This window comes from Sphingobacterium alkalisoli, assembly GCF_005049105.1.
In the GTDB taxonomy this organism is placed as follows: Bacteria; Bacteroidota; Bacteroidia; order Sphingobacteriales; family Sphingobacteriaceae; genus Sphingobacterium; species Sphingobacterium alkalisoli.
In genome coordinates this window covers 173,014-230,684 of record NZ_SUKA01000006.1, presented here as the reverse complement: position 1 = coordinate 230,684, position 57,671 = coordinate 173,014, and the positions used below count along the sequence as shown (strand labels likewise).

Annotated in this window: 39 protein-coding genes (2 of these 39 only partly in view); 16 read left to right on the top strand and 23 right to left on the bottom strand. The window is 40.0% G+C overall.

Features of this window, described 5'->3' with window-relative positions; translation table 11 throughout:
* The 5 genes from FAZ19_RS18340 to FAZ19_RS18320 form a co-directional block, all read right to left on the bottom strand.
* Window positions 1–482, bottom strand: the beginning of a protein-coding gene (locus FAZ19_RS18340; protein ID WP_136822210.1) for an efflux RND transporter permease subunit. It extends 2,695 nt beyond the left edge of the window; the window shows 482 of its 3,177 coding nt (coding positions 1–482); the start codon lies at window positions 480–482; the stop codon falls past the left edge of the window.
* A 110-nt stretch (window positions 483–592) separates the two neighbouring features.
* A complete protein-coding gene (locus tag FAZ19_RS18335) occupies window positions 593–1,651 on the bottom strand; it encodes an efflux RND transporter periplasmic adaptor subunit (RefSeq protein WP_136822209.1) in 1,059 nt (352 codons plus the stop codon).
* A 74-nt stretch (window positions 1,652–1,725) separates the two neighbouring features.
* The gene (locus FAZ19_RS18330; RefSeq protein WP_136822208.1) at window positions 1,726–3,063 is read right to left on the bottom strand and encodes a TolC family protein; all 1,338 of its coding nucleotides are present in this window, start codon (window positions 3,061–3,063) and stop codon (window positions 1,726–1,728) included.
* A 10-nt stretch (window positions 3,064–3,073) separates the two neighbouring features.
* Window positions 3,074–3,673 carry a TetR/AcrR family transcriptional regulator gene (locus tag FAZ19_RS18325; protein WP_136822207.1) on the bottom strand — a complete coding sequence of 200 codons (600 nt, stop codon included), beginning with the start codon at window positions 3,671–3,673 and terminating at the stop codon, window positions 3,074–3,076.
* Between the two features lie 185 nt (window positions 3,674–3,858).
* A complete protein-coding gene (locus FAZ19_RS18320) occupies window positions 3,859–4,515 on the bottom strand; it encodes an NUDIX hydrolase (protein ID WP_136822206.1) in 657 nt (218 codons plus the stop codon).
* A 151-nt stretch (window positions 4,516–4,666) separates the two neighbouring features.
* Between FAZ19_RS18320 and pfkA the strand changes: the two genes are divergently transcribed.
* From pfkA to gap, 3 genes are read left to right on the top strand one after another with little or no spacing between them, the layout of a single operon-like run.
* Window positions 4,667–5,650, top strand: coding sequence for a 6-phosphofructokinase (gene pfkA / locus FAZ19_RS18315; protein ID WP_136822205.1), 984 nt, complete (start codon window positions 4,667–4,669; stop codon window positions 5,648–5,650).
* Window positions 5,651–5,667: 17 nt separating this feature from the next.
* Window positions 5,668–6,516 (top strand): hypothetical protein, encoded by an 849-nt coding sequence (locus FAZ19_RS18310; protein ID WP_136822204.1) that lies wholly within the window; start codon window positions 5,668–5,670, stop codon window positions 6,514–6,516.
* 5 nt (window positions 6,517–6,521) lie between these two features.
* Complete coding sequence (gene gap / locus FAZ19_RS18305; protein WP_136822203.1) at window positions 6,522–7,517, top strand: type I glyceraldehyde-3-phosphate dehydrogenase; 996 nt, start codon at window positions 6,522–6,524, stop codon at window positions 7,515–7,517.
* A 62-nt stretch (window positions 7,518–7,579) separates the two neighbouring features.
* On the opposite strand, the gene FAZ19_RS18300 is transcribed toward gap, so the two are convergent.
* Window positions 7,580–11,200: a DUF7507 domain-containing protein gene (locus tag FAZ19_RS18300; protein WP_136822202.1), complete on the bottom strand. Its 3,621-nt coding sequence runs from the start codon at window positions 11,198–11,200 to the stop codon at window positions 7,580–7,582.
* Between the two features lie 204 nt (window positions 11,201–11,404).
* On the opposite strand from FAZ19_RS18300, the gene FAZ19_RS18295 reads away from it, so the two are divergent.
* Window positions 11,405–12,028: a 7-carboxy-7-deazaguanine synthase QueE gene (locus FAZ19_RS18295; protein WP_136822201.1), complete on the top strand. Its 624-nt coding sequence runs from the start codon at window positions 11,405–11,407 to the stop codon at window positions 12,026–12,028.
* A 612-nt stretch (window positions 12,029–12,640) separates the two neighbouring features.
* A complete protein-coding gene (locus tag FAZ19_RS18290) occupies window positions 12,641–14,536 on the top strand; it encodes an OmpA family protein (protein ID WP_136822200.1) in 1,896 nt (631 codons plus the stop codon).
* Between the two features lie 3 nt (window positions 14,537–14,539).
* Here FAZ19_RS18290 and FAZ19_RS18285 read toward each other — a convergent pair whose 3' ends face one another.
* Complete coding sequence (locus tag FAZ19_RS18285) at window positions 14,540–15,613, bottom strand: Gfo/Idh/MocA family protein (RefSeq protein ID WP_229707637.1); 1,074 nt, start codon at window positions 15,611–15,613, stop codon at window positions 14,540–14,542.
* 127 nt (window positions 15,614–15,740) lie between these two features.
* On the opposite strand from FAZ19_RS18285, the gene FAZ19_RS18280 reads away from it, so the two are divergent.
* A complete protein-coding gene (locus FAZ19_RS18280; RefSeq protein WP_136822199.1) occupies window positions 15,741–17,006 on the top strand; it encodes a DUF819 family protein in 1,266 nt (421 codons plus the stop codon).
* Window positions 17,007–17,343: 337 nt separating this feature from the next.
* On the opposite strand, the gene FAZ19_RS18275 is transcribed toward FAZ19_RS18280, so the two are convergent.
* Complete coding sequence (locus tag FAZ19_RS18275; RefSeq protein ID WP_136822198.1) at window positions 17,344–17,727, bottom strand: HU family DNA-binding protein; 384 nt, start codon at window positions 17,725–17,727, stop codon at window positions 17,344–17,346.
* A 329-nt stretch (window positions 17,728–18,056) separates the two neighbouring features.
* On the opposite strand from FAZ19_RS18275, the gene FAZ19_RS18270 reads away from it, so the two are divergent.
* A complete protein-coding gene (locus FAZ19_RS18270) occupies window positions 18,057–18,497 on the top strand; it encodes an acyl-CoA thioesterase (protein WP_136822197.1) in 441 nt (146 codons plus the stop codon).
* A 95-nt stretch (window positions 18,498–18,592) separates the two neighbouring features.
* Here FAZ19_RS18270 and FAZ19_RS18265 read toward each other — a convergent pair whose 3' ends face one another.
* The 6 genes from FAZ19_RS18265 to FAZ19_RS18240 form a co-directional block, all read right to left on the bottom strand.
* Complete coding sequence (locus FAZ19_RS18265; RefSeq protein ID WP_136822196.1) at window positions 18,593–20,449, bottom strand: DUF4859 domain-containing protein; 1,857 nt, start codon at window positions 20,447–20,449, stop codon at window positions 18,593–18,595.
* A 17-nt stretch (window positions 20,450–20,466) separates the two neighbouring features.
* On the bottom strand, window positions 20,467–21,435 hold the full coding sequence (locus tag FAZ19_RS18260) for a DUF5007 domain-containing protein (protein WP_136822195.1): 969 nt from the start codon (window positions 21,433–21,435) through the stop codon (window positions 20,467–20,469).
* Between the two features lie 50 nt (window positions 21,436–21,485).
* Window positions 21,486–22,625 carry a DUF4859 domain-containing protein gene (locus FAZ19_RS18255; protein ID WP_136822194.1) on the bottom strand — a complete coding sequence of 380 codons (1,140 nt, stop codon included), beginning with the start codon at window positions 22,623–22,625 and terminating at the stop codon, window positions 21,486–21,488.
* Window positions 22,626–22,649: 24 nt separating this feature from the next.
* Entirely contained in the window at window positions 22,650–24,125 is a 1,476-nt protein-coding gene (locus tag FAZ19_RS18250) for a RagB/SusD family nutrient uptake outer membrane protein (protein WP_136822193.1), read from the bottom strand.
* 11 nt (window positions 24,126–24,136) lie between these two features.
* Window positions 24,137–27,301, bottom strand: a complete 3,165-nt coding sequence (locus FAZ19_RS18245) for a SusC/RagA family TonB-linked outer membrane protein (protein ID WP_136822192.1) — start codon at window positions 27,299–27,301, stop codon at window positions 24,137–24,139.
* Between the two features lie 661 nt (window positions 27,302–27,962).
* Window positions 27,963–31,373, bottom strand: a complete 3,411-nt coding sequence (locus FAZ19_RS18240) for a family 43 glycosylhydrolase (RefSeq protein ID WP_136822191.1) — start codon at window positions 31,371–31,373, stop codon at window positions 27,963–27,965.
* A 393-nt stretch (window positions 31,374–31,766) separates the two neighbouring features.
* On the opposite strand from FAZ19_RS18240, the gene FAZ19_RS18235 reads away from it, so the two are divergent.
* Window positions 31,767–34,472 (top strand): DUF5695 domain-containing protein, encoded by a 2,706-nt coding sequence (locus FAZ19_RS18235; protein WP_211245533.1) that lies wholly within the window; start codon window positions 31,767–31,769, stop codon window positions 34,470–34,472.
* Window positions 34,473–34,661: 189 nt separating this feature from the next.
* Here the strand turns inward: FAZ19_RS18235 and FAZ19_RS18230 are convergent, their stop codons facing one another.
* The 8 genes from FAZ19_RS18230 to FAZ19_RS18195 form a co-directional block, all read right to left on the bottom strand.
* Entirely contained in the window at window positions 34,662–36,896 is a 2,235-nt protein-coding gene (locus tag FAZ19_RS18230) for a S9 family peptidase (protein ID WP_136822190.1), read from the bottom strand.
* Window positions 36,883–38,316 carry an APC family permease gene (locus FAZ19_RS18225; protein WP_136822189.1) on the bottom strand — a complete coding sequence of 478 codons (1,434 nt, stop codon included), beginning with the start codon at window positions 38,314–38,316 and terminating at the stop codon, window positions 36,883–36,885. Before FAZ19_RS18225 ends, FAZ19_RS18230 begins: the two co-directional genes overlap by 14 nt.
* A gap of 18 nt (window positions 38,317–38,334) precedes the next feature.
* Window positions 38,335–40,107: a DUF885 family protein gene (locus tag FAZ19_RS18220; RefSeq protein ID WP_136822188.1), complete on the bottom strand. Its 1,773-nt coding sequence runs from the start codon at window positions 40,105–40,107 to the stop codon at window positions 38,335–38,337.
* Between the two features lie 14 nt (window positions 40,108–40,121).
* Entirely contained in the window at window positions 40,122–41,378 is a 1,257-nt protein-coding gene (locus FAZ19_RS18215) for an NAD(P)/FAD-dependent oxidoreductase (protein ID WP_136822187.1), read from the bottom strand.
* Between the two features lie 23 nt (window positions 41,379–41,401).
* A complete protein-coding gene (locus FAZ19_RS18210; protein ID WP_136822186.1) occupies window positions 41,402–42,400 on the bottom strand; it encodes a 4-hydroxyproline epimerase in 999 nt (332 codons plus the stop codon).
* A gap of 12 nt (window positions 42,401–42,412) precedes the next feature.
* On the bottom strand, window positions 42,413–43,912 hold the full coding sequence (locus FAZ19_RS18205; RefSeq protein ID WP_136822185.1) for an aldehyde dehydrogenase (NADP(+)): 1,500 nt from the start codon (window positions 43,910–43,912) through the stop codon (window positions 42,413–42,415).
* A gap of 79 nt (window positions 43,913–43,991) precedes the next feature.
* Complete coding sequence (locus FAZ19_RS18200; protein WP_136822184.1) at window positions 43,992–44,894, bottom strand: dihydrodipicolinate synthase family protein; 903 nt, start codon at window positions 44,892–44,894, stop codon at window positions 43,992–43,994.
* Between the two features lie 85 nt (window positions 44,895–44,979).
* A complete protein-coding gene (locus FAZ19_RS18195; protein WP_136822183.1) occupies window positions 44,980–45,852 on the bottom strand; it encodes an AraC family transcriptional regulator in 873 nt (290 codons plus the stop codon).
* Window positions 45,853–46,063: 211 nt separating this feature from the next.
* On the opposite strand from FAZ19_RS18195, the gene FAZ19_RS18190 reads away from it, so the two are divergent.
* The 8 genes from FAZ19_RS18190 to rodA all read left to right on the top strand — a co-directional run bounded on the left by FAZ19_RS18190 (window position 46,064) and on the right by rodA (window position 57,250).
* A complete protein-coding gene (locus tag FAZ19_RS18190; RefSeq protein ID WP_136822182.1) occupies window positions 46,064–47,455 on the top strand; it encodes an aminopeptidase P family protein in 1,392 nt (463 codons plus the stop codon).
* The gene (locus FAZ19_RS18185; protein ID WP_136822181.1) at window positions 47,448–49,631 is read left to right on the top strand and encodes a S9 family peptidase; all 2,184 of its coding nucleotides are present in this window, start codon (window positions 47,448–47,450) and stop codon (window positions 49,629–49,631) included. The genes FAZ19_RS18190 and FAZ19_RS18185 overlap by 8 nt, the downstream gene beginning before the upstream one ends.
* Before the next feature lie 6 nt (window positions 49,632–49,637).
* Window positions 49,638–51,302, top strand: a complete 1,665-nt coding sequence (locus tag FAZ19_RS18180) for a M1 family metallopeptidase (RefSeq protein ID WP_136822180.1) — start codon at window positions 49,638–49,640, stop codon at window positions 51,300–51,302.
* A gap of 149 nt (window positions 51,303–51,451) precedes the next feature.
* Window positions 51,452–52,474, top strand: coding sequence for a rod shape-determining protein (locus FAZ19_RS18175; protein WP_136822179.1), 1,023 nt, complete (start codon window positions 51,452–51,454; stop codon window positions 52,472–52,474).
* A 177-nt stretch (window positions 52,475–52,651) separates the two neighbouring features.
* Window positions 52,652–53,491: a rod shape-determining protein MreC gene (gene mreC, locus FAZ19_RS18170; RefSeq protein ID WP_136822178.1), complete on the top strand. Its 840-nt coding sequence runs from the start codon at window positions 52,652–52,654 to the stop codon at window positions 53,489–53,491.
* Window positions 53,484–54,008 carry a rod shape-determining protein MreD gene (gene mreD / locus FAZ19_RS18165; RefSeq protein WP_136822177.1) on the top strand — a complete coding sequence of 175 codons (525 nt, stop codon included), beginning with the start codon at window positions 53,484–53,486 and terminating at the stop codon, window positions 54,006–54,008. Before mreC ends, mreD begins: the two co-directional genes overlap by 8 nt.
* 7 nt (window positions 54,009–54,015) lie before the next feature.
* Window positions 54,016–55,983 carry a penicillin-binding protein 2 gene (gene mrdA, locus FAZ19_RS18160; RefSeq protein WP_136822176.1) on the top strand — a complete coding sequence of 656 codons (1,968 nt, stop codon included), beginning with the start codon at window positions 54,016–54,018 and terminating at the stop codon, window positions 55,981–55,983.
* The gene (rodA, locus tag FAZ19_RS18155) at window positions 55,976–57,250 is read left to right on the top strand and encodes a rod shape-determining protein RodA (protein ID WP_136822175.1); all 1,275 of its coding nucleotides are present in this window, start codon (window positions 55,976–55,978) and stop codon (window positions 57,248–57,250) included. Before mrdA ends, rodA begins: the two co-directional genes overlap by 8 nt.
* Here rodA and FAZ19_RS18150 read toward each other — a convergent pair.
* Window positions 57,247–57,671, bottom strand: the 3' portion of a protein-coding gene (locus tag FAZ19_RS18150; protein ID WP_136822174.1) for a nucleoside phosphorylase. Its footprint extends 430 nt past the window's final position; only the last 425 of its 855 coding nucleotides appear in the window; its start codon lies beyond the right edge, outside the window; it ends in the stop codon at window positions 57,247–57,249. The genes rodA and FAZ19_RS18150 overlap by 4 nt on opposite strands.

Sequence of the window (57,671 nt, the reverse complement as noted above, 5' to 3'; positions counted from 1 at the left end):
TGTATTTTCGTATCCAATAGGTCGTATAGTTCTTTTTCACTCAAGTTAGACGTTACCGCTAAACTCATAATCGCTATATCATCTAACGAAAACTTATTTAATGTTGGAGGGTCAACATCGTCTGGTAAATCATTCGAAATAGAGTTGATTTTACGTTGCGCATCCGTCAACAAGAAATTCACATCTGCCCCATCATTAAGAGTAACCATAACGATAGACACGTTCTCTAAAGAGGTCGATTCGATTTTCTTTACCATCTCCAAAGAGGAGACGGCATCTTCGATTTTCTTGGTAACCGTATTCTCTATTTCTGTAGGTGAGGCTCCCGGATATACCGTCTGGATGGTAATCACGTTGATATCAAACTTGGGAATCAACTCATATCCCAACTGGCTGTAAGAGAATAAACCGCCAAGTGTCAAAATGATAAACATCACAATGATCAAACTCGGTCGTTTTATTGATATTTCTGCAATTTTCATCTGTATAATTTGTTTTTGAAAAGGGATGAAGCTATCATATTATTCATCCCACTGCGGGTGATTTGAATAATCGTGATGGTTTCATGTACTCAGCTTTAGTTCTTTATTATTTATTTAATAATGGTAATAGGCGTCTGATCAAACAAGTTAATCTGCCCCGATACGATCACTTGATCGCCATCATTGACGCCGCTTATCACCTCTATAAAATTTCCAAAATTACGACCCGAAACCACTTCTGTAGCGACAGCCTTATCACCCTTAACGACAAACACTTTATTATCGCTTACGCTACCAACAAATGCTGTTCTAGGTATTACAAGAATATCTGCGCTGTTTTTGCTTCCAAAGCTTGCTGTGCCATACATTCCCGCCCGTAAATCGTTGTCGGCATTATTCGCAATTTCGATCTCGACAGGAAAATTTAAGCCACCATCTGATTTAGGTGCGATAAATGTAATTTTGCCTGTAAATTTTTTATCAGAATAAACGCTAGCAGTCACATCCACAGTCTGTCCAACTTTCAGCGTTGCGACATTCTTTTCGTCGACATTTACACGTAATTTCAGTGTACTTACATTAACGATATCGAATGCAGGAGCACCTACATTTAGATAAGTTCCTGGTTCAATCTTCCGGGAATTTACAATACCGGAAACAGAAGTTTTAATTGTGACATCCCCTGCGGTCAATTTCGCAGATTGAAGATTATTTTTTGCATTTTCGAATTGCAGTTTTGTTTGATCCAATTGCTGTTTGGTCACACCGCCTGTTGCATATGCGCTCTCAAAACGTTGCACATCAGCTTGTGCATTGTTAAAGACGGCCTGTGCATTGGCTACAGATACATTTAATTTATCCCCCTCTACAATAGCCAAGGTCTGACCTGCACTTACGCGTGAACCTTCGTCCACCAATACACGTACTACCCGACCTGCTGCTTCCGCAGACACAGTTACTTCCTGCTTAGGCATAAAAGTTCCATTGGCTAAATAAGCTAAATCTACCAACTGCTTGCGCGCGGTATCAACACGTACTGCGACAGTAGCATTTGTAACAGCTGCTTCTTGTGTTTCCTGTTCATTTTTAGCTTTGTTTTTATTCAATATGTAAAAAATTCCTGCTAACACAGCAGCGATAATAATTACAGTAATAATTGCACGTTTCATATGTAAATAATTATTCTTTGATAGTTTCTATTTTAATCGCATTCATGAATGCATTGTACTTTTTTAAATGTTGGTTACTCGCTTACCAATGATTTTAAATTTCCGTTTGATTTGATAAGTTGTACTTCTGCAACTTTATAATTTAACAGCGACGTGTTTAAATTATTTTGTGCCTCGGCATAGGCAGTTTCTGCATCCAATAATTCGGTTAGGGTCGCTAACCCATTCCGATAGTTGTTCTCTGTATTATCCAAAACTTCCTTCGCTAAATTAACATTTAATCTATTTGAATTGATGGTCAATAAACTATTTTTAATCTGTGATTTTGCATTTTCGTGTGCTAGATTTAATCCTAGTTTCGTATCCTCCATGTCAACTTGCAATTGTCTAATTTGAATGTTAGCCTGATTTACGCGCGACTTTGTAGCGCCACCGTTGAAGATTGGAATCGAAAGGTTGAGTCCCAAACCAGAAAATCCTGCCCATTGTACACCACTGTTACTTGAAAATATAGGAAAGGTGTCCCCCATTCCCAAATAGCCAAGATTACCAGTAAACGATAAAGAAGGATAATATCCGGCAACAATCGACTTTTTATTTAAATCAAGTAATTCTGTTTGCTTTTGAAGTAGTAATACCTCTGTACGATTGGATAAATTAGATTCTGTTTGTAATATTTTTGAATTAACATCAAAAGTTTCTTTTGGCAACTCAATATCTTGTGAAATATCCATCCCGATCGCAAACTTAAGTGCATTTTCCCTTAACTGATTGCTATTAATAACCTGCTGTTTTTGAGCTTCCAAATTATTTATATTAACCGATATACGGTCCAAATCTATTTTTTTTGCTAAGCCTGCTTCTACTAACCCACTGATTACCTTATGCGTTTTAGTCGTATTGTCTAAATTATTTTGAATAGTCTGTAGTTGCAAGGTCGATTGAAAAACCTCATAATACGCATTAGCTACTTTTTCGATCAACTGTTCTTCTGTAAGCTGATTATTTATAACATAAAACTCTTTAGTTGTTCTAGCTGCCTTTAACCCCGTAAAAAGTGACTGGTCAAAAATCTTCTGATTAACTGTTAATGTCGCATTTGATTGCCACTTTTGTCCAAATGCAACCATTATAGTCTCCCCAGGACGGCCTAAAAGCTCACCAGGCAAAGCACTTTGTTGCAACATCGGATTGTAAGTCAAAGTTCCAGCCCCTGTAATCTGCGGTAAAGCACCTGCTCGTACCTCGTCAATTTGATATTGTGCATTTTCCAGTTCCAGTCTGGATTTTTTAGCCTCCGCCTTATTTTCAAGCGCAAATTTGACAACCTCCTGGAGCGTCAAAACTTGTTGCGCATACAAATAATTACCAGCAAAAATGCTGCACAGTAACACTGTAATTGTTTTTATCATTTTCATTATTCTAACTAACTATTTTTCCTTCAAATATAAACTGCGTAGCCTTTTTTTGGCTCACTAAAATTTTATCCACCTTATTTACATTCGGGAGTCCTGTCACGATATCCGCAATATTGTGCATGATACCCAATCCACGCACAATTTCCACAAAACACAGACTCGCACACTCAACATCGATTATCTTTACTTCTCCAGCGGCTATTGCTTTCGTTAATAAATTTTTAATATTCGATATATCACGTTTGTGGAATTCTATTAAAACATCTGTCAGCTCTAACCCCTTTATCCACTCTAAGTTTTCACTGAGGTGCAACACATAATACTTCCGAATATAACTTGCCCTTAATTCCAACAAAGCAAACAAGGTCTCCAGTAAATTATTATCATACTTACCTATTATCGCACACTCACATTGGTTTGCTTCCTGCGCAATAGCGGACAAAACATCTTTAATTAAAGCGTTTTTATCAGGATAGTAGTAATACAAATTTGCCTTCGTAATTCGCAAATCTTCCGCTATTTCATTCATGGTGGTCTTATTAAAACCATAATGCGAAAAGCGTTTTATCGCAGCCTCAACAATCTCCTCTTTACGATTATCCATTTACCAATCTCTCCTTTTTTATTTCTGACTTTTTCTAGAAATTGTTCAAAAATATAAAATGTATGATAAATATAAAGAAAGATGCTTTAAAAAAAACATTGCAATGACAATGCAAGTCTTTGCGTGATATAACGAAAGACGATATGGAAATGCTTCAATAAGAAGAAGCCTATTTCTAAAATAATTTAATCAACAAGCTTTTGAAACTTCCGTCTATCTAATTTGTAAAGCCGGGCGGCTCGGTAAGAAACGCCTGTTTGAAATTCATCCAGTTCCTTTAAATAACCTAAATTATTCATTTTCTTTCTGAAATTGCGTTTGTCGAGCGTCTCCCCTAGAAGCGCTTCATAAACTTGTTGCAGCTGTGTTAACGTAAATTTCTCGGGAAGTAATTCAAAAGGAGCCAATGAGTAGGACAAACGTTTTTTTAATTTTTCTACACTTAGTTCAATAATCTCTCGATGGTCAAAGGCTAAATCCGGTAAATGATTAATAGGATACCATTTAGCTTGCTTCATATAAGATGTAACAGGCTTCACTTTATTTTTCACATTCTCATAACGCACCAACGCAACATAGGCGACCGTAAGGATTCGTCCTTCGGGATGCCTTTTTACGCCGGCAAATGCCGCCAATTGCTCTAAATAAATATCTTTAAGTCCTGTATTTTCGTAAGAAATGCGCTTCACAGCATCCTCCATTTCCTCGTCCTTCTCAACAAAAAATCCAGGTAATGCCCACCACCCTTTATAAGGGTATTCATTCCTTTCTGTCAACAATATTTTTAATTGTGCTTCATGAAAGGTATATATTACGCAGTCAACTGTAAAATGTGATAACAAACCCTTAAAAATTAAGTATTAATAAATCGATAAGTAAATAGAAACACTGGCAATATTGCTTAAAAAATGTATAATAAACAAAAAAAATCGCAGAAAAATTTAATAGTGTAAAAAATACACACTATATTCGTATGAGCTAAACTAAATTATAGTGAAGGAAATTAATAGAATAGGTGTTTTTACATCTGGAGGGGATGCGCCTGGAATGAATGCAGCTATCCGATCAGTTGTACGAACTGCGTTATACGAAAACAAAAAAGTAACAGGCATTTATCATGGATACCAAGGGATGATAGACGCAGAGTTTACAGATATGACTAGTCACGCTGTAAGTTCTATTATAAATAGAGGAGGAACGATACTAAAATCGGCCCGGTGTCTGGATTTCAAAACCAAAGAAGGAAGAGCTAAAGCCTATGCAAATATAAAAAGAGAAGGTATAGACGCCTTAGTCGCAATCGGGGGAGACGGAACCTTTACTGGAGCACAGATATTATCACAGGAATATGATATCCCAGTAATGTGTATACCTGGAACAATTGATAATGATCTATACGGATCAGATTATACCTTAGGGTATGATACGGCTAACAACACCGTAATTGAAGCCATAGATAAGATACGAGATACCGCAGCCTCGCACAACCGGGTCTTTTTTGTAGAAGTAATGGGGCGAGATTCGGGCTGTATTGCCTTGCAAGCGGGCGTAGGTGGTGGTGCGGAAGCTATACTGTTACCTGAAAAAGAAACTGCTATTGCTGAGCTTATCGAGCTGCTCGAACAAGCGGAAGTACGTAATAAAAGCTCCATGATTGTCATTATTGCAGAAGGAGACAAAAATGGCGGAGTATATAACGTTGCAAAGCATGTTCAAGAAAAATTTGATCATTTTGACATAAAAGTTAGTATATTAGGGCATCTTCAACGGGGTGGATCACCAAGTAGTTTTGATCGTGTGTTAGCTACGCGAATGGGTTATACCGCTGTTAGAGAGTTATTGAAAGGCAATTCGGGCGCTACAGTTGGTATTAGAGGGATAGATATGATTACCACTCCATTAGAACAGGCCTTAAATAATCGAGAATTCAAATTGAATGAAGAATTATTAGAAATTGCGAAAGTAATGTCTTTTTAAGGTAAAAGGTAAACACTATGATTTTAGTTATTTTCACAGGATCACGATATGCAGATTGGAGACTTATAGATAAAGGTAGAGTACTCCATGGATTTCGAACAGCAGGAATCAACTCCTATATTCAAGATGAAAATTTCGTAAATCAGCTTCTTAATAAGAATACACAGTTACTTTATAATGCTGAGAAAATTCGCAAAATATTCTTTTTTGGTGCTGGTGCATCTTCTAAGGATCGTCAGGATAAAACAGCAAAGATATTTGAAACTTTTTTTAGCTATGCGAAGGTAAAAGTAAATCATGATTTAGCAGCTTCTGCCCTCTCTACCTTCGGAGATGAGAAGGGGATCATAGGGATTATAGGCAGTGGATCAAATGCGGCTTTCTATAACGGCAAAAAAATCATAGAGAACAATTACGGCTTGGGTTATATTTTGGCAGACGAAGGATCGACAAATTGGCTAGCACGCCAAGTAATCAAGGACTTTCTTACCGATTCTCTTCCGAATGGAATACGAGAAAAATTACTGATCAAACATCCGCTAGATAGAAAAACTATATTGGAAAAAGTCTATAACAGTCCGAATCCAAATATCTTTCTTACCTCTTTTGCTGATTTTATACTGGAAAACAAAAAAGACCCGTACATTGCTTCAATCGTAAAAAGGGGGTTGGAGATTTTCGTTAAGACCTATCTCATTCCCCTTTCTGATCAATACCCTGATCAGCTCATCCACTTCACGGGCTCAGTCGCAAATAATTATTCGGATTGGCTACGGGAAATAGGCACGGAATACGATTTAAACATAGGAACCATATTAAAGGATCCTATACAAAACTTAGTAAAATATTACATTAATAAAAACTGATAAAAATGAAAATTGGAATTAACGGATTTGGCCGCATTGGCCGTCTAGCATTCAGAGCTGCAGTAAAACGTGCTGATATCGAAGTAGTAGGTATTAATGACTTGGTAGAGCCGGATTACATGGCTTACATGTTAAAATATGACTCGACACACGGTCAATTTGATGGTACTGTAGAAGTAAAAGACGGCAATCTTGTCGTTAATGGAAAAACAATACGTGTAACAGCGGAAAAAGACCCCGCTAATTTGAAATGGAATGAGGTTGGTGCTGAAGTAATCATCGAATCTACAGGATTATTTTTAACGCAAGAGACCGCTCAAAAGCACATTGATGCCGGCGCAAAGAAAGTCGTTATGTCTGCTCCTGCAAAAGATGACACGCCGACATTTGTAATGGGTGTAAATCATAAAGAATTAAAAGCAGATCAACATATCGTATCAAATGCTTCATGTACTACAAACTGTTTAGCACCAATAGCAAAAGTGTTAAATGATAAATTTGGCATTGTAGAAGGTTTAATGACTACTGTTCATGCAGTTACCGCAACTCAGAAAACGGTAGACGGCCCATCTGCAAAGGATTGGAGAGGTGGTCGTGGTGCTTATCAGAATATCATTCCTTCCTCAACTGGAGCTGCTAAAGCCGTAGGCCTGGTATTACCGGAATTAAAAGGTAAACTAACTGGAATGTCATTTCGCGTACCTACTGCCGACGTTTCAGTTGTGGACTTAACCGTTCGTTTGGACAAAAGTGCTTCATACGAAGATGTTAAAGCTGCGATGAAAGAAGCTTCAGAAGGTGACTTAAAAGGTATCTTAGGGTATACAGAAGATGAAGTTGTTTCTTCAGATTTCCTAGGAGATGCACGCACATCTATTTTTGACGCGAAAGCTGGTATTTCGTTGAATGATCACTTTGTAAAAGTCGTATCTTGGTATGACAATGAATGGGGCTATTCAAATAAAATCATTGATTTAGTTCAAGAAATCGGAAAATTATAATTCCTATTTCCCCGATTATAAAAAAAGGAGCTACGGTGTTAGCTCCTTTTTTTATAATAAGACTAGTGATTTATTTTTCTCGTGATGAGTACCGATCCCCTTCTAGAGACAGACTTTTCATTTATTTTATGTCCGCTGAAAATATAAAAATACGTCCCTTCAGAAATAGTTGAAGCGTCCCAATCATTCTTATAATTGGAGTTTTTATATACAGATTTCCCAAATCGATCGATGATTTCCAACTCTATCCTGTCAAACAGATATGCGCCAATAACGACAAACGTATCATTCCGCTCATCTCCGTTAGGGGTAATTACATTCGGTAAAAAGAAACCTGTGGTTTCAACCGTTATTTTAGCCTGGTTGGACCAGTTTTCGTTTTTATCCTGGATCTGATAGGTCCATTCATCAATTCCCGTAAAATTATCATTCGGCACGTATACAATATCCCCATTACCTACTAATTTAATCGTTCCATAAGAAGGATATGATAGCACATTAACCGTTTCAATGTTCAAAATACTTCCCTCAACATAATCATTGGTATAGGGTCTAATTGTCGCTTCATAATTATACGCAATTTTCACCCGATCGTCCAGCGCCACCGGAACAGTTTGCCGAATAAAGACTTTTACCGAGGCTACATTACTCCAAAGACCACTGTTATCTTTGAATGAATAGGAAAACCTATCTTCGCCATAGACAAGATTAGTAAAAGGTTCGTACCAAATCACGTCTCCTTCCATAAAAATTTCACCCAAACCAGGTTGTTCTACTATTCGCAATGAATTAATATCAATAGTACTAGATCCTTTCTCGTCATTATCCAATACTTTAACCCATCCATTTCCTCCCTGAAAAAATGATATCGAATCTTCTGTTGCTATCGGAGGATTCGCTACAATCGTTACCGTTGGATTATCGTCTGCTAATGAGTTGCCCGAAACATCGGAAATTTCATTTTGGTACTTTTCATCCATTCCAAATACCGTAGCCGTATTCTCCACATACCCTCGATCAATATCAAGTTGATCAATTATATAAACTCCGGTATAGGTAGTGTTTCCATTCTTCAACAAAGAAGGTGAAAGTAGCACGGCAGCCTCCTGTAGCTTTTCATCCTCTAACCGTATATTCGTGACAGCCAAATCACCCGAGTGTACAATATCAAAATGATACCTAATTTCATCACCCAACGTAAATTGATTATTCTCACCGGTTCCTTGGTTTACAACCGATTTTTTTAGTTTTAACGTGGGCTTTGTATCAATATCACTGACGGTCGGTTCATCATCTTCAAAAGAGCTACCCGACACATCGATTACATCAAATTTTCGCGGATTTTTACCCTTCACGACGGCAGAATTGATCACCTTACGCTTTACCACATCGTCGGCTGTAATCTTATACCGAACCGCAAAGGAAACTTCTTCCAGTGAAGCTAGAAATGTTGTTGGAGGTATTAGGTTTGTATTTCCCAGCAATGGATCCTGCACAAAGATATCTGTTATTGGCACCATACCTGAATTACGAATGGTAAAGGTGTATTCTAATTCTTCACCTATTTCCTGAAAACCAGATTGATCTGAATCGATATGCTTTACCGTTTTCAAAATCTGCAATTGTCCTCTTTCATTGTAAGGTTCTAACAAAAACACCTCAGTATTCCACATCATGTTATTACAGTTATCCATACATTCCTCTGTTACAGTGCCAGGAGAGGTGGCATCGGTATCACTAGAAGTGGCATCTGGATCCGTGAAATCTCTTGGTCGAACTATTCCGGCCAATGCATCTACTACTCCAAAGGTTTCATCAGGCACATTATTCGCTCGGGCCCGTATTGAGAAAATCAAACTGCACCCATTAGGAAGACTTACTGTTGCATCTATAACATTTGCTACCGTATACAATGCATTAACGTGACCCCCTGTGCAAGAACTCGAATGATCGACACCATCGATCGTGAACCCTTCCGGCAAATTAAAAGAAAACGCACTATTATTCGCATCTGATGGCCCTTCATTCTTAACCACCACGGTATAGATAATAACTTCATCTAATTCTATCTCCGTTTTATTTGGTTCGATGGATTCGATTTTAAGGTCCGCAATTTCAACCGTTGCTTCTTTCACCACACTTTCCTGTACCTGAACAGTATATGACCAAGTATCCATTCCTTTGTTATTTCCAAAACTAGCCGCTCCATAGTCATTATTTACAATATTCACATTTTGGTTCGTTATGGTAGAATGGCGGTATGACCCCCACTTATGCCCATTTTCATAACTACTTATCCCTTCTACGTTTACAAGTGGATCTGACTGTTCTTCCCACAGTCCTGGAGAAATCGCACTATCGTCCCAATACATAATGGCCGGACCGTTTACATTACCATCCGGATTAATTCGTTGCACAAAAATACCTTTGGGATTGATCTCCATATCGAAGTATGGAAAGTGTATTTCCCCTTCTACCAAACCTATTAATATCTCAATTAGATAGTCCCTTCCTGCAGGTAAAAGAATTCCTTCTCCATCCTTTCCATCCCAGATATATTCGTTTACACCAACTGTTGCCTGTAACAGGATATCACGTTGTTCAAAAGCATATAGGGAATCTTTTGATTTGATGGTGATTTTATACCTCCCGGCATAATTTGTTTCAAAGCTGATTTTACTACCTTTTAAATTAATATAATTAGGAGTTCCTTCGCTACCTGCCAAACTTATATTTTTGATTTCGGCCACTTGAATCGGGTTCACCAGCCACGTTGATCCTCCCGGAATCATGCCCGAGCTCATTTGTGGTAAATTGGAATCGGGCATACTATATAACATCTTATGCGTGATATAGGTATTATCTAGGTCCGCAAATAAAGGATTATGGATATAGGCGTTATAACCTTCATCGGAACTTTTATAACTTGAATTTCCATCCGAGTCCAGAAACCCGGTATTATTTACAAAATACGAAAACTGGATACCATGACTTCCATTTCCATCCACCCGATACACATACCCATCTTTGGTCAACACGTAGTTCATGCCATAAAAAGCGCCTTCTTCATTGTCTAAAGATTCGTAATTCAGATACAAGTTAAGTACAGTGGCATATACCCTACCTGCAATCCACTGTGAACCTGCTCGCACCGAAATATCCCACGCAGCAATCAAATATCCTGTATCGGGCTGATCCCAATCACCATTCGCTGGGTTCTGTGGAGGATTTGACACATTTTGCGAAGCAAATTCACCAATAGGAGGTATAAATTCCACCATCCAAATCCCCTCTTCATCGGCGGAAATCTCTAAAGGAGTATATCCTATCCCCGGTCCAGCCAGTTCAGCTTCGCGCGCGCTGTAATTGCCAGTTACCCGAATACGTCCCACATCTGTATTATCTGTCAGTGTTATCACACCCGAAGGTGATGTTATCCGAATTCTTCCGTTACCAATATTTTGGGCACTGGAAGCTACCGCTAAGATCTCTCCTTTTTTTACAAAAGCGAAATGGGTACCCAGATTAGAAAAAGAAGTGTAACCAGCAGGTAGACAGTTTAAAAAAGCTCTGCTTCCCCGTACCCCAGATGGATATAAATCTTTAGAACCGTCCGCTAGGATCGTAGTGCAGTTAAAGACAAGTAGAACAAAAAGTACTAATCTAGCTATGGTATACATCATCGCGTTAATAATCAAGGCAATAAACAAACTTAGACAAAGTTAGTTATACCTGCAAGTTTCCATGCTCAAACATGCAGTTTCAAATTCTACTTGCTTCTCCTTTGTCTCTAAATAGTATTACTGGATAGAATCTATGAGCCTATGGTGTTCGGTTTGTGAATGCAAAGCATTTTATCTAAGTTTGCAACCTAATTACTATCTGCAATGTCACATCAAGTACCAGAGGATGGCACTCAGCTTCCTTTAATGGAAGAGTTTTATACTATACAAGGTGAAGGATATCATACCGGGAAAGCTGCTTATTTTATCCGTTTAGGAGGCTGTGACGTAGGCTGTCATTGGTGTGACGTCAAAGAAAGCTGGAATGCGGAATTACATCCACTCACCTCCGCAGATCAAATAGTTAAAAATGCAACGCAATACCCATCCAAAACGGTCGTCATAACAGGTGGTGAACCTTTAATTTATAACTTGGATTACCTGACAAGAAAGCTTAAAGAAGCTGGAATAAAAACATTTATAGAGACTTCTGGAGCCTATCCTTTAAGTGGTTTCTGGGATTGGATCTGTCTTTCGCCAAAAAAATTTAAGGGCCCACGTCCGGATGTGCTAAATGCAGCTGGCGAACTAAAAATTATTATTTTTAACAAAAGCGATTTTGAGTGGGCTGAAGAGCATGCTAAATTTGTGGGAGACCAATGCAGATTATACCTCCAACCGGAGTGGTCCAAAGCTTCAGAAATGACTCCCTTGATTATTGATTACGTAAAGAATAACCCGAAATGGGAAATTTCGTTACAAACACATAAATACCTGAATATTCCTTAGCAGGAGGTTAAGGTTGACTGTAAAAGTTTAGAGGATATTAAAACCGAAGGTTTATTTTAATCAAATTTCTTCGTCGCTTGGACCGCGACAGGTCAACACTTTTGACCGCAAAAGTGTCCAAAACTCGTCGCTGTGCCGGCTCGACACGACGGTGCACCATTCCTGCTATTGTCGACCCGCCAAGGCGACATTTGTCGGGTATGAAAGGATGGTGCTTTATCCTTAAATATTATTTTATACTTCCGCTGAACCGAAAAGGACGACCTAGGGTCGATGTAGCGTTAAGAAAGCTTTTGGATTTGCGTTAAGAACAGATCCCCCAAGTGAAACGACTTGGAGCTGTTTAGTAAATCCAAAAGCTTTTAGCGTAACATTGACCAAGTCTTGACTCTTTGCTTCTTTCTCGTCAAGGAGAAAGAAGAAGCCTTGTCGTGGCAACGACGGATAGGTAATGTGAGGGGCAAAAAAACTGTTTAAGAAAAACCTTCCTTTAATATCCTACCAAATTAAAAACCAAAAGCATCTAGTATTCAATACCATGAATAAGCTCGCAAGCAGGGTTTGTGAATACAACGCATTTTATCTAAGTTTATACCATAAGGCCGTTGGTATATGAAATTTTTATTTGCAGTCGTAAGTTTTTATTTTTTCTTTGGCATCGAAGCCAATCCGATATACGCTCAACTTCCCTCGGCGAATAAAAAAGCACAACAAGCTTATGAAAATGCAAATAAAAATCTTCGCTTGCAACAGACAGATATGGCTATTTCCCAATTGAAAAAAGCCGTGGAGCTAGATCCCAGTTTTGCAACCGCCTACCAACAACTTGGAGATATACATCGAAAAACAGAAAACTTCAAACAAGCTATACACAATTATCAGAATGTATTGCGTCTCGATCCTAGCCTGACTCCGTTAACCTTATATGGATTAGGAGAGTCGTTACTGAATGAGGGAAGATATCAAGAAGCGCTTACTTATTTAGAAGATTACGCAAAAAACAATCTGCCCGAAAAAAGCAGGATGCAAATAGACAAATACATCGCCGACTGTCTTTTTGCGATCGATCATACCACTCGAAACATCATCTATTTACAACGACTTCCTATCGAAATAAACACTTCTGATGATGAGTATTTCCCTAAATTGACGGCAGACAACCAAACAATTGTGTTTACACGAAAAGTAAATAATCAAGAGAATTTCTTCGAAAGCGAGCTCCGCTCAAACAATTGGACAGAAGCTAAAAAATTGGTTGGAAAAATTAATTCTGATATGTTTAATGAGGGAGCCCATTGCATCTCACCAGATGGAAAGTACTTGTTTTTTACAGGCTGTAACAGACCCAATGGAATGGGAAGCTGTGACATCTATGTTTCTAAAAAAGAAAATGACGAATGGGGTACACCTCATAATTTAGGCGCTCCGGTTAATACAAAAGGTTGGGAGTCACAACCTGCAATCTCCGCTGACGGCAAAACATTATATTTTGTAAGTAATCGCACTGGCGGAGTTGGAGGGTACGACATTTGGAAAAGCACATTAAATGAATCTGGAAAATGGGGAACTCCGGAAAATTTAGGTAAGGATATCAACACATATTTTGACGAGAGCGCACCTTATATCCACGCGGATAATAAAACCTTATATTTTGCTTCAAATGGATGGCCGGGTTTTGGAAGGTTAGATTTATTTTTGAGTCAGGCAGACTCACTAGGAAACTGGTCGCGACCAGAAAATCTGGGCAGACCGATAAACAACCATTATAATCAAACAGCCATTCATGTCAGTATGAATGGTAAATTAGGCTATTTAGCTGCTCAAGACTCCAGCAATCAACTGGATATATATACTTTTCATTTGTCAGAACTGATCATGCCAGATCCCGTGGCTTATATCCAAGGACAAGTTCTAGATGCAGAAAATAAGCAACCCTTAGCCGCACAGATCAGTGTGACGAATACCGACAATCAACAGGTGGTCTATGCGGATGTTGCTGATTACGCCGACGGAAAATTCATTGCCACCTTACCGATAGGTGCTAATTATGCTGTCCACGTCCAGCATCAAGGCTATCTATTTGATTCTAAACAATATGCCTTAAATGATCCGAAATTTACCAACGAAAAATTTGAATCAAATGTTCTGCTCCAACCTATAAAAATCGGTGGTACAATTACGTTAAATAATATTTACTTTGACATAAACAAGTACGAATTGCTATCTACGTCAACAAGCGATCTAACGCTACTGCTGGCTTTCCTAAAATTAAATCAAGACATCGAGATATCGGTTAGCGGCCATACCGATAACACCGGCAAGAAAAACCTTAATCAACTATTGTCCGAAAATCGGGCTGCGGCAGTAGCGAACTATCTTTTTGCAAACGGTATTGCTAAAGACAGAGTCACAACGCAAGGTTTTGGAGATGAAAGACCAGTCGCCACCAATGAAACCCATGAGGGGAAACAGTTAAATAGACGCACAGAAATTAAGATTCTAAAATAATCGTTAGAGCTTGATCATCTCGCCGGATCTCACCGACTCATCACATGCAAAAGCTATTTTCAAGCTATTCAATGCATCCTCCATGGATTTGGAAAGATCTAGATCTTCCTGAATTACTTTCAAAAAGAAAAGCTGTTCTCGGTTACATAATTCCTGATGATCGGGCTCATCCAATAAATTTATCCACTCATCTGATTTTAAGAATGCATTATTCTCATTTATATCAGCATGGTGTATGCGTATTGATTCTGTCTGTGTATGAGCGGCTATGGAATCCGAATTACCCTGCTTGCTGGCATTGTTGGCGACGATAGACACAGAGCCTTTCGGCCCGAAGACATCTTTGATAAAAAAAGCTGTTTCACTGATCATCGGACCCCATCCGGCCTCATACCAACCTACGCTTCCATCATCAAAACGAATCTGTAATTGTCCATAATTGTAATTGTCCCTTGGTATATCATTCGTCAGCCGCGCGCCAATCGCCGAAACTTGTATCGGTTTGGCATCCGTCATCTGACACATTACATCGATGTAATGCACACCACAATCAACTATAGGACTAAGGCTTTTCATCAAATTACGATGCACATCCCACATATAGCCATGACTTTGCTGATTGAGATTCATACGGAATACCAACGGTGTGCCCAATTTTCTTCCTTCGGCTATAAAACGAGTCCAAGAGGGATGATGCCGAAGGATATAACCGATCACTAATTTTTTATTTACACGATTAGCAACTTCAATTACGCGCTGAGCGCCTAATACAGTATGGGCTAATGGTTTTTCGATAAAAACATGCGCTCCAGCTTCCAAAGATTGAATCGCGTACTGCTCATGCGTATCAGGATAGGTCGATATACAAACCGCATCAGGCTTGGTAAAAAGTAACGCGCTGTCAAAATCATCAAATAGCGGATAGTTAGCATTTAATTTTTCATTAAGTACGATCTTACTATTCCCTCGCGATACGAAGCCAACGATCTCAAATTCTTCCCGATCGTGATATACCTTTGCATGTGACGCGCCCATATTGCCACAACCTACTACTAGAACTCTTACTTTATCCATCATAACTATTTCGTTATTCTAAAATTGCAATTTTGTTCCGTATTTAACAAGCAAAATTGCATAATCTAGCACAAAAGGGTGGATATAATGAATATAATTATATAAATTCACAGGATTTTAAAAAGAAATTATGCAAAACGATATTTCTACAGCCGGCTCCTTGATTACCAATACAGCAGTTATAGTGGGCATATTAATGTCTATCTTGGGTTTGGTATTTTATACATCAAGTTTATCCAACAAATATATCAAAGGCTTTTACAATATTATCCCTCCTCTATTGTTATGCTATTTTCTTCCGGGAATTTTGAATTCCTTTCATGTTTTTGATGGTGAGAATTCCGCACTGACAAGTATTGGAAGCCGCTACTTTTTACCGAGTTGCCTAATATTATTTATCATCAATTTGGACTTAAAGGAAATGTGGGCATTACGTAAGCGTGCAGGACTAATGTTCATAACAGGAACAGTCGGTATTGTACTCGGTGGTCCGCTGGCTGTATGGCTCACAACACTTGTCGCGCCTGAAGTGGTAGGAGGAGCTGGACCCGATGAGGTGTGGCGTGGATTAGGTTCTTTAGCAGGGTCGTGGATCGGCGGAAGTGCTAATCAAGTTGCGTTACGGGAAATTCTCCAGCCCTCTCCAAAACTATTTTCCTCCATTATTGCAGTTGACGTATTTGTAGCGTACATCTGGATGGCATTTTTACTATATGGCGCAAGTAAATCCAAACAATTTGACAAATTTTTCAAGGCCGATTCAAAAGATGTCGATGCGTTGTTGATCAAAATGGATGAAAAAGCAAAAGCGAATAACCGTACGCCTGAAACCAAGGATTTTATGATCATGCTTGCTTTGGCCTTTGGTGGCACCGGGCTAGCCACATTTTTAGCAGAACCCATTGCCGACTACATAACGCAATACTATCCTAATTTGGAGAAATTTTCGCTAACCAATAGCTTTTTTTGGCTCGTTCTCTTTGCAACTATAATCGGCATCTCTCTCTCTTTTACGCCTGCCAAAAAACTGGAAAATGCAGGAGCATCAAAAATAGGTACCGTGTTATTATATATGCTTATCGTGACTATCGGAATGCAAATGGATATCCTTGCTATATTAGATAACCCAGGACTATTCATAGTTGGAATTATCTGGATGTCGTTTCATGCACTATTACTTTTAATAGTCGGTAAGTTATTTAAGATTCCTTTCTTTTATTATGCCGTTGGAAGTATGGCAAATGTTGGAGGAGTTGCCTCGGCGACTGTAACTTCGGCTGCTTTTCATCCCTCACTTATTTCTGTAGGGGTTATATTATCCGTATTTAGCTACGCCATAGGGACGTATGCCGGTTGGATAACTGCACTTCTGATGCAACTGGTTTCATCCATTTAAAAGTAAAATCCCCCTTTTGGAATCACTTATTCCTGTATAGAATCAACTTTTAAGGTCCTGCAAGAGGGACGAAAAAGGCGTAAACATATATTTTTTGATTAAACAGATTAACCAATGGTTAATTACTCTAACTGCACTAAGTACCAAAAAGAGTTTTTAAAACTCATCGAATTCTTTTTTTAAAACGTTTGAAGACTTTATAAACTCTCCCACAGTCTTGGGAAAGTATTCGAACTGTTTCTTTCTTCGAACACCGTTGTTTTTGACCTTTTTTTGGTCCAAAAAAAACCTGCACCCAATAAGGTGCAGGCTTCTAACAGTAATTCTAAATCCGGAACTACTCTACTTTCTTAAAAGTTAAATTCGATAAAGTAGTTTTTAGCTGCTTGCCGGCGTGGAAAAGCAGACGTGTACGGACGATATTGGCCGCATTGACCTCTTCCCTTGTATCGTTGCCCGTGCTATTCGACCCCAGGCGAAAGGAGCCAAGATTGCCCAAGCGGACGATATATCCTCGTGAGATGTTGCGCGGGATCTCCCGTACCAGGCTCTGTAGCACAGCATATACATCGGCTTCGGTGACGGACGAAGCATGTGAAATATCAGCAGCTAGATCTTCCAGTAGGATTTCTCCCGCGGTTACCGGACGTGCATAAAACTTTTTGGGAGCGGTAAGATCTCCCGGTTTACCGATTTCGACGACATTGTAGTTAATTGCCATAATTGAAAAAATTAAATTTAAAACATTTACTTTACTCTTGTTGCAACGATACAAACATACTACATGACGCTGACGCCGAGGGGGTAAAATCCCGCCAAAATCAAGGGTACCCCCAAAAACTTTTTGGCGGAATTTTACCCCTTTAAATATCCAAAGCGCCCAAGGAAGACGACAAATATGACGTACAAGCAGTATAAACAAAGAAATTTCCGGGCATTTATGAACTGTAGTATAGCGATCATCGAATCATCTTGTCTTGTTTCCAATTACTAGGAAATATTGTTCATGAAAGTTTTATTGGTTAGATTTGAACAACAAGCGATTTAAGAATGAAAAATAACACATATTATGAGGGTCAGGTGATCTGGGCTCAGATAGATGCGAACCGACATCTGCGTCACTCTGCTTATGCCGATTTTTGTGCGCAGGCCAGAAGCAATATGCTGAATAAAATGGGGTTATCATTAAATGAATTTGCAAAACGCAAAATAGGCCCCATTTTATTTCGGGAAGAATTGATTTATTTGCGTGAAGTAAAGTTAGACGAACGTATTTCTGTAAAAATTGAGATGACAAAGTTTAACAAAAAAAATGCACGCTTCTCCTTCCGCCATGAAGTGTATAAGGAAGATGGCGTGAAAGCGGCAGTGGTGAATGTAGATGGTGCTTGGTTAGATCTGGAACATCGAAAATTAGTAAATATACCTGAGGAATGGCATCATATGCTCGAAAAGCTACCGTTAGCGGAGGATTATGTTGAAGTAATTTAAATACAATCATGTATATGTAAGGCTACCGCACATAAAGCAAAATCCTGTCAATCTTTTGATTTGACAGGATTTAAAAGAAATCTAACTAAATAAGATTATTCTATCGTTATATTAAAGACAAATGTGGCCTGTACCCTCTTACCCGACTCGTATTCATACACAAGAGCTTGGCTCACCTTAAACGTATCCCCTACTGTGGTTTGGTTAGGATACTGTCCTACTAAAAACATCATTGATGCAGGGTTAAATTCCGAATAAACTCGAGCATCAGATCCCCAGCCAATTACATTGCCATTTGCACCAAACCAATGACCTAAACCATTTGCCGTAGTATTTGCATTTAAAGATCCACTACTTTCCACGCCATAAAACTTAATCGTACTGCCAATAGCGCTACTAATAGCTGACGGTTGTAAAACAAAAGCTTTGGCCAATGCGGTCTGATCTATAGAAATGTTCTTTCCACCATAAGCAGTAGCATCAAACGGAATATCCACATCAAAATTAAACGTGACGTCCTGAGGTTTATCATCATTCTCAAAAGTAACGTAGCCTGTAACATTTGTTCCGTGAACCTTGATCTCGTAGGGCCACTGTTCATCATTATCTTCATTTTCGTCCCATGCATGGAGTGCATAGGACGTAGGCGCCCCGCTTACAATGAAAAACAATTTTTGGCATTGGTCAGGAATAGCAAAAGATATGGTACCCTCTCTGTTGTCGTACATCGGGCTATAAACACGCTCCCCTGAATTTAACAACGCTACAAGACCATAACGCCAACCGGCTCTAGATGGATCGGAAATAGTATTAAAACCATTTGCGTTAATCAATCCTTTAAAATCAATCGAAATGGCTTCACCTGCAGCAGGCACATCTAATGCGACGACATTATATCCCGTAGTACCCGGACAATGATCGTAACTAACACGAAGGCCTCCATCAGCCTGTACATCAAATTTATAGGTATGTCGTCCAATGTATTCTTTTCCTCGGCTACGTAGTGCGTCTAAATCCCAGGTCGCATATTTAGCAGCCATATCGTATATCTCATCGTTTAGTTGTCGGTTATTAATAGCGGTCAATCGCATATAGGCTTGCAGCGGATCCTCTGGTGAAGTTGCCTCTCTCCATAAGCGGCCTATCATATCCAAACCATACTTGTCTGCCCAATAATAATGCACAAAATAATTCGCATATCGATACAACTCATGAAATTGATGACGATGATAATTTTCTGTATAAACAGGAAAATGATGTGTTTCGAATATTTCCGCAGGATAGCTTTGCATTGCTTGCCACTGTGCTGTTTGTTCCCAGAAGGCATTGCCCCCATTTCCTCCAAAGCCGTACCTAAACCCGTGATTAGCGCCAAGATCACAGCGTACCTGATATTGAAAGCTATGCCCTATTTCATGAGCGATCGTAGATCCGACTGGTTTGCATGTACTCGGACTAATCCACAATGCACCAATAACATCATCATACCCACCACCGTAAGCCATCCAATCTGTTGTATAGTGTAGAAAAATCATCATCTTGTACTTATCAAGATTTGACTTATCAACACCTCGCTCGGCAAATCTTAGAGTCTCAACATTCAATTTGTAAAATTCTTCCGCCTTTGTCAGCAAATCATCTATATCTACACGATAGGCTTCTGGTACTGAAGAAGCATTTGGATCAGCTGTTCCATAATCTTTCCCCCAGTATACCACAAAATGTTCCGAATGTCGACTTCTTTTATTTGACCATGTACTTTGAGGATTTTCAAAGTTCATCGCTTCGAATTCTTTAGGTTTATAAATTGCTAAAGTATCTAAGACTTCTTCCAACAATATTTCTTCCTCTTCAGGAGCATTCGCTTTCTTTTCACACGAAGTAGAAAATAAAAACAAGACAGCAGCCATATAAAAGCAAGACGCCCCTCTAAAATATTTTAGTAATACCATATCCGCTTCTATTAATATTAAGACTTCCTTACAACATTTTTAAGATGATATGTTACATGATAAGTGCCACCAAGATGATATCTCAGTGTACTTACTGGGTTGACATTTCGACCAATATCTGTTGCCGATCCAACAACCCTGTAGTAGGTAATTCCATCTGCCCAAGTCGATCCAGCTACATTGACCTGCCTCAAAACAGGATAATCGAGCCCAGTAAGCGGAAACTCATAGGATATGGCATCATCGGTAATCTCTTCTTCAAAATAGGGAGACCAATGAGCAAACGTAGGTCGATCACCACGTTTAATAATTTCGCCAGCACTAGGGTTAAATGTATCACCATTTTTATCGACCCAACGAAAAACTATTTTGTTATCATCGGTCGCTTCACGGGTTACCTCAATTTCAAAATGCTGTGCAGCATCAATAAAGTTATCTTCAAGCCCAAAATCTGAAGTTGTCATAGCTTGATAATCAATTGTATGCGTTGTTGCTGGAACCAGCTTTATATCCAAAGCATTATTGATTATTTTTGTTCCACGGTTATTAGTTACCTCGACATCTATTGTATAAATTCCCGTTTCGATATTTGTTGTAGCTCTTGTAAGCCCAACCCGTCCCCCTATCTCATTCACCATAATAGCAGGTACCTGGTCTATCGCGATCTTTTGATTAAGACGTTCCAATGTGTTATCCTCACTGGTAATCTCAGCAAGATAGGTAGGCACATCGTATTCCTCTAAGAATTCTGTCGCCTCTCTGCCGGTCTGCTTATCTCTGATAGAAAGCAGTTTCACTTTAACAGGTCCAGTACTACCATCTAGGACTAGCGCTCCGGTATAATTAACCTGGCCCTGAACAGCTTCTAATGTTCGTAGATTGTACGTAATATAGTCACTGATATAGCCATTTTCAACTTTGGCACATGCACCTAGTATTAACGTTATCAATACCATACCCAACTTATTTATATAGTTTCTTTTCATGATTAACAATATTATGATATAATTTAAAAATCTGAATAAAATCAACAGTCCTATTCGATAGTGACGTTAAACCTGAAAGTTACTTGAGTCTCATCGTCATTATCGTCCTTATATACTAGAGATTGACGAATGACATATTCTTCCCCTTTCACCGCTTGCCCTGGATACTGTCCAATATTAAATGAAAATGCAGATGCATTATACTCTGAAAACAATACTGCAGTAGCACCCCATGTGGTTACATTTCCTTCAACGTTAAACCAATGTCCCGGAGCGGTCGCAGTACTATTCGGATCCAGTGTACCGTCACTATTGGTTCCATAGAAAAGAACCTGACTTCCAAACAAGGTGCTGACTTGATTAACCGTTAACCCAAATGCAGCAGCTAGTGCATCTCGGTCAATTTCCACAGATCCACCTGTATAACCTCCAGCATCGTATGGGAACGCGATATCGTATTCCAGGACAGTACCCCAATCTGGTTCGACGTACTCCTTAGGTTCATTAAAATCCGATATAAAAAGATGATTATTAGCCAATACGTTGATGATAGTACCTGTCGAGGTTTCGATTCCCTGTGTTTGACAGCGTACTCGTAGATCCGCAAAGTCGTCTTCGGGTGTGATGACGGTTCCATCATCGCCTACTTGGTCCACTTCTCCTCTGATTTTCACATAAAACAAATAATATATAGGTTGAAATGACCATTGTCCCGCAGGCTGTAACTGCTTATGGCAGGCAAAACCAGGCAAATTTCCTGCATTTGTAATACTGGAATACGTCGTACTTGCTACGGATAAATCGTAACGTTGTGTAGGATAGATATAAGCCTTTAAGGAATCGACATGAATTGTTTCCAACATTTGTTCCAGAGAGAAGGTTGCATTTTCGTCAACAGCTCTCAATTCATTCCATTTCGATTGGTAATACCTTCGTATAGAGTAGTTAGTTGGTGCGAAAAAAGTTTCCGATTGATTAATTTCTTCTTTTAAACCAAAATGATCAATAATATGGATCAATGTATCAAACAAACCCTGAGGGTGTCCTGCTAGATAATCATAAGTACTCATGTCCACTTTCGCATTGTGCAATCCTCCATCGACAAGATAATCCGCTTTGCTACAGCTCGTCAAACCCAAGAATACGCCGCTTAGGATCGATAATGTTATAAAGGTGAATAATTTGTTCATTTTCTTTTTCTTTTAATTTCGTAATTACATATTCACTGTACTCCAAAATGGGGTTTGTATCAAGCGTCTATTCACACTTAACAAGCTGGGATCAAATGGCCAATAGTATTTCCCGGAATTAAACTGAGCAGAAGTCATTTTACTGCCAAAAAGTAACTTCCCTTTAAATCGACCTAATCGAATCATATCATAAAACCGATGCCCTTCGAGAAATAATTCGCGTCCACGTTCTGCAATAATTTCTTCAAACAGGTCACCATCTTGGTCCCAAACTCCTATACCAGCCTGATCACGAACCTCATTCAATATACTAATCGCGGATGCCTCTCGTTCCGTTGCAGCCAAGGCTTCAGCATGCAATAATTTAATATCAGAATAGCGAAATATCACAATGTTGTTCTTAAAAATCGCCAAGGCATTCGCTGTTTCGTCGGTATAAGTAACATTAGAATATTTAGTACAAACGACAGAGGTCTCGCTGGCTTCTAGATCGAAAGCATTCCTCAGGCGAAGGTCATCTTCTTGATATAAACTTTCGATATGGGTTGGTGAGATGATCAATCCGGGATTTCCTGTTCTGCCTCTTAAATAAGGTTCAACAAGCGTATTCATACCTATACCACTTATTGTCCCTTCGTTGGTTGCATTTTGAGATATTTCAAAAATCCCTTCATTAGACTGCCCAACAAAGATTGACTTATAGGCTGTTCCTCTCCCAACGTACTCCAAACCGCCATGTGTCAACACAGAATCGGCAGCTTCTGCACATAAAGCATAATCCTGATTCCATGCATGAATATGAGCCTCAAGAGCAAACAAAGCTGTCTTATTTGCCCTTATAGCCCGACTTGATGATGAACCTCGTTCCCAAGACAACAAGGGCTTCGCGGATGTAACATCCCGTAGGCATTGATCCAATATTTCCTCTGATTCAGTAGCTGCAATATCTTGCGCTTCGTCCACGGGGACAGTTTCTGTTACCAACGGAACTCCTCCCCATATTCTGGACATATAGAAATACAGGAAAGCTCTGCAAAAATAAGCCTCGCCGATAAGACGATTACGTACTTGTTCGCTCGAAAAAGCAGAAACTGGCATTTCAGGAACGTACTTCAGTACTCTATTGGCCTGATCAATCGCCCTATAAAAAACATCATATCTTCTTAGGCGCAATAAAGGGTTGCCCGTATCTGAACTAGCAACGGGTTCGGACCAATTCATATCAATAACATGATTAAACATCCACGGTGCACCTCCCGAAGTGGTAAACTCATCCGAAGGAAAATCACCATATGCGTAATATGTCATTCCTCCTGAATAGTTAAGAGTCTGCCGGATCAATGCATAAACTGCCGCCACTCCTGAATTGGCGTCATCCTCTGTTTGCCAAAAATTCTCATCCGTAGGATAACTCATCGGCTTGAGATCTAAAAAATCATTACAAGAACTTATTCCCAAAACAACTATGGAAGCAAGTATTATATATATATTTCTAATCATGACTTTATTATTTAAAAGAGTAAATCAATACCTACAGTAAATTTCTTTGGTATAGGATAACCATTACCTGTCGAGTAACCATTAGGTTCCACGGCCTCGGGATCTGGTGTATCTGACCACGATTTGATATAGAGATTATCTACCATCCCAAACACCCTCAGCGATCTAAGTTTCAACTTACTAGCCAAACTTTGCGGCAAAGAATATCCAAACTGAATATTTTTCAGTCGGACGAAACTGGCATTTTCTACGAAATAATCCTGTGCAATATGCCAGTTCTCAACCGTATTGGAAAATAGATTGGGATAACGAGCCTGATCGCCTGGACGTAACCAGAAGTCGGAAACGTTGAAGTCACCCGCGATAGCAGAGTTACTTCCCCATGTACTAAATAATGAGGCCGATCCTGCATCTTGTAGTCTATCGGAAAGATATCCGTTCCAAAGACTACGACCCTGAATAAATGTAATAAGCACCTGCAGGGTAAATCCCTTATATGAAAAGAAATTTGTAAAACCACCCGTGACTTTCGGATTTGGATCACCCATAGAAACTTTATCCTGATAATCGATAATATAATCGTCGTTTATATCTTGGGGTGCGGGATCTCCTGCTTTATAATATTGTCCCGTCAATCCATTTCGCAAGCGGTTTCCTGTCAAAGGATCAATGGGTACGTCTGCATCTGTAGCAAAGACACCATCTACTTTCCATACTTGGAACGGAAATAGAGGTTGACCTACATTCAACGTCCGTTCCATCCATGGGGGACCTGTTCGAAACTCACGCCCCCCATTAGGAAGTTTGGTAACCATGTTCTTATTGAAAGCGATATTGAAATTGGTATTCCATTGAAACGCGGATTCTGGTCGCAGATTAAATGTATTAATTGTTAATTCTACTCCTGAATTCCGTATATCGACAAAGTTATTAGTCAGTGCGGAGAAACCAGTGGTCAATGGTGCTTGTGACTCAAAAACCATCGCTTGGGAATTTCTGATATAATAATCTGCAGTTACATTAATACGATCTTTTATAAAATTAGCATCAAAACCAATATTAAACTGTGGTGTACGTTCCCATTTTATGCTGGACGCGGATGCCGCCCCCCCATAGTTTGGATAGGTAACACCCACTCCATTATAGGTATTAATAGCCACATTATCTCCATTGTCCAGTCTGGCTCCCTCATAATTTCCATTAAAACCTAAAGTCATATACTGCGCATAATAACTTCCAGGATCTAGACCGGTCAAACCATAACTAGAACGGAACTTCAGAAATGACACTACACTTTTCAAAGGCTCAAAAAAACGTTCTTCTGTTAGAATCCAACCAGCCGATATAGCCGGAAAAATCCCCCATCTGTTGTCTCTGCTGTAGCGCGACGATGCATCCTGACGATAGCTTCCTGACACAAGATACTTACCTTTATAATCATAACTCAGACGACCGAAGACCGATACCCGTGCCCTTTCTTGTAAATCACTCCATCCGTAAAGATCAGATCCGGAGGAGATTCCCGAAATGGACTTTACGACGGAACTGTTGTCACTATAACCAGATAGATAACGATTGTTGGTATTATTTTGTTCCATACCATACCCTAGAACTCCCGAAATATTATGAATTTCTTTTAACGTCTTATTATAATTAAAGAAGCTTTCCAACTCCCATCGCTGATTTTGATAAACCCAACTCCTTGCCCAATTCCTACGATTACTTGTGATCAAGGCTGGTTGAAAAAGATCACGTGTGTTATTATTAATGTTGTAAGAGAATTGTGTACGAAAAGATAGCTCTGGTACAAATACCTTTTTAAGGGTCACGGCCGTATTACCATTAATACTTGTTGTACGATCATTATCCATCAGATCGTCGTACCGTCCAGTATACACTCCTTCTTCGACATCGGTAATTTGCCAAAATGAAGATGGAAATCCCCAGGTCGTAAACGGATATTTACTTCCATACACCCCCTCCCCGGAACCGTGTTTGGCTCGCGTAATACCAGCGAATAGATTGGTTTCTATTTCAACATTATCCGTAGGTCTCACTTGTAAAAGCAAGCGGGGAGTAATATTATCATTTTCATACCCAATCATAACACCCTCTTCGTAATATCGCTGTGCAGAAAAACGATACGTAAAGCGATCAGACGAGGAGCCTACACTAGCATTAATGTTGTTGATCTGTGCCGATCTCAAGAACAGTCCCTGCCAATCTGTATTATTATTAAAGGCGGGATTGAGGCTATCAGTCAACATCATACTTATCTGGTTATTTGCAAACCATTGATCTTGTCCTCCAACATACAGCATATTCATTTTCAATCGACGCTCAGCAGCTCCTACCTGTATGGGTTTCATCGCTGGCATATCAGCGATCCCAGCATAGGCGGACACACGAACCTCTGGCTTACCTGTAGACGGTCTTTTTGTCTTGACAATAATAACACCATTAGCCGCACGGGCTCCATAGATGGCAGAAGCAGATGCATCTTTTAAGATATCAACAGACTCAATATCGTTCGGATTTATAGATTGTAGAGGGTTGGCTCCGTATGCTGAACCAAAATCATTCACATCATAAATAATATTATCAATTACATACAATGGAGCAGAGATCACATTATTAGCAAGCCCAAGGTTACTACTACCGCGGATATTCACAATATTGTTTGTGCCTGGTTCTCCAGACGTGCTCATCACCGCTAGACCTGCCACACGTCCCTGTAACATTGCGTCAAAAGTAGCATAAGGCGTATTTTCAAAGTCTTTCCCTTTTACTGTAGAAATAGCACCTGTGGTTTTCCGTCGCTGTATATTCTGATATCCGATAATAACAACTTCATCCATATCAGAAGAGTTTTCATCTAGAATAACGCTAACCTCGTTACTGCTAGAAATTGCGACCTCCTTGGTTATATACCCTACAGAAGTAAAAACAAGACTTTTCCCAAGTCCCGAAATACTAATCGTAAAATGTCCCCCTTCTTTTGTCGAGGTGACACCGGTCCCTCCTTTCTCCTTTATGGTCACTCCTGATAAAGGATTTCCTTGTGAACTGCTGACCTTTCCCGTAATTACAACAGACTGAGCAATCAAGTCATGTTGACAGAATACTAAAAAAATCAAAAAAACGTTCAAGATTTTAAGTAGATACATTTTTTTCATGCGTTAATTATGTTTGTTAAAATTTAGGTTAATTGCATCTAGTTATATTGTTGCTCTTTTGAACTTCAATAAGCAGAATAAAAATCACATCTGACGTACAACAATGAATAAACTAATATCCAAAATGTATTATAGCATACTATGTTTTCATTATATCAATAATTTAAAAGTTTTAAAAAAATCGATCTATGTGACGTAAACTCAGTCTAGAACTGTAATCATGCTCATCACAAACAGATACGTTATCAATTAGTTATATAGCAAATGTAACGTCAAAATGACATATTTTATCATCCGATATTCGCCTATTAAAACCATTTTTTAACCTACTTTATCCTTTACAAAAACTTTAAAAAATTAGGTTTACTGCTAATCCATATCGATACAAGAAAGCCTACTGAATATGTCTTCAGCAGGCCCACATTTATTTATGAAACAAAACACTATTTACACGAAGAATAGTCGGTCAAAAATTAACTTTTGACAACTAACACATCCGGATGACCAGTTGTTCCTTTCAGACTAAACCGACATATGTACTGGACGTCATTCAGATTATCCGTCCAACAAGCACATAATATGCCGTTTTGGTCCGCCTTTTCATCAAAGTATTTACATATTTACGATTTTTGTACTCCTGCTAACTTTAAATGGTGTATCCCTATCTAAGATAAATCCTAACCTCTTCAAATTCGCCAAACCCTTCCTGATTGTTTGTCGCGATCTGGTAAAGGCCTACTTTTAGTGTACGCCCGTTCAGATCTTCTCGTACAAAAGGAGTATTCGGTAAGTTTGTCCATGTCTTGCCGTCTTTCGAAGACCGCAGGTAGAAATATTTCCCTGACCGTTGTATTTGGATGAACGAGTCGAATATCAATCCTGTACCGGTATTTCCTTCGCGATGGATACGAGGACCAACGCTTCGTGCTAAATTGCCCAAGTTCCAACCTGTCAAAATTGTATTGTTTATATAGGATAACGGGTCATCTACATCTTGAATCATAATGCCGGCTTCGCTGGATGAGCGGGCCTGAGTGGACAATCCTGTTACATCCCTGACCTTAACCTCTACCGTAAAATCACCTTGCAGTTCCTTGTAAACAAATGGTGGCACAAGGTCATTATCGCCCCATTTCGTATGTTTCGATCCTATGCGCCAAACTTGTTGATCTAGATTAATGACTGTCTGGGTACTATCCGAGTATGAACTCACCTGATAACCATCCCAAAACGGAATTTTTCCCTCGGGGAATCTAAATATTCCTCCTACATCTATATTTGGCAAAAGTGTTGGTTTTGCGACATTCGCAGCGGCTTCCAATACCTTACTGACATTGCCAAATTCGTCTTTAGCATAAATCCGAACTGCGGAATAATCCTCCGCTTTATCAAAAAGATAATACGACTGCTTCACCCAGCCGGAGCTGATCCCGCCGCAGGAGAATAGATACAACAATCCCTTCTTATCTTCTTCAACCTGTACAAAAACATCTTTATCATTGACATAATACGGTTCGATAAACAGCGAAGGTGTATAAACAGTTAAACTATTCATTGATTTTTCCTGCCAAATACGATAACGTGCTGTAGCCTGGCCCGCTGAAAACCCCTCTTCATAGGCATTAAAAAAATGAAAAGCTGTTTTAAAGAAGATCGACTGATCTTCTATCGCAAATAGCTTTTTCAAATCTCTTAAATTACCCAATTCACCATTTTTAAAACATACAGCTTTACCCTGACGGTGAATAAGCATATAATGGTTCCATTTCTTTCCATCAAAAAGATCGAACTCCAACGTATAGTTCTCTTTAGCCAACACCCTTTGTAATAAAGGGTGTTGAAGTCTATTTATTTCCAAAGCGGTTCGCTGACCGATAATCCTTACTACAGCACCATCGATAGAAATGGCCGTCGCATTGACCGATCCGTGATTTTTTAAAAGAGTAATCGGCCCCAGATCCAGGTCATCAGTTTGAATAGCAAAATACCCAGTCGTCTCGGACTCCGCCGCGTATCGGTCTTTTATTACCTCTACAGGCATATTTTCATTGTAAACCTTCAAGTCTGCCAAATAACCGCTAAAGTTATTATCCAATAGATCTGAAGCACCGACAACAAATGCATCACCACCACGGACATACAACATGCGATTTTGTTCGCTTTGCATAATACCGTCGACATAAATGCGTTCCATATACCCATCGAAACCAATAACTACATAATGCCATTGATCTGCTACAGGAAAGGTTTTATAACCCAAATCTGGCCAAGAACCATGCACAACAGCCCCTCTTTGGGGATCACTGCCAACACCAAATATCGCCCTGGTCATATCTTGGCTTCCTTTGGACCAAGTCAGTACATGCTCAAGTCGATCTACCGAAGGGTTGTTTATCCACATGGCTACCGTGTACGGACTATTACCTTCAAGGGATTGCGGTACACCAAAGGTGGAGCGAAATGAAACAGAACCATCAAAGAAAAAAGCTTGCTTACCTTGGTACTGCTTAACCAGCACCTGTTGTTCGCTCTTCAGCTCCTCACCGAGCAAACCCTTATTTTGAATCGTCGATAGTCGCTGTCCCTCCCGATAATCCGAAGCCTGCAAATGGATCAAATTACCTAAAACCTGCTTTGTTGACGGCATAGACTGTGGTGCTGACCAAATTGTCTCTTTCTTTAATCGATCATTGTAAACACTGATATTCCAGACACCACGAGGTAACCCGGGCAGTTGGGTATTCCATATTTTCAAACGTACATAGCGTGCCTTTGCTTTACCGTGCTCCAGTACCGGACTAGCCCAACGATTGTTTACCGATTGATCAGCAAATGTTGTCCAATACTCACCATCTTCCGATGTTTCGAGCGTATACTGATAGGCATATGTGGGGTATTCAAACTGAATCTCCACCGTCTGCACATCCTCTGATTTACCCAAATCAACACTTATCCAAGCAGGTTGCTGATTTTCTTTTGCTCTCCATAGCGTTCCGTTATTATCGTCAACTGCAAAAGAAGGTTTGAAGTCATCGTTATAATAGGAAGAAACTTCTATCGATTTGCCAAAAGCTCTATCTTCCGGATAAGAAGTGGGTTTTGACAAATCTTTAATTCCCTCATGTGTCGGAACAATATTTTTAATGTCACCATCAGCGTTAAAAAAAAGCTCATCTATTGCGACCTGACGGTGGAATCCTCCTCCTGAATGGGGATTATTGTGTCTATGATAGACAATAAAATAACGTCCATCAACTTCCAAAATACTATGGTGACCAGGTCCGTGAATCGTACCGTCGGTATTAGTGACCAAAATAGGATTGTGATCTGGATATTCGAACGGTCCCATAGGGCCTACCTTGCTTTTGGCATACTGTACCCGATAAGAATGATCCTCACAATGACCGGATGAGTACATAAAATAGTAAACTCCGTTACGTTTGAATACATAAGGCGCCTCAAAGAAATCTATAGCTACGGTATTGGGTATTAATTCGATTTTCTCAAAGCTCTTCATATCGTGATTGAGCAATCCTACTGCACATCCGTGATCTGGATAGATACCCCAGGTCCCCCAGTACATATACATCTTGCCATCGTCATCGGTAAATGTCTGTGCATCTAAGGTGATAACTCCTGGAATCATATAATTGGGAATAATAGACTTTCCATTCGGCACCAAAGGTTCCCACGGTCCTACCGGGCTATCGGAGACCGCTCCGAAAATCTCCACGGGTTGGCTGTAATACAGATAATATCTGCCGTCATATCCTTTGGTCATGTCCGGGGCCCAATACCAATGGGTATTCGGCCAATTCATCGGTTGAATGGTCCAATTTATAAAATCTTCAGATGTCCACACCTGCGATGGTCCTGCCCCCCAACCATTGCCATCGGTAGTAGCATAGATATAATACGTATCACCTATCTTCTTTATGGTCGGGTCAGCAAAGTAGCCTGGCAGGATAGGATTTAAATGGCCCGGCTGCTGGTGCTTCTTTAGCTGCTGTGCGTGGCTCAAATTCACCCAACTGCACAGAAATAAGATCAAGACTTTAAAAATCTGCTTCATAAATTTTGTTATTGTAACGACATTGCAAGATACTTTGATATAGGCAAGAATTGTTTTTATATTTTAATGAATACCAATCGAATATTAACATAACAAAAATTAGATTTATAGAACAGCTTTCTTTACTTGTTCTCTTGTGTATTTCAAGCTAACGTACAGATAAACCCACTTATAAGTTCTTTTTCATTCTGTGGAAATTAAAGTTTAATCGTAAATACAGTTTACTATCCAAATAGTTTATATGCTCGAAAAACTACCCACCACGGATAACTATGTTGAAATTGGGGAGTAACTACAGTGGAACGTTTAAGTTTCAATATCAATAATTAATAAAAATCAGTTAAAATATGAGCCTTTCTTCTAAAAGAAGAATCATATTTTGCAAAAAAAATAATGATGAAACTATACATAACAATACTATCCGCAATAGTGACGTGGTTACCTACCACATATAGCTATTCCCAGACAGGACCGTGGGATCGATTTGAAAGTCGCCCGCAGACAATAGATCTAAGCAAAGGTTATCTTGACTTTCAAGTAAATAAACTCGTTCTCCAGCTCGCTAAAGCATCACAGACAGTTACCCAGCTAAAACTAAACGGTGATACATCTTTCGATTATACCCCCGACGAATTGTTACTTAAACGCGCTAAAAATAGTTTTTACCATCTGGGAGACATCAATATCGCTCTTAAACGCAAAGATAATACTTGGGTGAAATATTCTTCTGCAGAGAACAGAAAAGACGTCATACCGCTGGAAACCGAGGCTGGGCAATTATCAAAAGCTGACATCACCTCGACCCTAAATGAAATTCCCCTAAAAGTTGTCCGTATATGGGAACGTCTTGATGAAGATCTTGTGCTTCGTTTTCATATAGAGAATAACACGACCGATGATATAGAAATAGGAGGACTTGGTATACCCATGATTTTCAATAACAACATGGATTGGAAGTCTCTAGACGTAGCACATCACGACAATCTCTTTTTTGACCCTTACATTGGTCTCGATGCGGGATATCTTCAAGTAAACAGGCTTCACGGACTTGGAGAGTCTTTACTCGTATTACCTCTTGTTAATACCCCATTTGAAGCGTACAATCCTCTCAACACAGATCCTACCCCAAAAAGCATTACGTTTGAAGGTTTTCATGAATGGGTTATTCACTCCAAAGCCTATGCACAAACAGATTGGGCCGGTGTCGAACAATGGAATAAACCGACGGCAACAACGTTAAAAAAAGGAGAATCCAAAGATTTTGCGCTTCGCTTCGTCCTATCTCCTAATATTAAACAGGTGGAAAACAAACTGATAGAGAAGAAACGGCCAGTCGCGGTAGGAGCTCCAGGCTACCTAATCGCCATGGATGCCCCGGCAAAACTTTTCATCAAACATGTACAGCGCATCAAGGATATCGAAATCTATCCCGCCAATAGCCTTTCTCTTAAAAAGTTAAAAAACACCAAAAATGGCTGGACACAGTACATCGTAGAGGGCAACACCTGGGGAAGATCACGCGTCACGGTAACATATGCTGATGGGAGTAAACAAAGTATAAATTATAAAGTTATAAAGTCTGAGAAGGACGTTGTAAATGATTTAGGAAACTTCCTAACCACCCAACAATGGTATGAAAATCCAACTGACTTATTTGGCAGATCGCCATCGGTCATCTCTTACGATTACGAAGAAAAACGTCTTATAACACAGGAATCTAGAGCTTGGTATGCCGGGCTAAGTGACGAGGCCGGTGCTGCAAGCTGGTTGGCGGCAATGATGAAACAAATACTTCAACCCAATCCACAGGAAATCAGCAAGCTCAAACGATTCGCTGATGAAACCATGTTTAACCGGATACAACATCGCAGTGGCGATAAACAGTATGGCGTTGTAAAAAGTTTATTTTATTATGAACCAGATTCTTTTCCTAAAGGAACATACAGTGATTCAATCAATTATAAAACATGGTCTGCCTGGCCGAAAAAAGAAGCTGACAATATCGGAAGATCATATAATTATCCACACGTAACTGCTGCCCATTGGGTGTTATATCGCCTAGCACGCAATTACAACAATCTTATCCCCGAAGACCAGTGGAAAACCCATCTAGAAAGGGCTTATCGTACGGTCGTTGCGATGGTGGAGTTTGCGCCCCATTATGCGCAATTCGGACAAATGGAAGGCAGCATCTTTCTCATTACATTAAGTGATCTTCGTCGCGAAGGATTAGATGATTGGGCCAATCATTTAGAGAAGTTGATGAGAGACCGCGCAATGCATTGGAAAACATTAAATTACCCGTTTGGCAGCGAGATGCCTTGGGATTCTACTGGTCAGGAAGAAGTTTACCTATGGTCTCGTTATTTCGGCTTCGATGATAAGGCGCAAGTAACGCTCAATGCAATTTTGGCCTATGCGCCCAATATTCCACACTGGGGATACCATGGTAGCGCCAGAAGATATTGGGATTTTGTATACGGAGGTAAGCTTTCTCGAATTGAAAGACAACTACATCATTATGGATCTGCTCTTAACGCTATTCCGGTACTTACCGAATACCGCAGCAATCCGGATGACTTTTACCTATTACGTGTAGGTCATGCAGGCATGATGGGAGCCCTAGCAAACGTTACCGAAGACGGTTTTGGTCCCGCTGCATTTCACTCCTACCCTTCCACATTAGCCAACGATGGTATTTCAGGAGACTATGGATCAGGTTTCTATGGATACGCTGTTAATTCTGGAACCTATGTCATCGATCATCCGGAATTTGGTTGGCTGGCATTCAGTGGAAATCTCGTAGAAAACAAAAACAATATACATGTAGAAATTAAGACAGCTTCGAAGGCCAGAATTTTCTTTGCCTCTGAAGAAGCGTGGATAAATCTAGATGCTGGAGAAGTCAACAAATTTATATTTGATAAGAAATCTAAATCCATTACATTGGAGTTGGGAGGCACTGAATTTATCAATAATTTTCTGCTTAATATTAACGAAGAATCAGGTTATATTATTCCAGACAGCGAAAAGGATAGTTTAGGAAGGTATATAATCCCTAAAACCTCAACATCAATCGTGCTCAAAAAGAAAGGGTAGTATTTAGGTTATTTGGATTTAATGTAATAGCCTGAAATGATTAAGAAAGAAGAGGGGACCAGCTGGTTCCCTCTTCTTTCTTAATATCCCTAAATTTCCTGTATCCGTACTATTTGTTATTAGCCGTTTGGCAAATCCTTACCTTCAATTTTACTTATTGAAAAGATCGGCACTGGACTCTAACTTATCTCAATATGCATCCCAAACCGGAGGATCAACCCCCAACAGATGTTTCACAAAAAAGTCTCTCCGCTTCTTTTCGCCAAAATCACCCCCTGAGGAATGCCCCATTCCAGGAACCATAATAAATTCGTGATCCTTATCCGCCTTGATCAACGCATCAACCAATTGATAGGTCGACGAGGGATCAACATTATCGTCCACTTCTCCAACTATTAACAAGAGCTTACCTTCTAGTTTACCGGCATTTTCGGTGTTGGAACATTCTGCATAATGAGGTCCAATAGGCCATCCCATCCACTGCTCATTCCACCATATTTTATCCATACGATTATCATGACATCCGCAGGATGATACGCCGACCTTGTAGAACTCTGGATGAAATAGCAATGCGCCTGTGGAGCTTTGTCCGCCCGCAGAAGTGCCATAGATACCTACCTTTTCCAAATCCATATAGGGATAATTTTTCGATGCAGCTTTCATCCATGCAATACGATCCGGAAAACCTGCATCTTTGAGATTCTTCCATGCGACATCATGAAAAACCTTAGACCGATTAGACGTGCCCATTCCATCTATCTGAACCACTATAAAGCCTAGCTCTGCCAATTCATGCATTCCGCTTGGGTTAGGATAAAAGCTTTTGGGCACAAAAGAACTATGTGGACCAGCATAGATGTATTCAATGACTGGATATTTTTTTGATGCATCAAAATTCGTGGGTCGGATAATAATTCCCCAAATATCCGTTTGACCATCCCTTCCCTTCGCGGAAAAGACTTCTGGCTTCTGCCAATTAACTGACAAAAGATCACTTATATCGCCTCGCTCAAGTTCCATTATCACTTTCCCCATACTATTCCTCAACACCATTGTTGGAACCTCATCAACACGGGAATAGATATCTACAAACGAACTGAATTCTGCATTAAAATATCCCTGATGGTTTGCATTCTCCTTGGTCAATTCTTTCAAGTTTTTACCGTCGAAATCGACCGAATAATATTGAATTAAATACGGATCAAATTTCGGATTCTTACCACTCGCTTCAAAAATAATCTTTCTACTTTCTTCGTCCACGTGCACGACCTTGCGAACGACCCAATTACCCTTTGTGATTTGGTTTTTAACCTCTCCAGACACACCATCATATAGATAGAGGTGATTCCAGCCATCCCGCTCCGACGCCCAGATAATTTCCTGCCCGTCTTTTACGTCTTTTCTATATCTCTTTCCGCTGTAATCAATAAACGTCTTGTTAACCTCGTGGATAAGTGACCGGGTATTGCCGGAAGAAGCATCTAATTCGATCACATCAAATTGCTGATGTCCTCTTCTATTATATTCAAAAGTAATCGCTCTACTATCTTTCCGCCATTCTATTCGCGATAGCGAAAACTGATTTTCGAGTGCCCTTTGATCAGCTCTATATAACTGCTGTTGATCTATATTATATATTACGGGATAGCACTGTGGTAATACATCGCCGGGCTTAACGTAATCTCGGGTCTGTAACTTCGGCTGAAGTTGATCAGCGGGAGAAGACTCCAATAACGTCAGTATGCGAATTGCTGCTTTACGCACCCGACTAGTGGATACTTTCTTGGAATCCGGGGACCAATGTATATGGGCTGAATAATACTCCTCGGGATTTCCATCAAACGTTAATTGCTTTTCAGATTTTCCATCATCTTTTTGGGCGATATAGAGATTACTGTTCTTTATAAATGCGACATACTTCTCATCCGGTGAAGTGATAGCCTCTCCCTTGCTATCATCAAATTTTTGTCCCCAATATTGACCACGGCGATTGGTATTAACGGCAATTTCTTTCACCTTACGAATGCTTCTTTCTGTTCTATTCCATTCCCAGATATTACCTTCCGCCTCAATCTCAAGAATATTCAAGTTTTTGATTTTTACTTTGTCACTGGCCAAGTGACGAAGCGTTACATCCTTCTTTAGCTCGCCTTTCAGCGCATCGGACAATTCCGACAAAGTAAGTAAAACTGTTTTGGTTTGATGGACAGCGTCGACCAAAATATATTCTCTCCCATCTTTAATAGGTTTATCGTACCAGAATAACGTTCCTTCTTCGTTCCAGTTTATTTGGCCTGGTATATTATATATTTTATTACTAAAATCCTTACGGACCGTCTTAGCGCGCTTGTAATCTTCTAAAGATCCTTGAGCTACAGCGGAACTCGAAATAAAAAGCAGTAAAATTGTCTTAATTAGTCTCATCAGAAATATTTCCTTTTGTCGGTTTTATAAAATAGTAGATTGGTACGCCTAGAAGGGCTATGATGATACCAGGCCAAGTATAGTTGGGTTTGAAAGCAACCATAAGCAAAATAAAAGCCAATCCCATAAGGATATATAGCACTGGTAAAAAGGGGTATCCGAAAGCCTTGTAAGGTCTTTCTATACCTGGTTTGGTAATACGTAAGCGAATAACGCCGGCCACCGCCAAAACATAGAAAATAACCACAACACACGTAATCATATCCAATAAATCACCATATTTGCCGCTTAAACACCACAGACTGGCAATTAGGCACTGAATCCAAAGTGCATTGGAAGGAACGGAATTTTGATTCAATTTCCCTACCTTTTTAAAGAAGAGTCCATCCTGCGCCATCGAATAATATACGCGGGCTCCAGACAAAATAATACCATTGTTACACCCAAATGTACTTATCATAATCATGACTGCTATGATCGTGATTCCAAAGGAGCCAAAAATCTCTTGCGCCGCACTCATTGCTATACGGTCCTTCTCTGCATTGACCATCTGTTCCATGGACAATACACTGGTATACATCAAATTGGTCATCAAGTAAATAAGCGTCACAATGATTACGCCCAGCGCAAGACTAAGTCCTATGTTGCGTTGTGGATTTTTGATTTCGCCTGCCACAGCCGAAGAGGAATGCCAAGAATCACTGCTGAAAAGTGCCCCTACCATGGCTGCCGAAAATGCACCTAACGCTCCTAATGTACTGTAATCTGTGAAGCTACCGTCTTTATTCAGGTACTGCAGTTTCCAAACATTTTCCGCTGTCCAGTTTAGATTCCATATCTCGTGCCTGAAGGCCAAAAAACCGAATAAGACAAGAAGAAGTAAACTCAGAATCTTGACCAACGTAAGTGTTGTTTGAATTAGCTTGCCACTTTTTACCCCCCGGGTATTAATAAAGGTCAAAAGAATGATAACGCCAATGGAGAGCATCTGTGCGGAGGAAATATGAAAGGTATTCCATGTGAATAGATAAACATCTTCATCCAAAACGGGGAATAGATAGCCTGTAAACTTGGCAAATGCAACTCCTACAGCAGCAATCGTAGCCGTTTGAATAACGGCAAAGAAAGTCCAGCCGAAAACAAAGCTCACGAGCGGGTTATAGGCTTCACGTAAATAAACATATTGACCACCTGCCTTGGGAAACATAGCACTCAGCTCCCCATAGCTAAGCGCAGCCGTTAATGTCATAAATCCGCAGATAATCCACACAAGCATCATCCATCCGGCAGAACCAGTGTTACGGGCAATATCTGCCGAAACGATAAAAATACCTGAGCCAATCATACTACCTGACACCAGCATAACGGCATCGAGCAGTCCTAGAGATTTCTTGAACTCTTGTGCTTTTTCTTCTATCATAATATTAGGTATAAAAGCTTAGTTAAAATTATAAAATTCCCATTTCGTTTCGTGGTTTGGAGACAGGTTTTGGTTCATGAGAATTGCTCGCAACATCTCCATGGGCAAATAATTCTCCTTTATTACCTTGTCATGAAATTCTTTATAGCTCATTCTTCCGGTACCGACCATTTCATCGCTGATACTAAGCAGCTGAAGACCACCAATCATATAAGCTAATTGATATAAAGGATCATACGACCCTTCAAAAGAACGCTTTACTTCTCCGTGTGCATTGGCAGGTTCGTGGCCTACTTGCTTTACGAGGTAATCAATACACTGTTGTGGGCTCCATTCCCCGGTATGGAATTTGATGCTAAAGGTGATGCGAGCACAACGGTGCATACGCCAAAAAAGCATACCAATACGTTCTTCAGGAGTCTGAGCGAATCCCATTCTATATAAAAGTAATTCCCAATACAGCGTCCATCCCTCGGTCCAAAAGGGAGTATTAAAATTCTGTTCCCGATAAGGCTTGTGTCTCCTATTCATAAAATATTGGAGATGATGACCAGGAATTAACTCATGCTGTACAGTACCCAAAGAAAAATGTGGATTGTTGCCGCGCATACTCATCATCTTTTGTTCGTAGGTCATTCCGTCAGTTGGATATGATATACTGATTTCCCGCCCCCCTGTAAAAAATGGATTCACCAATTGCCGTTCAGGTGTCATCATAATCATGCCCCATGTTTCATCGGCCAGTGGCGGAATATCCATCAATTCATTCTTTTGAATGAAAGTCTGGGCTTTGTCATATAGCATATTTATCAAATCAGGTTGCTTCCCTTCAGCTACATAGGAATTTTTCACCTTTTCCTGAGCGGCTTGCCAGTTGTCTCCAAATCCCATTTCACGAGAAGCTTTTAAGAGCTCTCCCACACACCAGTTCCATTCCTTTTCGGCAATACGCAAAAGTTCGTCTGTATTATAGGCAATCATTTCATCCTTTAACTTCTTATTGAGCGCATCTTTTCCTATTGGCTTTCCTCCAATATTGCTACCGTCTTCAAATACCTTCCAGTCGCTCTTTTTTTGCAATGCTACTTTGTACGTTTCCAGTTTTTCCTGTAAACTCTCATAGGATAAGGGCACCCACCAGGTAAACATTGGATCGTAACCATTGTAAAAGTCAAATGAACTTTCTAAACGCAATTTTAACGATTCTACGATCGACACCAGATAAAAAACATCATCGGCTTCGATCAATTCCTTTTCTTTTAACACGATAAGTTCTTGATCGATCATCTCTTTCGCTTTTTCTAAGGAAGTCGCGACCATCTTTCCATCAACCGAAGCACCCCTGCGACGATTCTTTTCCAAGGTAAGGATCACATCAGCAAATGGCAAATAGCCCTCAAGGCGCTGATATCTCGTCAATATCTTTTGTAATTCCTCTTGATGATGGATAATTTTTTTTTGCAAGAGGATATAATCTACTTGCCCATTGGTATTCAACTTCTCGAAATCAACTTTCTTCAGTTTCTCGAGGTATTCTTTATCCAACTGTAACAACCTATTTATCTGCTCCTGCGAAGGTGCAACTTCTTGGAACCCCCAACCTTTAGGCATCGGCCCATAAAAATAATTGATAGCCTGTAAATCATGTCGGTATTGGATTACATAAGGTTCGATCGGTGTCGTATGTTGGTATAAATCCATTTCTTGTGCGGTTGTTGACAAAGCTGTATAGAGTAATATGGCCACGATCCCATATTTTATCCACACACGCTGTTTGAGTTTGTTTATCATTTAACTTCTCCTTTTTAATTAAACCTATCCGGTGCAAAACCGGCGATATCAGTATCGGGTGCACCGCCTGACAACAGATTGGATATCGCCTTGCCATATGCTGGCCCGAGACTAAGTCCCATCATCCCTCCCCCACCTGCAATGCTTAAATTGGAATATTTTTTTATCCTTCCGAGGTAGGGCAATCCATCTGGTGAACAGGGGCGATAGCCAAACCATACATCATCGGGATAATCTACTTGTAAATCTGGAAAATATTTAGGGATGGATTCTACTATTCCTTTAACCCGATTGGTATATATTCGATCATTTGCAGGACCAAGTTCCATCGTACCACTAAATCTAATCTGATTGTTCATTGGTGTAACTGCCACTCGGGCTTCCAACAACAATGCAGCGTGTATCATAGATGTTTCAGATTCGGGATTGTACATAAATGAATATCCCTTTCCTGGCATAAGTGGTGTTTTAATACCTAGTTTTGTCGTCAATATAGGAAGTGTGGCGCCACCTGTAATAACAATTTCATCTGCCTTATATTGTCCTCCCGAGGTCCTTACCTCAGTTACTTTATTACCCGAAAAGGTAAATCCTGTCACGGTACACTGGTAATGAAATGCAACTCCATGTTTTTTCAAATATTCAGTAAGCGCGCTCATTAGTTTCGGTGGATACATAATTCCATCCGACTTATAAAGTATACCTCCAAGTGTATCCATTCGGAGATTAGGTTCTAATGCTTGAATACCATCTTTGTCGTACAGTTCTACGTCCAAGCCCAGTTGTTGGGCACGTTCGGCTAACTCCCGTTCTTCATGTTCAACTTCCTTGGATTTATAAAGCATCATGATTCCATTCTGACGCAGTTCAAAATCAAAACCTTCTTGGCTCGCAAGCTCGTCATACAATTTACTGCTTGATAGATTTAAATCTCTAATGGCCTCCGCCTGTCGATTAACATGCTTTTGATTTGCATGCTGCAGAAACTTCAGTCCCCAATCTATCAACGAAAGATTTAACGTCGGTCGCACATAAAAAGGACTCTTACTATTTAACATCCATTTTACACCCTGTGCTACGATCCCAGGAGCAGCCAAAGGGGTAAAGTGACTAGGTACGATCATACCGGCATTACCGTACGAACAGTTGTCGAGCCCATCTGACTTTTCAAGAATACATACTTCCCAACCATCTTTAACCAAATAATATGCAGTAGACAGTCCTGCAATCCCAGCTCCTATTACAATAACTTTTCCTTTATTATTAGACACGATATCTTCGTTTAATTTTAAAATTACATTACTTGAAAACCTTCTCTGTAGGGATCTTCGTCGTCAATAACAATGGTATTGTACCCGGTAATCCGGGCCCAACCTTCTATAGATGGAATGATAGCCATCTGCCCTTGCATAGTAGTTTCCTGTTCAATGCGGCCGACAAACTGCGAACCGATGTAACTTTCGTGTACAAATTCGTCTCCCCACTTTAATTTACCCTTTGCGTACCACTGGGCCATACGCGCGGACGTACCTGTGCCACATGGCGATCTATCCAATGCATTTTCACCCACCAGCACTGCATTTCGACCTGAGGAATTCGTCTTAGTTGGTTTACCTGTCCATTGAATATGGCTTAAACCGAAAATATCTGTATCTTCTGGATGGATAAATTCATACTTTTCATTCAGTAGTCGTCGAACAATCTTACCATAGTGGATCAGTTGACTTGCAGAAAAATCACCGATATCAGCAAAATTTCTCTGGGGGTCTATAATGCCATAGAAATTTCCACCGTACGCAACATCGACAACTATCTCACCTAGTCCAGGGCAATCAACCGTCAACTCTTCTTTGTAAAGGAATGATTTTACATTGGTCAATTTTACTCGCCGAACTTTTGAACCCTCCTGCTCATAATCAATCAATATTAAGCCTGCGGGAGTTTCAAGACGAAGTTTGCCCGGCACCTTTGGAATAACCAAGCCCTCTTCAATTGCAATGGTCACAGTACCTATCGTACCATGACCACACATAGGAAGACATCCACTAGTTTCTATATACAATACCCCTGTATCATTTGCAGGATCCGTGGGCGGATATAAAATACTACCACTCATCATATCATGCCCACGCGGTTCGAACATTAAACCCCTTCGGATCCAATCGTACTCACGCATGAAGTGTAGACGACGCTCCATCATCGACTTCCCATCCAAAACCGGTCCACCCCCTGCTACCAATCGTACGGGGCATCCACAGGTGTGGGAGTCAATACAAAAAAATGTTTTCCTCATATTTTATTAGACCTAATCAATATCAACTTTTAAACTTGCCGCCGTTGACACACCATCTACTATACGCATGATTTCCAAGGAGTTTGCATTTTTAAGTTCCTCTGGTAAAAATTCATTCGGCCAATTTTGAAAAGCAATAGGACGTACAAAACGCTTAACAGCATCGGGACCAACTGAAGTAAAACGAGAATCGGTTGATGAAGGATAAGGGCCTCCATGCTGCATTGCAAACGCAACTTCCACCCCTGTAGGCATACCGTTAAAAAGTAAACGACCTACTTTATCCTGGATCGTATCAATGATATCCCGATGCGCTTGTAGGTCGTCTATAGTTCCTGCAACAGTAGCTGTTAACTGTCCTTTCAACTGCTTTGCGATTTCAAAAACCTCTTCGTACGATTCTGCTTCTACCAATAGCCCAAATGGACCAAACACTTCCTCGCTTAAAAGGCGATTTTTTAAAAAACTTTTACCGGTTGTGATGGCGACTTGTGCACAACCTTGCCCATCTATCTGTTCGCTTAAGACCTCTGACAAGATGTGCACATCCTCTTGTTGATTTAAGGTATTCCTGTTTCTCTCAAAATTTTCGTATATACCTTGATTAAGCATCCTCGCAGGAGGAACTACAGATATCGCAGTAGCCAGGGCACCTTTGAAGCGTTCGAATCCAGCACCTTTAACAGCTATAAAGAGACCTGGATTGGTACAGAACTGACCCACGCCCATCACTAGAGAAGCAAGATATTCCTTAGCCAGATCTGTCGCCCGTTGATCCAATACATTACTAAAAGCAAATACAGGATTTACACTACCCATTTCTGCAAAAACAGGTATCGGTTCCTCACGTTGGTTAGCAATATCGAACAAGGCTTTACCTCCCCTATAAGACCCTGTAAAACCGACAGCCTTTACATCGGGGTGTGCGGTCAGATAAGCGCCGATCAACGTATCGGTACCCTCCACGTGATCTCCTAGGATATGTCCAAATGCCCCTTTCGGCCAGCCAAATTCCTGTACGAGGTCCGTAATTGCATCTGCCATGATCTGAGAAGTTTGAGGATGTGCTGGATGTCCTTTGACCAGAACCGGACAACCTGCCCCAATTGCACTGGCCGTATCCCCTCCTGCCGTAGAAAACGCAAACGGAAAATTACTAGCTCCAAATACGACTACCGGTCCTAAACCGATGCTATATTTTCGGATGTCATTTTTTCCTTTCTCTGCATCGGCTAAATCGATACGCGCTTCTGTATAGATACCTTGCTCCACGGCATTTGCATAACTACGCCACTGACCGACAGTACGCGCTTTTTCACCGGTGAGACGTGCCAGTGGCAAGGCCGTTTCTGCGTGAGCTGTTTCCAATAGAAATGGACTCAAGCTCTCAATTTTATGTGCTACGGCATGCATAAATTTAGCGCGTTCTTTTACGGTGGTTGATTTCAAAAATTGAAATGCCTCACTAGCAGAACGGACGTGCTCATCTAAGCGTATTTTTGGTTGATTCATCTTTTATTAGTTAAGGTATAAAAACAACCGTAGGCTAGAAAACGTATAGCCTACAGTTTTGCGCTAAAGTTATCGGCGCTTAATGTAAAGTTGGCCGTGATGCAATGCCATCTTTTATAATCTTATCGATTCTATCGGCCTCTTCGCCTTCCAAAGGAAGTCGTGGGGCGCGAACATGCGGGGTACTAATACCTTCGGCAGTCGCCGCTAATTTAATGTATTGAATTAATTTAGGATGAATATCCAGCTCCAATAAAGGCATAAACCAACGGTAAATTTCAACGGCTTTTTCAAATTCGCCTCGGATCGCGTAATTGTACATTGCAACTGTTTCTTTCGGAAATGCATCCACTAATCCGGCTACCAAACCATCGGCTCCAAGAAACAAGCTTTCTAACGAAATTGTATCCACACCCCCTAAAATCTTGTAACGGTCGCCAAATTGATTTTTCATCCGGGTTACGTTTGCTAAATCACGGGTGGACTCTTTTACAGCCTCAATTGTAGGGTGAGATTTCAATTCCTCAAACATATCCAATGTCACATTAATACCATAATCGATGGGGTTATTATAGATCAATATGGGCAAATCCGTTGCGGCGGCAACTGCGATAAAATATGCTGTTACTTCACGATCATCAGCCTTGTATCGCATTGGAGGTAATAGCATTAAGCCATCTGCACCTAATTCTTTCGCTTTTAAAGAAAAGTTTACTGCATTTTTTGTTGTGTTTTCTGCAATATTAAGAATCACAGGAACCCGATCTGAAACGATTTTTTTTGCGTAAACTAATAATTCAAATTTCTCATCTGTGTCTAGAACAGCAGCATCACCCAACGATCCTGCTATAATAATACCATGTACACCAGCTTCTATTTGAGCTTCGGTATTTTTAGCAAACATTTCATAATCAATTTCACCGTTCTCTTTAAAAGGAGTAAGCACCGCAGGATAAATTCCTTTCCAGTCTAAATTAGCCATATTATCTTTTTTTTATTTCAAATATATCGCCAAAAAAAACTTTAAGCTAACCGTGTTTTAATCAAAACTTCCTGAATATTGACATTTACTGATATAGGCTGTTACTATATTTAAGAAAATATTCCTTGGGAGACTGTCCCACAATAAAACGAAATACCCTATTGAAATTGGTTATGCTATTAAAACCACAATTGTAGGCCACCAAGGAAATACTCTCGTAACGCTTGGCTGTCAGTAGTTTGCAAGCCTCCTGAATACGAATTTCATTAATATAGGTAACTAGCGTCAAACCTGTATGTTTCTTAAAATATCGACAAAAGGCCTGCGGGGTCAAGTTGGCATGCCCCGCGGCATCTTCTAATGTAATGTTGTTTTTATAGTTGTCTTTGATAAACTTACAAACACTGTTAATACGTAAAAAACCATCTTCGTCGTGCTGATTTACAGCCGAAATAGACAACGGCTTTAACTCTGCCGAAACCTGATTCAGCGCGCGCAGTAAATAGAAAAAATTCATTAGTTGATCCATCTGATGTGAATCCTTAAGGATAGATATGCGACGTTTAACACGTGCAATATAGTTGTCCGGAACTTTAAAACCACGTGCATTTTTACTGATAAAGTCCAATAAAGCCGATAGCTCAGGCATATTGAACATGTTAGATAAGCTTCCTTTTGGATTAAAAAACACGGATACCGATTGTACATCCTCATGCGTAGCTGAAGAAGGTGTGCTTTTGAAAACGTGAGCCTGATTGGGGCCCAATAAAAACACATCGTCTTGTTTGAACGTGTGAAAGCTATCGTCTACAAGTAGTGTACCGTTTCCCTTTACAATCCACATAATCTGATACTCCTCATGCCTGTGCAAATAAGGATAAAAATGATCCAGTCTATCCTCTTGAACATATACTGACCTGTCTTTAGGCGCTGGTACATTGAATTGAATTGTTTTCATAAGCTAGGTATTAATAAAAGTAATACAATCCTTGTTCTTTATAATATAATCTAAGATACAATATTCATAATTTAATAACAATAATTAAATGTTGAAATGACAAAAAACGAGTATTATAGGTTAAAATGTGACAAGTGATATTTATCGCTACGCCCTAAATTTATAAAAAAAATAGATTTAATTTGCTTTTACTACTAACTTCGGGTTAATTATGTTTAAAAAAGACGTTTATAGCAGCAGAAGGTACCTTCTTCAGAAGAATATATCTTCCGGTATCGTTGTTTTGTTGGGAAATACAGAAAGCCCAATTAACTTCGAGCACAATACCTATCCTTTCCGACAAGATAGTACGTTTCTCTATTATGTAGGTATTGCAAGTCCTAAGTTGGCGTTAATAATTGATATCGAAGAAGATAAAACTATATTATTTGGCAACGAGATGACAATAGATGATATCGTATGGATGGGAAGACTAGAAACGCTACAAGAAAAGGCACAAATGGCGGATGTAGATCAGGTACTGCCTTTTGGAGAATTATCTTCGTACATCGATCGGGCAAAATCGAGCCAACGGAATATACACTTCCTTCCGCCCTATCAATCACATAATAAGATTTTACTTGAAGAGTTGCTTCATATTTCCTTTCAGCAACTCCTACCGTCGACCGAACTTATAAAAGCGGTAGTAGCTCAGCGGAGTATAAAAGAAGATATCGAAATCGCCGAAATAGAAAAAGCAATTCATATCTCTGCAGAAATGCACTTATTGGCCATGCAGATGGCAAGGCCGGGCATGAAGGAATATGAAATCGTAAATGCGATCCAAGGCCTAGCCGCTGCTAACAATTGTCCGCTTGCCTATGCGCCAATCGTAACCGTTCATGGCGAAATATTGCACAATGCCTATCGCCAAAACACGTTAACTTCAGGTGATCTTGTTTTGAATGATTCTGGTGCTGAAACACCGTTAGGATATGCCGGCGATTTAACCCGGACTTTCCCAGTAGATCTATCTTTTACAGACAGACAACGCGAAATGTATAATATCGTGCTAAGCTCATTTACCGATGCACGTGATATGCTTCGACCAGGCATAAAATTCAAGGACGTACACCTTCGTGCAGCTACTTCGTTGGTCGAAGGTCTAGTGGCGATCGGTTTAATGAAAGGGAATCCCCAAGAAGCCGTCGCAAATCACGCACATACGATGTTCTTTCAGTGCGGACTGGGACATATGATGGGATTGGATGTGCACGACATGGAGGATCTTGGTGAACAATTTGTTGGTTATACGGCAGATGAGCCCAAGGATACAAAAACCTTTGGTTTAAAATCCTTACGCCTAGGTAAAGCGTTAGAACCGGGAAATGTGTTAACAGTAGAACCGGGAATTTACATTATTCCGGAACTGATTGATAGGTGGAAAGCGGAAAAAAAGAACGCAGATTTTATTAACTATGATAAATTGGAAGAGTACCGCAATTTTGGTGGTATCCGTATAGAGGATGATTTCTTGATTACAGGAGATGGTTATCGTCTTTTAGGTCCAGAACTTATAAAAACAGTACAAGAAATTGAAAACTACCGAGCAAATTATGCATAACAAAATTTTCCCTTCCTCCCTAATCAAGGTCCTCATCGTACTTGGATGTCTAGTATACATCCAAGTCGCCCAAGCCCAGCAGCAATGGACAGCTGACGGTAATGCCTATTATTCTTTTTCTGAAAACGGAATAGAAGTTATCCATCTCCTTGAACAGGGCAAGCGCGAGACTTTTCTGAGCAGCACGGAACTTATTCCTGATGGTGCTACCGATCCATTACAAGTACAAAGCTTTCAGGTTTCGCCCGACGGAAAAAAACTGTTGCTTTTTACGAACACGCAACGGGTATGGCGAGAGAACACCCGAGGTGATTACTGGATATTTAACAAGCTAGACAAACAACTAAGCCAACTTGGAAAAGGACTTTCAACCGCCTCCTTGATGTTTGCCAAATTTTCTCCCGACGGCGCGAAGGTAGCCTATGTTTCAAAGAACAACATTTTCATCGAGGACATTTCCTCAGGGCAATATGAAAAAGTAACGGATGATGGCACAGACCGTATTATCAATGGCACTTTTGACTGGGCCTATGAAGAAGAGTTTGGCACAAAGGATGGTTTCCGCTGGTCCCCGAATGGTCAAAAAATTGCATACTGGAAACAGGATGCCCGAAACACCCGTAATTTTTTGATGATTAACAACACAGATAGTCTGTACTCCTATACCATTCCCGTAGAATATCCTAAAGTAGGTCTTGATCCTTCAGGAACCACCATATGGCTTTACGATATTGAGCAGAAACGGACCGTCAAAACCCAGATCGAAGGAAACGAATTTCAACATTATATCCCCAGAATGGAATGGGTACTGGATTCTAAATCCATCATTCTCCAACAGCTAAATCGCAAACAAAACAAGAGTAAGATTATCGTTGCGGATGCAGAGACAGGAAAAAGCCATACGATACATACCGAAGAAGATCCTACCTGGATCGATATCAAGGCCAGATGGAACAATGGCGATCCGAGCGGGTGGGATTGGATTGATAATGGAAAATCATTTATATGGGTATCCGAAAAGGGAGGATACCGACAGATCTATAACATCGACCTAAAAGGTAAAGAGACATTGATTAGCAAAGATGAATTTGATATAATTCAACTAGACTTTTTGGACCTTACGAACAAAACGATCTACTTTTCTGCGTCACCTGATAATGCCGCTCAAAAGTACTTGTACCGCATACCTCTAAGTGGCGGAAAAGCCAGTCGGGTAACGCCGGCTGCCGTTACCGGTACAACGGATTATGTCATTTCGCCGAATGGCAAAATTGCCTTATTTCAGACAAGCAACACTTCTTATATGTCCTCCGGTTCTGTCGTTGCCCTACCAGAGCACAAAGAGATAGTTCCCCCAAATAGATCCGCTACTTCCGATCCTTCGGAACCGAAGGCGGAGTTTTTTAGCGTAACCACCAGCGAGGGTGTAACTTTGGACGGATGGGTCGTAAAGCCCAGAAATTTTGATCCAACAAGAAAGTACCCCATTGTATTCTTTGTATACGGTGAGCCTGCCATGCAAACGGTAACAGACAATTTCTATACAGGCAGAAACCACCTCTACCGTGGTAATATGGCAGACGATGGCTACCTTTATGTGTCGTTAGAAAATAGAGGCACACCTGCTCCAAAGGGACGGGAATGGCGTAAATCTATTTATAGAAACATCGGAATCATTAATATCCGAGATCAAGCAATGGGTGCTAAAGAAGTCTTCAAGTGGGGTTATGTGGATACTACACGTGTTGCTGTATGGGGATGGAGTGGTGGTGGAGCCTCTACCCTTAATCTTCTGGGTCAATACCCTGAAATCTATCAGACAGGTATCTCCATTGCGCCGGTCACCAATCAATTGCTTTATGACAATATCTATCAAGAGCGTTACATGGGATTACCTCAGGAGAACGAAGTGGATTTCATTAAAGGGTCTGCTCTTACTTATGCAAAAAATATTCGTGGAAACCTATTGTTGATCCATGGTACGGGAGATGATAATGTACACTACCAAAATTCAGAAGTATATATTAATGAGCTTATCAAATACAACATTCCCTTCCAAATGATGGCATATCCAAACCGGAGTCATTCAATCAGCGAAGGAGAAGGTACCGGTACACATTTAAGCACGCTATTTACTAATTTCCTGAAAACATACTGTCCTCCAGGCGCGAACTAAAAAATAATGAAAAGATTAATTTACCTTACGCTTTCCCTATATATCTGCTACTTGTCTCCTATTCAAGCTCAGCTTATGAAAGCAAAAGAAATATTCACTCGAGCGGACTCTTTGCGCGGTGAACTTACGCCTTTGCGTACGTGTTACGATATTCAATACTATCACCTAGACGTAAAGGTGGATATAGAGAATAAATTCATTTCTGGATCCAACCTATTTCAATTTCGGGCCGTAAATGATTTCACCAAACTTCAGTTTGATTTATTTGATAATTTATCAATTGATAAAGTAGAGTATAACGGAAGGGAACTTCCATTCAGCAGAGCGTTTAATGCCGTATTCATCACATTTCCAAAAACAATAGAAAAAGGTAAAGTAGATGCCTTTACGGTTTATTATTCAGGGAATCCCATCCAAGCAACCCGAGCTCCTTGGGACGGGGGCTTCGATTGGAAAAAAGATAGCAATGGCAAACCGTTCGTCGCTACGGCATGCCAAGGCTTGGGTGCTAGTGTGTGGTGGCCCAATAAAGATCATCAATATGACGAAGTAGATAGTATGTTGATTTCGGTATCCGTCCCCAAAGACCTCATTAATGTCTCTAATGGACGTTTAATAAAAACTGAAACTATAAAGGATGGTTATAAAACATACCACTGGAAAGTATCGAATCCCATAAATAACTACAACATCGCGTTAAACATTGGTGATTATATACACTTTAACGAAATCTACACCGGCGAAAAGGGGAATTTGGATGTAGATTATTATATTTTAAGAGAAAACAATCAAAAGGATAAGGTGAATCATTTAAAAAAGAACGTTTCAGAAACATTACAAGCATTTGAACACTGGTTTGGCCCCTACCCTTTTTATGAAGACGGTTATAAGATCGTCGAAACAGCTCACCTAGGAATGGAACATCAAAGCGCGATAGCGTATGGCAACAAGTATCAAAATGGATATCTGGGACGCGACGGTTCAAATACAGGTTGGGGAAAAAAATGGGATTTTATCGTTGTACATGAATCAGGACATGAATGGTTTGGCAATAACATCACAGCAGCTGATTTAGCCGACATGTGGATTCATGAAAGCTTCACCAATTATTCTGAAGCACTATTTATCGACTATTTTTATGGCAAAGGAGCGAGTCAAGCCTATGTACATGGTAACAGGCCTGGAATACTAAATGACAAACCCATTCAAGGTCCATATAACGTTAACAAAGAAGGATCTGGAGATATGTATATCAAAGGAGGTGTCATGCTTAACATGATTCGAACGATTGTCGATGATGATAAAAAATGGCGTAACATCCTAAGGGGATTAAATAAAAAATTTTACCATAGTCAAGTCGGTTATCAAGATATCGTAAGTTATATTTCTAACGAGTCGCGCATTGATTTCTCTAGCTTATTCCAGCAATATGTTACAAAGACTGGCATCCCTACATTAGAGATTACTTTTGACGGTTCTGGCAAACCCTTGGGAAGATGGATTAGCGATGTAGAAGGGTTTAACATGCCCATACACATTGGTATAAAAGGGGGTAAAAAACAGCTTATAAAACTTACAACGTTATTTAAGCATATAGACATTCCGGGGCTGACTAAAGAAAACTTAGAAATAGATGCATACAATTATTATATCGGCATTTTGACGCAATAAATATCAAAAAACATGCGTTATCAAAAATGACCTAAAACCTTCCAAATAACTACATAATTTATGTTATTTTTTTGTGGGGATACGTTATCATAAACGGTTTTTTTTCATTAGGTTTGCATTTAATTATAATATAGAACAATTCTTACCAAATGGGATTATTTAATTGGTTTACGCAAGAAGTTGCAATAGACTTAGGGACAGCGAATACCTTAATTATTCATAATGATAAAGTAGTAGTGGATGAACCCTCTATTGTTGCTTTCGATCGTACAACCAACAAGGTAATTGCAATCGGAAGGCAAGCCATGCAAATGGAGGGTAAAACACATGATAATATAAAAACGGTACGCCCCTTACGCGATGGCGTTATTGCGGATTTTACAGCAGCAGAACACTTAATCCGCGGAATGGTTAAATTAGTTAATGGCGGTAAATCTTGGTTTTTCCCTTCTCTCCGTATGGTGGTATGTATTCCTTCTGGCATTACAGAAGTTGAAAAACGTGCTGTACGTGACTCTGCTGAAATTGCCGGCGCAAAAGAGGTCTACCTCATACACGAACCGATGGCGGCAGCAGTGGGTATAGGTATAGATGTAGAAGAACCTGTAGGTAACATGATTATTGACATAGGCGGTGGAACAACAGAGATAGCTGTTATCGCTTTGTCCGGTATCGTGTGTGACCAATCTATTCGTGTCGCTGGAGATAATTTTGATTCAGATATCGTTCAATATATTCGTCGTCAACATAATATCATGATTGGCGACCGTACGGCGGAAAAAATTAAAATCGAAGTAGGAGCTGCTCTTCCTGAATTGCAAGATCCACCCGAAGATTTTGCCGTCCAAGGTCGTGATTTAATGACAGGTATTCCGAAACAAATAACCGTATCCTATACCGAAATTGCACACTGTTTAGACAAATCCATTTCTAAAATTGAAGAAGCAATTTTGAAAGCGCTGGAAATCACCCCGCCAGAACTCTCTGCGGACATCTACCAGACTGGTATTTATCTAACTGGAGGCGGTGCTTTGCTACGAGGACTAGACAAGCGTATACAAGCCAAAACTAAATTACCTGTCCATGTTGCCGAAGATCCTCTACGCGCCGTAGTACGTGGTACTGGTATTGCATTAAAAAACATCGGAAGATTCAAATTTTTAATGCAATAATACTCAAAAGAATCTGACATGAGTTAACGCTCCCTAAAAGGGATGATTAACTCATACAAGTTTCATCGCCGTTTAAAGATAATTTATTCGGATGAAAATTATATATGGCCGCGATATAGAAAAGAGTTACTTCTTCTATATCGCGTACTTGTTAAAAAACGTAACGAAGTAGTAAACATGAGAAACCTATGGCTCTTCCTGGTTAGATATAATGCCTTTTTTTGGTTCATATTGTTTTTTGTATTTTCCATTCTTTTAGTCGTACGAAATAATAATTTTCAACGCACCGCATTCGTCAACTCATCGAATGTACTTATTGGATTTTTTTACGAAAAATCGAATTCTTGGAAAAGTTATCTCGCATTATCGTCCACCAACGAAGAACTAGCGTTGGAGAATGCTAGATTACGCCAAAAGTTAGAAAATTATATCGGAAAGGATACCTTAAGTAGCGCTCATTTAGTTGATTCTATAGACGTCGACAGATATCAGTTTATCGTAGCCGCTGTTGTAAACAACAGCATTCATCAGAAAAGTAATTTTTTAACTTTAAACAAAGGTACTAAAGACGGCGTGGAACTTGGAATGGGTGTTATAACCTCAAACGGTGTTGTTGGATCGGTCTTGAATGTTTCAAGACATTTTAGCACGGTGAAATCGCTATTGCATCCAGAGACAAAAATATCTGTCACTCTAGATAGTACTGCAGACGCCTTTGGTTCATTAGTTTGGGGTAGCAATACAGATTCGAGATATGCGATGATTCGAGACATTCCTAATCACGTGAAAGTGTACAAAGGTCAGGCCGTGTTTACTTCAGGATATTCTACATTATACCCTAAGGGCATCAAAGTAGGGCACATTGTTGAAACCGGAATTACGTCTGGTGAAAGTTTTAAAGAGATACGCATTTTATTGACGACAGAATTTTCAAATCTGAGTCATGTTTATGTTGTAAAAGACAGATTAGCTACTGAAAAAATAGAACTCGAAGCCACAAATAACGACAATGGGTAGAATTATAATTAACAATACAATACGTTTTATAATTTTAATAATGCTTCAAGTCGCATTATTTAAGAACATAGGATACTATAATTTAGCGACCCCGTTTCCTTATATTTTATTTCTATTTCTTCTCCCTATAGGTGTACCCAACCTGTTACTTTATGTCATCGCTTTCCTTACGGGACTTACTGTTGATGCATTTTACGACACGATCGGCGTCCATGCTGCAGCTTGTGTAGCACTCGTCTGGTTTAGGGTATTTTTCCACAAGATTACCCTAGAAGCCGACGTCATAAACTCATTCGAAACACCCCTCTGGAGTGAAATGGGATTCAAATGGTACAGTACATATATCTTACTTGGAACTTTAGTCCATCACTTGGCGTTGTATTTCGTAGAAGTATTCTCTTTTCAAAATATACTTTATACCTTAGCGAGTGTTGGTTTAAGTAGTATATTCACTATCGTCGTAATTTTTATAATAGGGATACTTACATACAAGCGCAAATCGCGTTTGGGAAATTAATAGATTCATGAATAGTTTTTTCGAGCGAAAATTTGTCATACAAGGAATATTTATCACAATAGCACTCGTTATTGTCGCTCGATTATTCTATTTACAAATCATTGATGATTCCTTTTTGTTATCCGCAAACAATAATGTTTTACGTAAAGTAACCGTTTATCCAGCACGCGGCATTATTTTAGATAGAAACGGTAAAGTCATTGTTCAAAATGAACCCGTATATGATCTTTTAGTGACCCCTAGAGAAGTAAAAGATATCGATACCGCTCTACTATGTCAACTCATCCATATCGACATGGCAGGATTCAAAACTCGTATGGCAAAAGCTCGTGCATACTCCCCCTACCGTGCATCGCAATTCGAAAAACTAATTTCTTCGGAAACGTACGCACGCCTACAAGAACATTTGCACAAATTTAGAGGTTTTTATGTACAGAATAGAACCGTCCGAAGCTACCCCGATAGCATTGCAGCTCAATTTTTGGGATACATCCAGGAAGTAAATGACAAGGATATCGAACGATCTAATGGTTTCTATAAACCTGGCGACTATATTGGGGCGAGTGGTGTTGAACGCTCGTACGAAGAACTATTAAGAGGAAAGCGCGGTATCAAAAATCTGATGGTCGATGCGTTAAATAGGCCTAAGGGCGTGTTTATGGAAGGCAAATACGATACCTTGGCGGTTTCTGGAGATGGACTAGTATCATCTTTGGATATAGAGTTGCAAGTATTAGCCGAGCAGCTCATGAAAAACAAGCTCGGATCCGTGGTGGCAATCGAACCATCCTCAGGAGAGATCTTAACATTCGTGAGTAGCCCTTCTTACGATCCCAACCTCATGGTAGGAAAAGATCGTGGCAACAATTACATGGACATGCTCAACGATCCAAACAAGCCAATGTTCATTAGACCGATTCAAGCATCTTACCCCCCGGGATCTGTGTTTAAGGTAGTGGCCGCCCTTACGGCCCAACAAGCGGGGCTAATCGATCAAAACACAATATTCAACTGCCCAGGTGGGTATCGATATGGAGGCGGTCGAGCCATTATGCGCTGTACACATGTTGATGGACCTACTAACCTTATAAAATCCATACAGATGTCGTGCAACACCTATTACGGCTACGTGTACGCCAAAATGATTGACTCTAGAGGTTTACCCGGGCCAAAAGCATATGATTTATGGCGCGAAGGTCTTCTAAAGTTTGGTTTGGGCCGCAGGTTAGGTATCGATCTTCCAGGGGAGAAAGGTGGATTCGTGCCGGAGTCAAGCTTCTATACCAAGCGATATGGAAATGAAAAATGGAGATCGGGTTATAATATTTCCTTGTCAATTGGACAAGGAGAATTAGGTATCACCCCCCTACAGATGGCGAATGTTATGGCTATCGTTGCCAATAGAGGCTTTTACTACAGACCTCATCTTATCAAAGGTATCGGAGAGAAAAAAATCGTTAAGCAAGAATTTACGGAAAAAATATCAGCTGGTGTCGATGCTAAATACTATGCCCCGGTAATTGAAGGGATGAGTCGTGCCGTAAATATGGGCGGAACGGCGGCAAGCGTACGCATTCCAGGAATTGAAATGTGTGGAAAGACCGGAACGGTTCAAAATCCGCATGGTCAAAACCACGCCGTATTTTTCGCCTTCGCTCCACGAGAAAATCCAAAGATAGCAATTGCCGTATTCGTCGAAAATGCGGGATATGGTGGCACTTGGGCAGGACCTATCGCTAGCATGCTCGTTGAGAAGTATCTACATGATACCATTACCTTACCCAAGTATATCCAAGACCGCATATACAACGCAAACTTGTTACCTGAGGTTGAAAAAAAGAAGGATTCAGCAATGAAAAAGAATCCCACAATCATCAAAAAAGTTCCCGTCAACAGTCCAAAACAAACTTCTCAAAGCACAGAGAAACAAGAACTTTTAGTACACCACAGCCAAGTTAGAAGAACGCATGAATAAATTACAAAACAAAAGCTTTCTCGGTCGAATAGATTGGATCACAATCGGTCTGTGGTTTTTATTGTGTTTGATCGGATGGTTTAACATTCATGCTGCCGTATTTGACCCCGAACATCCCGGGCTGTTCAATCTGCAGACAAATTATGGTAAACAAACAATTTTCATTTTTACCGCGGTTATTATCGGATTTTGTATTCTTATTATTGATTCCAGATTCTTTATTTCCATCACGCCTATTCTTTACATTATTGTCATACTATTACTGATTGCTGTGCTAATTATCGGTCGAAATGTCGGCGGAAATCAAGCATGGATCCCCATTGGAAGCTTTAGATTGCAACCATCCGAATTTGGCAAATTAGTTACTTGCCTATTATTGGCTTATTATCTAAACACACAAGCAAACAAAACACCAAATAAACAAACATTATTCATTGGTGCTTGTATTGTACTCTTTCCTGTCGGACTAGTTATGCTTCAACCCGACACGGGATCTGCACTCGCGTTTTTCTCTTTAATTTTTGTCTTCTACCGAGAGGGATTTGTCAGCAATCTCTTCTTAATTTTAGGAGCACTAGCAATTTTACTTTTTGTATTGGCTTTACTGATAAACCAGTGGATATTAATTGGCATTATTGCTTTAACATCACTGTTTTTTATGTTTCTATTTCGTAAACGTCGAAAGAATATTATCAACACAGGTTTATTATTCATTACAGCCTCTATATATATTCTGGGCGTAGACTTTGCTTACGAACAAGTATTACAACCTCACCAAAGGAATCGTATTGATATTATTTTGGGAAAAATGGATGATCCGAGAGGACAAGGTTATAATTTGAATCAATCCAAAATAGCTATAGGATCAGGGCAACTCTTTGGCAAAGGCTATCTACAAGGTACCCAGACGAAATACAACTTCGTGCCCGAGCAGAGCACCGATTTTATTTTTTGTACGATAGGTGAAGAATGGGGCTTTGTAGGATCCGTGTTCGTTATTTGTATCTACCTTATTCTTTTGCTTCGAATCGTTAATATTGCTGAGCGACAGCGCACACCCTTTGCAAGAATCTATGCCTATGGTGTTGCATCCATACTATTCTTCCATTTTTTTATCAATATAGGTATGACAATAGGCATAGTACCTGTTATTGGAATTCCACTTCCTTTTATAAGTTACGGCGGTTCATCCTTGTGGAGCTTTACCATATTGCTGTTTATTTTGCTCCGTTTTGATTCGACCCGTAAAGGACTTGGACAAATCTAAATTCTATCCAAGACCCAGCGAATAGCCCTATCTATAATTTCTTGCGGATTCTCACAAAACTGTTCATTAACCCGACTGGCTAAAATTGCATTTATCGAAATCGCATGATGTCCAAACATATTAGCCAATGCATAGATACCTGCAGTCTCCATTTCTAAATTGGTGATTTGCCTTCCATCTATCGAAAAGTGGTTTGCTGTTTTTATCAAGTCGGGGTATACATTGTGCGAACGAACACTCCGACCTTGAGGGCCATAAAACCCCGGCGCAGTCATTGTTATACCGTGGGGTAACTCCATTGCAATTTTTTTCATTAACCGTTCGCTAGCCTTCCCTACATAAGGACTAAAACTTAATTTTGGAAATTGTAAGGAAATCTCCTCCTGCATTCGTCGTTCGATATCTGTATAGGGCTTTATAT

Bases quoted from the DNA above. Each gene is read 5' to 3' on its own strand.
- FAZ19_RS18335 (WP_136822209.1), bottom strand. From the start codon at position 1,651: ATGAAACGTGCAATTATTACTGTAATTATTATCGCTGCTGTGTTAGCA.
- FAZ19_RS18330 (WP_136822208.1), bottom strand. From the start codon at position 3,063: ATGATAAAAACAATTACAGTGTTACTGTGCAGCATTTTTGCTGGTAAT.
- FAZ19_RS18325 (WP_136822207.1), bottom strand. From the start codon at position 3,673: ATGGATAATCGTAAAGAGGAGATTGTTGAGGCTGCGATAAAACGCTTT.
- FAZ19_RS18310 (WP_136822204.1), top strand. From the start codon at position 5,668: ATGATTTTAGTTATTTTCACAGGATCACGATATGCAGATTGGAGACTT.
- gap (WP_136822203.1), top strand. From the start codon at position 6,522: ATGAAAATTGGAATTAACGGATTTGGCCGCATTGGCCGTCTAGCATTC.
- FAZ19_RS18300 (WP_136822202.1), bottom strand. From the start codon at position 11,200: ATGATGTATACCATAGCTAGATTAGTACTTTTTGTTCTACTTGTCTTT.
- FAZ19_RS18295 (WP_136822201.1), top strand. From the start codon at position 11,405: ATGTCACATCAAGTACCAGAGGATGGCACTCAGCTTCCTTTAATGGAA.
- FAZ19_RS18290 (WP_136822200.1), top strand. From the start codon at position 12,641: ATGAAATTTTTATTTGCAGTCGTAAGTTTTTATTTTTTCTTTGGCATC.
- FAZ19_RS18285 (WP_229707637.1), bottom strand. From the start codon at position 15,613: ATGATGGATAAAGTAAGAGTTCTAGTAGTAGGTTGTGGCAATATGGGC.
- FAZ19_RS18280 (WP_136822199.1), top strand. From the start codon at position 15,741: ATGCAAAACGATATTTCTACAGCCGGCTCCTTGATTACCAATACAGCA.
- FAZ19_RS18275 (WP_136822198.1), bottom strand. From the start codon at position 17,727: ATGGCAATTAACTACAATGTCGTCGAAATCGGTAAACCGGGAGATCTT.
- FAZ19_RS18270 (WP_136822197.1), top strand. From the start codon at position 18,057: ATGAAAAATAACACATATTATGAGGGTCAGGTGATCTGGGCTCAGATA.
- FAZ19_RS18265 (WP_136822196.1), bottom strand. From the start codon at position 20,449: ATGGTATTACTAAAATATTTTAGAGGGGCGTCTTGCTTTTATATGGCT.
- FAZ19_RS18260 (WP_136822195.1), bottom strand. From the start codon at position 21,435: ATGAAAAGAAACTATATAAATAAGTTGGGTATGGTATTGATAACGTTA.
- FAZ19_RS18255 (WP_136822194.1), bottom strand. From the start codon at position 22,625: ATGAACAAATTATTCACCTTTATAACATTATCGATCCTAAGCGGCGTA.
- FAZ19_RS18250 (WP_136822193.1), bottom strand. From the start codon at position 24,125: ATGATTAGAAATATATATATAATACTTGCTTCCATAGTTGTTTTGGGA.
- FAZ19_RS18245 (WP_136822192.1), bottom strand. From the start codon at position 27,301: ATGAAAAAAATGTATCTACTTAAAATCTTGAACGTTTTTTTGATTTTT.
- FAZ19_RS18240 (WP_136822191.1), bottom strand. From the start codon at position 31,373: ATGAAGCAGATTTTTAAAGTCTTGATCTTATTTCTGTGCAGTTGGGTG.
- FAZ19_RS18235 (WP_211245533.1), top strand. From the start codon at position 31,767: ATGATGAAACTATACATAACAATACTATCCGCAATAGTGACGTGGTTA.
- FAZ19_RS18230 (WP_136822190.1), bottom strand. From the start codon at position 36,896: ATGAGACTAATTAAGACAATTTTACTGCTTTTTATTTCGAGTTCCGCT.
- FAZ19_RS18225 (WP_136822189.1), bottom strand. From the start codon at position 38,316: ATGATAGAAGAAAAAGCACAAGAGTTCAAGAAATCTCTAGGACTGCTC.
- FAZ19_RS18220 (WP_136822188.1), bottom strand. From the start codon at position 40,107: ATGATAAACAAACTCAAACAGCGTGTGTGGATAAAATATGGGATCGTG.
- FAZ19_RS18210 (WP_136822186.1), bottom strand. From the start codon at position 42,400: ATGAGGAAAACATTTTTTTGTATTGACTCCCACACCTGTGGATGCCCC.
- FAZ19_RS18205 (WP_136822185.1), bottom strand. From the start codon at position 43,912: ATGAATCAACCAAAAATACGCTTAGATGAGCACGTCCGTTCTGCTAGT.
- FAZ19_RS18200 (WP_136822184.1), bottom strand. From the start codon at position 44,894: ATGGCTAATTTAGACTGGAAAGGAATTTATCCTGCGGTGCTTACTCCT.
- FAZ19_RS18195 (WP_136822183.1), bottom strand. From the start codon at position 45,852: ATGAAAACAATTCAATTCAATGTACCAGCGCCTAAAGACAGGTCAGTA.
- FAZ19_RS18190 (WP_136822182.1), top strand. From the start codon at position 46,064: ATGTTTAAAAAAGACGTTTATAGCAGCAGAAGGTACCTTCTTCAGAAG.
- FAZ19_RS18185 (WP_136822181.1), top strand. From the start codon at position 47,448: ATGCATAACAAAATTTTCCCTTCCTCCCTAATCAAGGTCCTCATCGTA.
- FAZ19_RS18180 (WP_136822180.1), top strand. From the start codon at position 49,638: ATGAAAAGATTAATTTACCTTACGCTTTCCCTATATATCTGCTACTTG.
- FAZ19_RS18175 (WP_136822179.1), top strand. From the start codon at position 51,452: ATGGGATTATTTAATTGGTTTACGCAAGAAGTTGCAATAGACTTAGGG.
- mreC (WP_136822178.1), top strand. From the start codon at position 52,652: ATGAGAAACCTATGGCTCTTCCTGGTTAGATATAATGCCTTTTTTTGG.
- mreD (WP_136822177.1), top strand. From the start codon at position 53,484: ATGGGTAGAATTATAATTAACAATACAATACGTTTTATAATTTTAATA.
- mrdA (WP_136822176.1), top strand. From the start codon at position 54,016: ATGAATAGTTTTTTCGAGCGAAAATTTGTCATACAAGGAATATTTATC.
- rodA (WP_136822175.1), top strand. From the start codon at position 55,976: ATGAATAAATTACAAAACAAAAGCTTTCTCGGTCGAATAGATTGGATC.